We start from the raw sequence: 50,858 nt of genomic DNA, 5'->3' as shown, positions 1-50,858 counted from the left end.
GAGGAAACGCGCACCGAGGTGTCCGCGAAGTTCCGGCAGGAAGGGGTGCGAGGGGAACTGTCGGCCGCCGGGCTGGAGCTGACCGGCTGGTGGACCGACTCCGGGAACCGCTTCGCGCTGTCGCTGAGCATGGCGCGGTGACCTGACGCCGGTCCGGCGCATCAGCCCAGGCCGGGGGCCAGTTGTTCGGTGATGCGCCGGGAGGCCTGGCGGGCCGCCGCGTGCGGGTCGGCTCCCTCGAGCACCTTGGTCATGTAGTCCTTGATCGGGTTGTCGGCCTCGACGGCCGCCCACTGCGGCGTGTTGGGGGTCGCCCGGCCGTGCGCGGCGCCCGCCGCCATGGCGGCGACCGCCTCCTTGCCGGCGACGGCCGGGGCGAGCGTCGTCTTGTTGGGGACGTAGCTCATCGTGCGCGCCAGCTCGGTGTCCCACTTGGAGCCGGTCAGGGCCGCGACCACGGCGACGGCGGCGTCCCGGTCGTCGGTGTTCCTCGGTACGACGAAGTCGGAGCCCCCGGTGAAGACGGCTCCCGGCCGTCCGGCGGTCTTCCCGGGCACGGGGAAGAAGCCCAGCACGTCCTTGAGGGCGGGGTTCTTCTGCACGATGGCCTGGACGACCCCGGGCACGGCCACGATCTGCGCCACCTTTCCGCCCGCGAACACCTTGGCCTGCGGCGGGTGCTCCTCGTCGGCCTCGACCGGGCCGTTCCCGAGCGCCTGCAGCCGCCGGTAGAAGTCCATGCCGCGCAGGGCGGCCTGAGTGTCCAGGGCGCCCTTCCAGGTGTTGCCGGACTGCTTGGCGAGGTCGCCGCCCTCGTCCCAGATGAAGCCCGCCAGCGTGTACCAGTCCTGTCCGGCAAGGTAGATGCCCTGGTCGCCGCCGGAGTCGAGTTTCTCGGTGTCGGCGATCCACTCGTCGCGGGTGCGGGGCGGGGAGGTGATGCCCGCCTTCTCGAACAGGTCCTTGCGATAGATCACCACCCGGCTGGCGGCGTACCAGGGGATTCCGAACTGCGCGGTGTTGTCGAGCCCGGGCTCGGCGAGGCCGGGCAGCCAGTCCTGCATGCCCCAGTCCCGCATCGACTCCAGGGTCAGGTTGGTCAGCCGGCCGCCTTCCACGTACTGCGCGACCTGCGTGTTGCCGACCTCGATGACGTCGGGCCCGTCGTCCGACCTCGCCGAGAGCGCGGCCTGCACCTTGGGGCCGATGCCGGTCCACTGCTGGATACGGATGTCGAGGCGCAGATCCTCGTGGCCGCGTTCGAAGTCCTCGGTGAAGCGGCGCAGGAAGTCCTGCGACGCGCTGCCCTGCATCAGCCACACGGTCACGGTGTGCCGCCCGCCCCCTCCGCCGGGCAGCACGCCGCAGGCACTGACCAGGGAGGCGGAGGCGCAGACGAGGGCGAGAAGGCGACGTCTCACGAGGGGTCCTTTTCTGTCTGAGGACTTCTGTCTGTGGACAGGGCAGATCCCGACGTGGGGGGGCCGAGCAGGAGGCTCGCACGGGTGTGCTGGGATTTTGGTATGGACCAATACCCAGGTCAAGTGGCCGTCCGGTGACTGACCGCACATCTCGCGATTCGCCTCCGCATACGGCACGGTGGAGTGACGTGGAACACGTCCGTCACCGGCGTGTCACCGACGGGTGTGACGTCCCGACGTCCCCGGTCACCGTCACCGTCCTCGGCGCCCCGTATCCCGGCGCCGCCCGCGAGAGGAGCACCCGCATGACCAACCACATCTACCGCGTCACCGAGATCGTCGGCAGTTCGCACGAGGGGATCGACGACGCCATCCGCAATGCCGTCACCCGTGCCTCGCAGACCCTGCGCAACCTGGACTGGTTCGAGGTGACCCAGGTCAGGGGCCAGATCGAGAACGGGCAGATCGAGCACTACCAGGTGGGGCTCAAGCTCGGCTTCCGGATCGAGTCCGCGGACTGAGGCCATCCGGGTCGCCGCGGGCGGACCCGGCACCGCTCAGGTCCGCCCCTCACGCTCCTGTGCGATCTTCAGCTCGGCGGAGGGAGCCGCCCAGCGGGCGCGCAGGACGCGGAAACCCGCCCCTTCGGCGTCCGCGCACACCAGTTCGTCGTCGTCCACGAGGACGCGGATCTCTCGGGTGCGGGCGAGCCGGCGCAGGATCTCCAGCTTGGTGCGGCGGGCCGGCCTGCGGTCGTCGTCGCGGCGCATGTGCACGCGTCCCTCGGGCAGCCCATGAGCGGCCAGCCAGTCGAGGGTGTCCCGGCGGCACCGCTCGGGCCGCCCGGTGACGTAGACGATCTCGCATTCGCGCGCACTGTCCAGGACGAGCCGTACGCCCTCGGTGAGCGGCGGATCCTGGGGCGCCGCGGCGAAGAAGGCGTCCCAGTCACGGGGCCGCCGCTCCAGGAACCGCTGCCGGTGCGCCGTGTCGGCGAGGGTGTTGTCCAGGTCGAACACGGCGACGGGCCGCTCACTGCTCTCCTTCACACGCACAGCCTAGGTTCTGTCGTCGCATTCGGGCGCGCCCACCGGTTCGACGACAGGGCCTGTGGTGCGTGCCGCCGGACGGAGCGGACCGGCTGCCGTCCGCGTCCGGGACCGCGTACCGTCCGGATGCGGCGGCGGGCCCCGCGCCTGATGCTGGGAACATGTCCGGATCACTGCCCGTGACCGTGCACCCGCCCTCTCCGACGGGCGGCCGTCGCGTCCGTGTGGACGGCGAGATCCTCGGGCTGGCGTACAGCGTCGCGGATGTCGCCGAGTTTCTGCGCCGGGCCGGCCTCGAGGTCGACCCCGCGGAGGTCTCGGTGTCCCCGCTGATCGACTGGCGCGGCGGCGGCCCCGAGTACTGGGGTCCGGAGCCGGGCGGCATCTCCCCCGGCTCGGGCTGACCCCGCCGTTCCACGGCGCCGCACGGCTCGCCCCCGCCGGACTCCGCCGACCGCTCCACGGCACCGCTCGCCGTCGGCGGGGCCCGGGAATCACGGGCGCGCCCCCGCGTTGAACGAGGTGTGAGTTCCCTGATCGCGGCCACCCGCTTCTCCGTCCTGGACCGCTCCCGCACGCGTGAGGGCCACCCGCCCTCCGAGGCGCTGCGCGACACCGTGCGGCTCGCGCGGGAGGTGGAACGCCTCGGCTACCACCGGTTCTGGGTGTCGGAGCACCACGGTGTGCCCGGCGTCGCGGGGTCCGCGCCGACGGTGCTGGCCGCCGCCGTGGCGGCCGCGACCCGCACGATCCGGGTGGGCACGGGCGGCGTGATGCTGCCCAACCACCAGCCGCTGGTGGTGGCCGAACAGTTCGGTGTGCTGGAGTCGCTGTACCCAGGTCGCATCGACATGGGCCTCGGCCGTTCCGTCGGCTTCACCGACGGCGTCCGCAGGGCGCTGGGACGGGACAGGCACGCCGCGGAGGACTTCGCGGCGCAGCTGGCCGAACTGCTCGGCTGGTTCGAGGGCACCTCGCCCACAGGGGTGCGCGCTCGGCCCGCCGAGGGTCTGCGTGTGCCGCCGTTCGTGCTGGCGATGGGCGAAGGCGCCGCGATCGCGGCCCGCGCGGGCCTGCCCATGGTCATCGGCGACCTGCGCGACCGGGAGAAGATGCTGCGCGGCATCGAGCGGTACCGCGAGGCCTTCCGCCCCTCCGCCTGGGCTCGGGAGCCGTACGTCGTGATCTCCGGTACGGTCGCGGTGGCCGCCACGCCCGAGGACGCCCGCCGGCTCCTGCTCCCGGAGGCCTGGTCCATGACCCAGGCCCGCACCCGCGGCACGTTCCCGCCCCTGCCGTCCGCCGACCGTGTCGAGTCCCTGCCGATGACCGCCAGGGAACGCGGCTTCTACGACGCCGGTCTCACCGGTCACCTCGCGGGTACCGAGGAACAGGTCGCCGGGGAACTGGAGACGGTGCTGAAGGAGACGGACGCCCAGGAGGTCCTGCTCACCACCAGCACGTACGATCGCGACGCCCTGCTGGACTCCTACCGGCGGCTGGCACGCCTCTTCACCGCCGAGGAGGGAACCGGCCCGTAGTCCGGCGCCGTCACGCCCTGGATCGCCGGACGGATCCCGTCGGGCGGTGACGACCGAGGACGGGCTCGGCCAGCAGTCTCGCGGCCCCGCACAAGGTCTGGCCGTGCCGGGCGAAGAGTTCGTCCCGCGAGTCGAAGTGACCGAGGTCGGCGAGGATGTGGGCCGAGAGGTCGCACGGGGCGCCGGCGGCCGGGCAGACCGTCGAGCCGTCCCAGTCGATCGCCGTCCTGGCCAGCGCCTCGAAGAGCGTCTCGGGCCCGGCGTTGGTGAAGCCGCCCTCGCCATCACCCCTCAACTCGTCCAGGCCGCCGAAGAGTTCCGAGACGGCCAGCCACGGCGCGGTGGGGTGGAGCGTCGGCGAGAGTTGCTCGAGGCGGAACTCCGGCCACGCCAGCACCACCTGGTCCGGGACGATCCGACGCAGCCGGGGGAACCGCGGGTACCAGAAGGCACCGTCCACCAGCAGGCCGCGCACCCGTGTGGCGACCCCGGACGCCCGCGCGACGGACTCGAGCACGGCCAGCCGCTGGCTGCACGAGCCGCGGCCGCGGCGCAGCACCTCCGACACGGGCCGTTCGTCCTGCACCGAGTACACCGGTCGCACGGCGGCGGCTGTCGCCCTGTGGGCCCTGCGCAGTGCGGCGATCCGATCGCCGGGCCCGGAGCCTGCCGCCGAGCCCGCTGCCACGCCGGTCCGCCGGAGGAACGAGGCGACGCGCGGATGCCGCCAGTCGAGGATCCGTGTCGGGGCCGTACCGCCCACCGCCGTGCCCCCGCCGGGCCCGCCCGGGCGGGGGCAGCCTCGCGGCGTGAGAAGCCCACGCGTCATGACCACAGTCCCCTCGTCCAGCACACCGGATGGCAGGAGATATCGTGGCCCAGAAATTGAACATGTTCAACCATGAGGCCGGGGCCGCCTCGCGCCGTACGGGAGGGGGGTCCGCATACGATTGCGGCGTTTGCCCCTCGACCACCGCACCTCCGTACGGAGCGACCCCATGCACACCCCCCACGACCCGTACGTCCGTGTCCGCGGCGCCCGTGAGCACAATCTGCGCGGGGTGGACGTGGACATCCCGCGGGACGCCCTGGTGGTGTTCACCGGGGTGTCCGGGTCCGGGAAGTCGTCGCTGGCGTTCGGGACGGTATACGCGGAGGCGCAGCGGCGGTACTTCGAGTCGGTGGCGCCGTACGCGCGCCGGCTGATCCACCAGGTGGGGGCGCCGAAGGTCGAGGAGATCAGCGGGCTGCCGCCCGCGGTGTCGCTGGAGCAGCGGCGGTCGGCGCCGACCTCGCGATCCTCCGTGGGGACGGTGACCAACCTCTCCAACTCCCTGCGCATGCTGTTCTCGCGGGCCGGTGACTACCCGCCCGGCGCCGAACGGCTGGACTCGGACGCCTTCTCGCCGAACACGGCCGCCGGGGCCTGCCCGGAGTGCCACGGCCTGGGGCGGGTGCACCGTACGGCGGAGGAACTGCTGGTACCGGACCCCTCGCTGTCGATCCGCGAGGGGGCCATCGCCGCCTGGCCGGGTGCCTGGCAGGGCAAGAACCTCCGGGACATCCTGGACGCGCTCGGGTACGACGTGGACCGGCCCTGGCGCGAACTGCCCGCCGAACAGCGGGAGTGGATCCTGTTCACGGACGAGCAGCCGGTGGTGACCGTGCATCCGGTGCGGGAGGCCGACCGGATCCAGCGGCCCTACCAGGGCACGTACATGAGCGCCCACCGGTATGTGATGAAGACGTTCGCCGATTCGAAGAGTGCGACGCTGCGGGCGAAGGCGGAGCGCTTCCTCGTCTCGGCCCCCTGCCCGGTCTGCGGTGGCGGCAGACTGCGGCCGGAGGCGCTGGCCGTCACGTTCGCCGGGCGCACCATCGCCGAGCTGGCCGCGCTGCCGCTGCGCGAGCTGGCCGGACTGCTTCAGGGCACCTCGGAGGCCGCCCGCGTCCTCACCGAGGATCTCAAGTCCCGTATCGCACCCGTCGTGGAGCTCGGGCTCGGCTATCTCAGTCTGGACCGGGCCGCGCCCACCCTGTCGGCCGGCGAGCTCCAGCGGCTGCGCCTGGCCACCCAGCTGCGCTCCGGGCTGTTCGGTGTGGTGTACGTCCTCGACGAGCCGTCGGCGGGGCTGCACCCGGCCGACACCGAGGCCCTGCTGACGGTGTTGCGGCGGTTGAAGGCCGCGGGCAACTCGGTGTTCGTGGTGGAGCACCATCTGGACGTGGTGCGCGGCGCCGACTGGGTGGTGGACGTGGGGCCACGGGCCGGGGAGCACGGCGGCCGGGTGCTGCACAGCGGGCCCGTGGCCGAGCTGGCGGGGGTGGCCGAGTCGGCCACGGCGCGCCACCTGTTCGGCGGGGACGGCGCGCCGGTGCGCCGGGGCCGGCCGCCGCGCGGCCAGCTGAAGGCCGGGCCGGTCACCCGGCACAACCTGCGCGGAGTGACGGCCGAGTTCCCGCTCGGGGCGTTCACCGCGGTCACCGGTGTGTCCGGTTCCGGCAAGTCCACGCTCGTCGAGGCGATCACGGAGGACCTGGCGGGGGTCGGGCGGCTGGTCCGCGTGGACCAGAAGCCGATCGGGCGTACCCCGCGCTCCAACCTGGCCACCTACACCGGGCTGTTCGACGTCGTACGGAAGGTGTTCGCGGACACCGACGCGGCCCGCGAGCTCGGTCACGGGGTCGGGCGGTTCTCCTTCAATGTGGCCGGCGGCCGGTGCGAGACCTGCCAGGGCGAGGGTTTCGTCAGCGTGGAGCTGCTGTTCCTGCCGAGCACCTACGCCCCGTGCCCGGACTGCGGCGGGGCGCGGTACAACCCCGAGACGCTCCGCGTGACGTACCGCGGGCGGAACATCGCCCAGGTGCTGGACATGACGGTGGAGGACGCGGCGGAGTTCTTCGCCGACAGCCAGGCCGCGGCCCGCAGCCTGGCTGCCCTGCTCGACGTGGGACTCGGCTATCTGCGCCTGGGCCAGCCCGCGACCGAGCTGTCCGGCGGCGAGGCCCAGCGCATCAAGCTGGCCAGTGAACTCCAGCGCGGGCGCCGCGATCACACCCTCTACCTCCTGGACGAACCGACGACCGGTCTGCACCCGGCCGATGTCGAGGTGTTGATGCGGCAGCTGCACGGGCTGGTCGACGCCGGGCACACCGTGATCGTCGTCGAGCACGACATGTCCGTGGTCGCGGGCGCCGACTGGGTCGTGGACCTGGGACCGGGCGGCGGCGACGCGGGCGGCCGGATCGTGGCGGCGGGACCGCCGGCCCACGTTGCCCGGGCGGAGGGAAGCGCCACGGCGCCCTATCTGGCGCGGGCACTGCGGCAAAGTCAGTAGTTCCTCGGTAACAGCGCCCTCCTGGCTTCGGTGCTCCCCCGTACCGCCCCAGGACGAGCGTCTCGATGCACCTGCCCCGTCCGCCGAGGCGAGGACCCGCCACGTGGGCGGCGGCCGCCCTGACCGCGGCCGCCCTGCTGTCCGCCCCGCTGCCCGCGGGCTCGGGAGCTGATGGGGTCGCCGGGAGCCTGAAGGGGGTTGCGGAAGGCCACCGCGCCGCTCCCCGTGATCACGCGACCGTGGCCGCGCAGGCCCGCACCGATCCTTCCTGCGCGGGCGGCTTGGGCGGCGACGGCCGGGGTGCGCCGGGTCGGGTGGGTGCCGGGTTCGACGGCGGGCCGTACGGGAGCCGTCCACCTCGCCGTCGGGCCGCGGGTCGTCGCGACCCGCCGCCGCGGCGTGCGCGGGAACGCCGAACGGCGGGTCGGGGACGGTCAGCGTGCCTGGGTCACGCACCCGGCGAGCAACCGCCCGGCCTCCTCCCGCTCCAGCACGCGCTCCAGGACCAGGCCGCCGGTCATGTGCGGGAAGAACCGGCCGGCGGGCCAGCTGCGCTGGTAGGACGGCTCGTCGAGGACGAGCAGCCGTACGCCGTCCACGACGGGGATGTCCGAGGGGGTGCCCTCGTTCCAGACCCACTCCCCGCTCGGCGCGACGAGGTCGAAGGAGCCGGTGGTGGGTACCTGCCCGGGCTGGTCCCGGCAGACGGCCGCCTCCGCGGCGGACGGGGCGTGGCCCGGTATGTGGCCGCCGCCGACGAGGACGTCGGCGAGCAGGGTGTGCAGCTGGAAGTTGTCCCCGAGGCCGCCCATGCGGAGCGCGTAGCCGGTTCCGGTGGGGCGGTGCAGGACGACCAGCGGTTCGTCGTCCAGCACGAGCAGGGCGTACACCAGGCACTTGAAGTCGTGCCCGGAGGCCTCCTCCACCGGGCGTACGGCCGTCAGCAGCCGGTCGCGCAGGGCGTCGCCGAGTGTGGTGCGCACCTCGGGGCGGTTCAGCATCGCGACGGACGCCATCTCCCACTGGGGCAGCGTCCACCAGCCCTGGGCCGCCTCCCGGCCGACCCGCTCGACGACGGCCGGGTCCGGGTCGCCGGGGTCCGGCTCGGGGAAGTCCCCTCCCCCGGTCGCCGCCCAGCGCTCGCAGAACTCGCCGGCGTCGGCCAGGACGCCGGCGAGCCCGTCGAAGACGTACGACGCGCAGCGCCGCGCGTCCGCTCCCCGCTCCACGCAGGCGCCGACGACCACGGCGATCACGCCGCGCGGTCCCGGCGGGACCTCGGACAGCAGCGCGGCCAGGCGCGGGCCCGCCGCCGCGATCTCCTCGTCGCCCGCCCGCTGGAAGTGCCGGTGAATCTCCTGGAACGCATGCGTGGACCGGTCACCGTCCCGGTCGAGCACCGCGGCCTCGAACGCCGTGACGGCGTCGAGGAACCGCTCCCTCCCCTTGTTGCCGAAGATCATGCGCGCACTTTACTGGCGCCCACCGACAACGGGCCCGGAGGCCCCGGAGGCGGTGCCTGGCGGGACCGGGGTTGAGCACCACGCCCGGTCCCGCCCGTCCGCACCCTGTCGGCGAACGCCTATCGTTTGGCGGCCTTGCGGGTCGCCCGCAGCCACTCCTTGTTCATGCTGGTGATGGACATCAGCGGGATGCCCTTGGGGCAGGCGGTGGCGCACTCCCCGGTCAGGGTGCAGCCGCCGAAGCCCTCCTCGTCCATCTGCGCGACCATGTCCAGCACACGGGTCTCCCGCTCGGGTGCGCCCTGCGGCAGCACGTTGAGGTGGTTGATCTTGGCGGAGGTGAAGAGCATCGCGGCGCCGTTCGGGCAGGCCGCGACGCAGGCCCCGCAGCCGATGCACTCCGCGTGCTCGAAGGCGAAGTCGGCGTCCGCCTTCGGCACCGGTGTCGCGTGGGCCTCCGGTGCGGAACCGGTCGGCGCGGTGATGTAGCCGCCGGCCTGGATGATCCGGTCGAAGGCCGAGCGGTCCACGACCAGGTCCTTCACCACCGGGAACGCGGCGGCCCGCCACGGTTCGATGTCGATGGTGTCGCCGTCCTGGAAGGACCGCATGTGCAGCTGGCAGGTGGTGGTGCGCTCGGGCCCGTGGGCGTCGCCGTTGATGACGAGGCTGCACGCGCCGCAGATGCCCTCGCGGCAGTCGTGGTCGAAGGCGACCGGCTCCTCGCCGGAGACGATGAGCTGTTCGTTGAGGACGTCCAGCATCTCCAGGAAGGACATGTCGGGCGATATGCCGTCCACCTCGTAGGTGGACATGGCGCCGTCGGCGTCGGCGTTCTTCTGCCGCCAGACGCGCAGGGTGAGCTTCATGCGTAGCTCCGCTGGGTGGGGTGGACGTACTCGAAGACCAGGTCTTCCTTGTGCAGGGTCGGGGCTTCGCCCGTACCCGCGAACTCCCAGGCGGCCGCGTAGCCGAACTCGTCGTCCTTGCGGGCGGCCTCGCCGTCGGGGGTCTGCGACTCCTCGCGGAAGTGGCCGCCGCAGGACTCGGAGCGGTGCAGCGCGTCGAGGCACATGAGCTCGGCGAGCTCCAGGTAGTCGACGATGCGGTTGGCCTTCTCCAGGGACTGGTTGAGTTCCTCGCCGGTGCCGGGCACCTTGATGCGCCGCCAGAACTCCTCGCGGATCTGCGGGATCCGGTCGAGCGCCTTGCGCAGGCCCTCGTCGGTGCGGGCCATGCCGCAGAACTCCCACATGAGTTCGCCGAGTTCGCGGTGGAAGGAGTCCGGGGTGCGGTCGCCGTCGACGGACAGCAGCAGGTTCAGCCGGTCCTCGGTCTCGGCCAGCACCTCCTGCACCACCGGGTGACCGGCGGTCACCTCGTCCTTGTGCGGGTTGCGGGCCAGGTAGTCGTTGATGGTGGCCGGCAGCACGAAGTAGCCGTCGGCCAGGCCCTGCATCAGCGCGGAGGCGCCCAGGCGGTTGGCGCCGTGGTCGGAGAAGTTGGCCTCGCCGACGGCGAACAGGCCGGGGATCGTGGTCTGCAGGTCGTAGTCGACCCACAGGCCTCCCATCGTGTAGTGCACGGCGGGATAGATCCGCATGGGAACCTCGTACGGGTTCTCCGCGGTGATCCGCTCGTACATGTCGAAGAGGTTGCCGTACTTCTCCTCGACCTTCTTCCTGCCCATCCGCTTGATCGCGTCGGCGAAGTCCAGGTAGACGCCCTGGCCGCCGGGGCCGACGCCGCGGCCCTCGTCGCAGACGTTCTTCGCGGCGCGGGAGGCGATGTCGCGGGGCACCAGGTTGCCGAAGGAGGGGTAGATGCGCTCCAGGTAGTAGTCGCGCTCGTCCTCGGGGATCTGGTTCGGCGGGCGGGTGTCGCCCTTGGCCTTGGGCACCCAGATACGGCCGTCGTTGCGCAGCGACTCGCTCATCAGCGTCAGCTTGGACTGGTGGTCGCCGGTGCGCGGGATGCAGGTGGGGTGGATCTGGGTGAAGCAGGGGTTGGCGAACCAGGCGCCCCGCCGGTGCGCCCGCCAGACGGCGGTCGCGTTGGAGTTCATGGCGTTGGTCGACAGGTAGAAGACGTTGCCGTAGCCGCCGGAGGCGAGGACGACCGCGTCCGCGAAGTAGGTGTCGATCTTCCCGGTGATCAGGTCGCGCGCCACGATGCCGCGGGCCCGGCCGTCCACGACGATCAGGTCGAGCATCTCGGTGCGCGGGTGCATCTCGATGTTCCCGGCGGCGATCTGCCGCGACAGCGCCTGGTAGGCACCGAGCAGCAGCTGCTGGCCCGTCTGGCCGCGCGCGTAGAAGGTGCGGGAGACCTGGACGCCGCCGAAGGAGCGGGTGTCGAGCAGGCCGCCGTACTCACGGGCGAACGGCACGCCCTGGGCCACGCACTGGTCGATGATCTCCACGGAGATCTGGGCCAGGCGGTGCACGTTGGACTCGCGGGAGCGGAAGTCGCCGCCCTTGACCGTGTCGTAGAACAGGCGGTAGATCGAGTCGCCGTCGTTGCGGTAGTTCTTGGCCGCGTTGATGCCGCCCTGCGCGGCGATGGAGTGGGCGCGGCGCGGGGAGTCCTGGTAACAGAACTGGACGACGCGGTAGCCCTGTTCGGCGAGGGTGGCGCCCGCGGAGCCGCCCGCGAGGCCGGTGCCGACGACGATGACCGTCTGCTTGCGGCGGTTGGCCGGGTTGACCAGCTTCGCCTCGAACCGGCGCTTGTCCCAGCGCTCGTTGATCGGGCCGGCCGGGGCCTTGGTGTCGGCGACCGGCTCACCGGTCGTGTACTCGACGTAGGAGGTCATGTCAGCTCACCAATCCGGTCATGACGCCCACGGGAATGGAGATGAAGCCGGCCGTGAGCAGCAGTGCGAGAACGTTGGCGGTGGCCTTCAGGGCGCGGTCGCGAGCGCGGCTGCCGACGCCGAGGGTCTGGGCCGCGCTCCAGAAGCCGTGCCGGATGTGCAGGCCGAGAGCCAGCATCGCGACGATGTAGATCACGTTGCCGTACCAGGTCGAGAAGGTGTCGACGATGTTCTCGTACGGGTGGGCGTCCTCGAAGCCGCCGGGGTGCACGGTGCCGGTGGTCAGGTCGAGGATGTGCCAGACGATGAACAGCCCGAGGATGACCCCGCCCCAGCGCATGGTGCGTGTGGCGTAGGTCGCCCGCGGCTTCTTGTGCACGTACTTGCTGGGCCGGGCCCCGATGTCGCGCCGGCTGAGCTGGTAAGCGGAAACGGCGTGGGCCACGACGGCGACCACCAGCACGGCACGCGTCAGCCAGATCGTCCACATGTGGTGCATGAACGGCTGGCCGAGGTTGCGGAGCCAGACGGCGTAGTCGTCGATCTCCTGGAGCCCGAAGAACACCTTCAGGTTGCCGTACAGATGGACGACCAGATACAGCAGCATGATTACGCCGCTGACCGCCATCACCGTCTTCTTGCCGACGGTCGAGTCCCACACGGTGCGCGCCATGGACGGCCGTCGGTCCGTCCGCGTTGCCAGAGCCATGGGCATGACGCTAGGGCCGAAGAGCCTCATCGGTCCAAGACATGGTGCGGCTTGTTTCGATAGGAGCTGGCTATGATGGCCTGGTGCAGTTCCAGCAGCTCCAGTACTTCGTGGCCGTCGCCGAGACCCGGCACTTCACCCGGGCGGCCGACCTGGTGCACGTCGCGCAGCCCTCGCTCTCCCAGCAGATCAAGGCGCTGGAGCGGGAGCTGGGCGCGGACCTGTTCCTGCGGGCGCGCGGCAACATCACCCTCACCGACGCGGGCGAGGCCCTGCTGCCACTGGCCCGGCGCATCCTCGCCGACGCGGACACCGCCCGGCACGAGGTACTGGAGCTGGTGCAGCTGCGCCGCGGCCGGGTACGGCTCGGGGCGACCCCGAGTCTGTGCACGGGCCTGCTGCCGGATGTGCTGCGCGCCTTCCACGACCGCTACCCGGGCATCCGGCTGCTGGTCGAGGAAGGCGGCTCGCACGACCTGGTACGGGAACTGGCCCGCGGCGCCCTCGACCTCGCCCTGGTGGTCCTGCCGCTGCCCACGCCGTCCCCCGCGCTGACCACAGTGGAGCTGCTGCGCGAGGACCTGGTGGTGGTGTCCTCACCGGAGGCGCCCGTGCCGGGCGGTTCGGAACGGGGGCCGGTGCGCATCGCGGACCTGGAGGGCGAGCGCCTGGTGATGTTCCGCCACGGCTACGACCTGCGGGAGCTGACCGTGGCCGCGTGCCGGGCGGAGGGCTTCGAGCCGGAGTTCGCGGTCGAGGGCGGGGAGATGGACGCCGTGCTGGGCTTCGTACGGGCCGGTCTCGGCGTCGCCGTGGTGCCGCACATGATCGCCACCCGCTCCGGGCAGGGACTCCGCGTCACCCCGCTGACCCGTCCCGGCCTGTACCGCACGATCGCCCTGGCGCACCGCAGCGACGTGGCCCCGCCACGCGCCGCCCGGGAGCTTCAGCGGATGCTGCTGGAGCGGTGACCCGGTGCCGCCTCCGGACGATCAGTCGAGGAGGGCCGGCTCCAGCACCTCCGCGCACCACCGGCTGAAGCCGGTGGGCGCGGTGTCGGGAGTGCTCGGCTGGGAGACGCCGTAGAAGCCCTGCTCCTCGAGGGCCCGCGCCATGTCGGCCAGGCCCTGCGCCCAGGCCTCGCTCGCCCCGGACCGCAGCACGGCCGCCCGGTACTCCGCGACGCTGACGCGCTGCATGCGCACCGGCCGCCGGAGGACGTCGGAGAGGACCCGCGCCATGCCCTCGGGGGTCAGCGCGTCGGGTCCGGCCAGCGGGACGTCGCCGCGCCCGGTCCAGGAGGCGTCGAGCAGCAGCCGGGCCGCCGTGGCGGCGATGTCGCGGGTGGCGCAGGTGCGCACCACGCGGTCCTCGGGCGCGGCCAGCCGGAAGACTCCCTGGTCACGGATGGAGCCGACCTGGCCCAGCAGGTTCTCCATCAGGAACGGCGGGCACAGCGCACGGTAGTGCACTCCGGTGGCAGCGATCCGGTCGTCCATGGCCAGCGACGCCGAGATCTGGCCGGCGTTCCTCGCGACGCCGCGCCCCAGCGTGGAGACGGCGACGACCCGTCGCACGCCCTGGGCGTCGATCGCCTTGCACAGCGCCTGGGTGAAGGTGTGGAAGTGTTCCTCCACGCCGGCCGCGCCGGGGGTCGGGGGGACGAGCCAGAACACCTGGTCGGCACCCTCGCATGCGGCGGCGAGCAGCTCGGGGTCGGCGTGCGAGCCCTGGAACACCTCGACGCGGCTCCGCGCCCGCGGCGCCAGACGTTCCGGGTCGCGGGCGATCACCCGGACCCGCCCGGCGGTGTCCGGGGCGTCGAGCAGTCGGTCGAGGAGCCCGCGGCCGATCTGGCCGGTCGGGGTGGTCACTACGATCACGGAGGTCTCCAGAGTCGGGAGGTCACAAAGGGAACGCAACGCGTCGGTGGATCGATGGATCGACGCGTCGACGTATCGATCCTGCGGTCCGGGCGGCCGTGACTGAAGGATCGATCCGCTCCCGGTCGTTACCCTGGAGGTAATGCCGATCTCAGGGGGATCATGTGGAGTCCCGCCCGCTGCGCTACTTCGTCGCCGTCGCCGAGGAGCTCAACTTCGCCCGCGCCGCCGAACGGCTGGGCATCTCACCGCCGCCCCTGTCCCGGGCGATCCGCCGGTTGGAGACGGAGCTCGGCGTCACGGTGTTCGAGCGGACCACCCACAGCGTCGCGCTGACCCGGGCGGGCGAGGTGCTGCTGGCGGAGGCGCGGATCGCGCTGGACGCGCTGGAGGCGGCCGGACACCGGGCACGGCGTGCGGCAGCCCCGGACGGCGCCCTGGTCCTGGCGGTGAAGGCCGACGGTGACGCCGGTCTGCTGGAGCCGGTCCTCGAGCGCTATGCGGCCGACCCGGCCGCGGTCCCGGTCACGGTCCGGCTGTGTGCGTGGCAGGAGTCGCCCCGGCTGCTGCGCCGCGGCGAGGCCGACGTCGCCCTGGTCCACGAGCCGTTCGACCGCACCGGCCTGGACAGCGAGACGCTGGCCGTCGAGCCGCGCGTCGCGGCGGTGGCCGCGAACGATCCGCTTGCCGCCCGCGACCGCCTCGCCCTCGAGGACCTGGGGCTGCGTCCCGGGGAGCTGCACCGGTTCGCCGACGGCGGGCGGCGCCGGGGCCGCGACCTCGCCCAACTGCTCACGCTGGTCGGCCTCGGCGAGGCGATCAGCCTGCTGCCCGCCTCCGTGGCCGACCGCTATCCGCGCCCCGGGGTCGTCTACCGCCCCGTCGACGACGCGCCGCCCGCGGTCGTGGCGATCGCCTGGCCGCAGCAGTCCCGTTCGCGGGCCACGGCCGCGCTCGTCCGGGCGGCCGTCGCGGTCTCCGACGACGCCCGCGGCCTGCCCCTGGGCGCACGGGGACAGACCGAGGTACACGGGCAGGCCGGCGGCGCACACGGGCAGGCCGAGGGCGCACTCGGACGGCCACGGCCCGAGGGAGCGCCGTTCGCGCGCCCGTGACGGCCGGCCGGTCGTGTCCGAGGGTCAGCCCGTCGCGTCCGCCAGGGCCAGTTCGTGCAGGCGGTCCGGTGGGCCCGGGCGGGCGTAGTACCAGCCCTGGGCGGTGTCGCAGCCCAGGATGCGCAGCTGTTCGGCCTGGGCGCCGGTCTCCACGCCCTCCACCGTGACGGCGAGGTCCAGGCTGTGGGCCAGCGCCACGATGCCCTCGACGATCTTGAGGTCGACAGGGTCGGCCGGGAACTGCTGCATGCTTTGGGTGAAGGAGCGGTCCAGCTTCAGCACACTCACCGGCAGCCGGCGCAGGTTGGCCAGGTTGGAGTAGCCGGTGCCGAAGTCGTCCAGGGCGATGTCGACACCCATCTCGGCCAGCCGGCGCAGCGGTTTGAGCAGGTCGTCGTCCGCGCCGATGAGCGCCGACTCGGTCACCTCCAGGCACAGCGCGTCGGGGGCCACGCCGGCGCGTTCCAGGATGTCGACGGTGTCCTGGACGAGACCGGGGTGCGTGAGCTGGCAGGGCGAGAGGTTGACGTTGATGCGCAACGCGCCCTCGGTCCCCTCGCCGTAGCGCTCGCGCCACTCGCGGGCCTGCCGCACCGACTGCTCCATCACCCAGCGGCCCAGCGGCACGATCAGCCCGGTGTGCTCGGCGAGCGGGATGAACCGGTCCGGTCCGAGCACACCGTGCTGCGGGTGCAGCCAGCGCACCAGCGCCTCGGCGCCGCGCACGCTGCCGTCGCCGAGGCGCACCAGCGGCTGGTACTCGATGAAGAACTCGCCCCGGTCCAGGGCGGTCGGCAGCGCCGTGGTCAGCCCGTGCCGGGTGATGGCGCGGGCGTCGGCCTCGGGGTCGGCCAGCTCGAAGCGGTTGCCGCCCGCCGACTTGGCCCGGTACATGGTGATGTCGGCGCTGCGCAGCACCTCCGCCGCGCTGCGCTCCCCCACGGGGCCCTCGACGACGCCGATGCTGCCGCGCACCGTCAGCTCGCGGCCGTCGATGCGGATGGGCGCCACGAGCGCGTTCATGATGCGGGCGGCGAGTTCGTCGACCTCGCGCTCGGTGTCGGGTCCGGTGGTCAGCGCCACGAACTCGTCGCCGCCGAGCCGGGCGACCATCTCGCCGGGCGCGGTGGCGCACGCCTGCAACCGGTCGGCGACCTCCACCAGCAGCCGGTCGCCGGCCGCGTGCCCGAGGCTGTCGTTGATGGTCTTGAAGCCGTCCAGGTCGAGGTAGCACAGGCCGAAGCGGTGACCGTCGCCGGCGTTCAGCACCTTCTCCAGGCGCTCGAAGAACAGGGTGCGGTTGGGCAGTCCGGTCAGCGCGTCGTGCGTGGCCTCGTAGCGCAGCCGCAGGTTGAGCAGCCGCCGCTCGGTGGTGTCCTCCATGAGGGCCAGCTGGTACTGGGGGTTGCCGTCGGGGTCGCGGAGCAGGGAGACGGTGAGGTTGGTCCACAGGACGGTGCCGTCGGGCCGGTAGAAGGCCTTCTCCACGTGGTAGTGCTCGCGCTCGCCGCGCACCAGCTCCTCGTACAGCCGCCAGACCTGCGGGGCGTCCTCGGCGTGCGTCCAGTCCCGGACGTTGCGCAGCCGCAGGCTCTGCTCGGATCCGCCGAACATGCGCAGCAGCGCGCCGTTGACCTGGAGGACGTTGCCCTCGAGGTCGGCGATGCCGATGCCTATCGCCGCGCCTTCGAACACCGCCCGGAAGCGGGCCTCGCTGGTGTGCAGCGCCTGCGCGACCACGCCCTGGGCGCGCAGCGCGGCTTGGGCGATCGCCTCCTGCTCGGCGAGCGTGCGTTCGCGCAGGGCCCGCGCGAACCCGGCCGCCATGGCGTGCTGGAGCCGCGCGCAGCGGGCCCGCAGGTCCTCCCGGTCTCCGCCCTCGCCGCAGTAGAGCACCAGATAGGCGTCCACGCAGTCCAGGGTGTGGCTGAGTGCCTCCGGGGCGGTGCAGTGGGCGTCGACCAGCGCGGCGCCGACCGCCTCGCCCTCACCGGCGTCGAAGGCCCTGGCCCGCAGTGCCCGGCTCAACCTGTCGGCCAGCGGCAGGAGTTGCTCCTCGAACTCCGGGCGGGTCAGCGACGTGGAGGTCACCGGGAAGACCGCCCGGCTCCAGATCGTCGTCAACCGGCGCAGTCTGCCCTCCGGCCCGTCCGGTTCCGCGCTCACGCCGTACGCCCGCCTGTAGACCCGCCGGCACGCCCCACGCCGGCGAATCCGGAGAAGGCATAAGGATCCTCGTCCTCCGGCGCCGTCTCGGGCCGCCAGAGGGGCATCGGCACCAGTCCGGGTTCCACCATGTCGTACCCCTCGAAGAACCGCGCGATCTCCTCGCGCGAGCGCATGATCAGCGGATTGCGGATGTCCTCGTACACGTCGACCGCGCCCTCGCTCCGCTCCGGCGGCAGGGGGATTCCCTCGTACGAGGCGTGCGTGAGCACGAGCAGGCTGCCGGGTGCGAGCGCGTCGCGCAGCTCGGCGACCGCACCGTAGGGGTCGTCCGTGTCTTCCACGAAGTGCAGTATGGCAACGAGAAGCAGCGCCACTGGCCGATTCAGGTCGATCAGCCGTCGCAATCGGGGGCTCGCGAGGATTTCCTGGGGCTTGCGCAGGTCGGCCGCGACCACGTCGGCGTCGTCGTTGTCCGCCAGGACGGCCTCGCTGTGGGTGACCGCCACCGGGTCGTGGTCGACGTACACGACATGGCTGCCGGGGTGGGCGGCCTGGGCGACCTCGTGGACGTTGCCGAAGGTGGGGATGCCCGAGCCGATGTCCAGGAACTGGGTGATGCCCTGGTCCAGCGCGTTGCGGACGGCACGTCGCATGAACGCCCGGTTCGCCTGCATGATCTTGGGCAGCCCCGGCATGAACTCCATGGCCTTGCGAGCGGCTTCCCGGTCGACCTCGAAATTGTGCGAACCGCCCAGGTAGTGGTCGTAGATGCGAGCGACGCTCGGTACCGAGATGTCGATGCTCCGGGGGGCCCAGGCGGGACGCTCCATCTTCTCTCCACAACGTAGGCGATCCGGTGTTCGAGCTGAGGCTACTGATCGCCCGCCAACGGGGCGAGCGGAAACGGAAATTGACCATCCGTTCCCGGTCACCACCTGCGCTCACACCCCCTGTACCGTGCCCGGATCACGGTGGGTTGCGCCGATGTGCGGGCATCGCGAACGGTTCTCGCCGACGGGGTGGATCCGGGCCGGAACACGACGAACCGCCCCCTCCGTGCGGTGCGGAGGGGGCGGTCCGGTCGGTGGCGCGCCGGGATGTGTCTGCGCGTCCGGCACTTCGCTGTGTTCGTGTCATCCCTCCCTTCCGTGTACGGCACCGTCGGGGGGTGATCGACCTGGGGAGGTGATCTCTACTTGGGCGCGCCGACCGGCTTTCCGTCGGGGGACACGGCGTACCAGGTGCCGCCGACTCCCTGACCGTTGACGTCCCCGGGCACCTTGTCCCCGGAGAAGGTGTAGATCGGCCAGCAGTTCACGGTCATCTGCTTGACCCCGTCCGGCCGGGTGAAGCCCATCAGGCCCTTCTTCTTGACACCCTTGGTGTCGTCGGCGGCCACCGGGGCGACGGCGGGCCACTTCTCCAGGCAGGCGCCGGTGCACGCGGACACCGACTTCGGCCACGCCTTGTCCTTGAGGAAGCGGTAGACCGTCATGCCGTTCCTGTCGACGACGACGTTCCCGAGTTCGGTCTTCTTCACGGACAGGCCGGGCAGGTCGGACAGGGAGGCCTTCTTGCCGTTGGGTGCCATGGCGTACCACTTGCCGCCCACGCCCTGGCCGTTGGTCTCGCCGGCCTCGGTGTCCTTGACGTAGCGGTAGGCCGGCCAGCCGGCGACGGTCAGCTGCTTGGTGCCGTCGGCGCGGGTGACCTCGCCCAGCAGGGCCTTGTCGATGCCGGCGCCGGCGGTCGCGTCGTCGGCGGGGACCGGCGGCCAGGCCTTGAGGCAGTCGGCGTCGCAGTTGGACTTGGGGGGCTGGGCCGTGTCCTGGTCGAAGCGGTAGAGGGTCATGCCGGCGCTGTCCGTCAGTACCTTGCCCAGTTCGGCGTTGTCGGAGACGGCCAGTCGGCCGGCGGCCGCGGCCGCCCCGGCGGCGCCCTGCTGCCCGTCCGCGCCGTAGCCGTTGCCCGAGCCGACCTGGGAGCCCGTGCCGGTGCCCGAACCGGAGCCGCCGAATCCGCCGGCCGGGGCGGTCGCCCCCACGTTCTGGCTGCCCGCCGCGGGGCCGCCGTCCTGACCGCACGCCGTCGTCAGCGCCAGTACGGCCGCTGCCGTCGCCACGAGCGATGCGCTCCGCCAGGAGGTGTTCATCGTCAACTCCACATGATTCCAAGGGTGTTGCAGCGCCCTGCTGCGCCGCCGCACGACACTGGTTACGCATGCGGGTGGCGGTTGTGTTCAACCGGGACACGAATTTCTTCCCGGGACGGGTGACCCGTGGGCCGCGAACGCGAGCCTGCCTGCGGCGGGACGTACGGGTGTGCGTGACCGTCGCGGCGTGGCGCCGGGCCGCCCAAACCCGCGCTCACGTCGTTTCCCCTCTTCGGGGCAATCCTCCAGGTCCGCGGCGTGCCCCGGCCCGGCGCGGCTCATGATCTCCGTCGTGCATCGACCGAAACCGGCCCGAGCGGGCCTGACCTTGCGGGTGTTGGCGCCGGTGGCCCTGGCGTGGACGTGCGTGGGCGTGCCGGCCGCACCGGCCGCGGCCGACGCGTGCGCCTACGCCTCCACGGGCCCGGACGGCACGGTCGCGGTGTCGGTGGCCGGCGGCGACTTCTGGCCGCCGCTCCCACCCTGCGGGGAGCCCGCACCGCCGCCCTCGCCCAGCCCGACCCCCACACCCACCCCGCCGCCTCCGCCCCCTGACCCGCCCCCGCCGCCGAAGCCCACCCCCCGGCCGACGCCCGCGAGACCGAGACCCACCCCGCCGCCGGAACCGACGCCACCGCCCGTACGGCCCGCCCCCGCGCCGCCGGCGCGCCCGGCGCCGCCACCCCCGCCGCCACCGCCGGCCCCCGCCCCGAGGCCCGAGCCCCGCCCCCGTCCCTCGGCGAAGCCGGTGACCTACCCGCGCTACCACCCGCGGCCGCACCGGGCCACGCCCCGGCACGGGCCGTCACCCCTCACCTACGTCCTGCTCGTCGCGGTGCCCGCGCTGGCCGCCGTCGCCGCGCTCCGTCCGCGCTGATCCCTGGAGGAACCTGTTGTCGGAATGGCTTGTTCTCGTCCTGGCCATGCTGGCCGCCTGTGCCGTGGTCGTCGTCATCACGTTCGTACGGCACCGCACGGCGGCCGAGGACGACGATCCCAGCGAGACCCCGGACGTCATCGAGTACATGACGATGTGGATCGGCGTGGTGTACGCCATCGTGCTGGGCCTGGCCATCGCCGGGGTCTGGGAGGCGCGCGGCGCCGCCCAGGACCACGTCCAGGCGGAGGCCCAGGCCCTGCACGAGATCTCCGAGCGCGTCCGGGTCTACCCGCCGGACGTCCGCGACCGCATCCGCGGTGACGTCGACGCCTATGTCGGACACGTCGTCACCACCGAGTGGAGGACGATGGCGGACCATGGCCGGGTCACCCCGCGGGGGGACCAGCTGCTCGACAGGATCCGCGCGGACGTCACCGACTACCGTCCGGCCTCGGACTTCGAGGCGCAGGCCTACCAGCCGCTCGTCGACCAGGTGACGGCGGCCGACCAGGCACGCACCGCACGCGCCGACTCGACCGGCGCGACGATGCCGGGCGTGGTCTGGTTCGGGCTGGTCGCCGGGGCCGTGGTCACCGTCGGCATGGTGTTCGCGCTCCAGATCCGGCGCACGACCCGTGAGCTGATCCTGGCCGGGCTGTTCTCCGCCCTGATCGCCTTCATGCTCTTCTTGATCTGGGACTTCGACGCGCCCTACAGCAGAGGGGTCGCGGCGTCGACGGCGCCCTTCCTCGACCTGTTCCCGCACATCGGCGGCTGACGGGTCCTCACCGTGGGACGCGTCCCACGGAGCCTGACATTCCTTCATCCCGGTCGGGTCGCCTGACGGCGGCCCGACACGGCCGTCCCGTCCCCCGCCCGCCGCAGCGCCGTCCCCTGTGCGGCCCACACGGTTGCCCCGTTCGCCCGAGTGCGATCGCGCCGGAGTGCACATGTTCCTAGCGTTTCGATCACCGAGGTGCATTTCCGGCACATGCGGAAGAGGTCCGCGGCTGCTCCTCGGGGACCCGGAGGATCCATCATGCGCGTAATACGCGTCGTCTCGGCCGTACTGCTGGGTGTCGGCGCCCTCACCTTCTCCGCCCCCGCCGCCCTGGCCAGTGGCGGCGACGGCAACTCCTACGGCAGCGAGGACCGCTCCTACGGCGACAGCCGCTCGGATGACGGCGGAGGCTACGGCTCGGACGGCGGGGGCAGCCGCTCCCGCGGTGGTGGTTACGGCGACTCCGACGACGGCGGCGGATACGGCGACGAAGACCGCGGCGGTGGCGGCGGTGGCGGCGGATACGGCGACGAAGACCGCGGCGGTGGCGGCGGATACGGCGACGAAGACCGCGGCGGTGGTGGATACGGCGACGAAGACCGCGGTGGCGGCGGGAAGCCGGAGCACTTCCGCCACGGCGTCCGCGCGGGCGAGGGAGGCGCCATCGCCGGCTTCGACCTCAAGGAGATCGGCATGGGCACCGCGCTCGTCGCGGGCTCCGTCGGCGCGGCCTACTACCTCTCGCGCCGCCGCACCGGAGAGGAGGGCGTGGCCTGACCCGGCACAGGACACCCGGCACGGCGCGGATCCGGCCTCCGCACGGGCGGGTGCCGGATCCGCGGCGAGGGCGGCGGTGCCGCCGTCAGACGCGCTTGCCGAAGCGTCCGCGCATCCAGAAGAGGCCGCCCACGAGAGCGCCGGCCCCCATCAGCCCGCCGCCGATGGCGATGTCGGCCTTGGTGGCGCCGCCGGTGGTCGTGGTGCCGTCGGCGCCGTCGCGGGCGCGGCCGGCGGCGGTGCGCACCGCCGGGTGGGCCGGAGCGCGGCCGTCGCAGCGGACCGCGACGCCGGGCGTGACGGCAGGCGCGTGCGGACCAGGGGCAGCGACGGAACCCGCCGTGCCGGCGGCCCTGTCGGCCGTACCCGTCGGCATCGCGTCGAACGCCCGCCACGCCGTCCGCCCGCCACCGCGGCAGGGGTGGGCCGTGACGGCGTCGTGCCCCGGCCCGGCCGCCGCGTCGGCGTGACGGGTGCCGCCGCCCCGCTCCACGGCCGTGGGGGCGGCCGTGCCGACGGTGGCGACGACGGCGACCAGGACCGCCAGGGGGATACGAGTCATGCGCATGGGATCCTCCGCGGAAGGCGCCCCGGGACACGTACCCGGTCGATCGGCGAGACAGCACCTCCCCGACACACCGTCAGATGTCTTGCCCATGAGCGCATTTCGAGTGTGGTCCGTCCTGGTGAGCGGCGGTCCGGGGGCACATCGCCCCGGCGGACGTCGTCGCAGGTCATGGGCTGTGGCCGGGCGCGCGCCCGGAACGACCCGGACGGCGCACCGTGATGTCGGGACGCCACCCGTTCGCTTCCGTCCCGTCGCCCGCCGCGCGCGCGGGATCTAGCGTTCCGGTGAGGGCGGGGCGGCGGCCACGTTCGAGAGGGGCGATGTCAGTGAGCAAGCTGACCGATACCGAGGAGGAGCGGGGCCCGGAGGCCAAGCGCGTCCCCTGGGGTGCGATGGTGCTCGCTCTGCTCACCGGAATCGCCATGATCCGCAGTGGTTCGGGGGAGTTCGAAGCCGGTCCGCCGCAGCCCGCGACCGCCGTCGCGCCGGACGGCGGTCACGGCTCCGGCGCCTCACCCGCGCCCGGGTCCGGGGCGCCTCGGCCGCTGCCGTACTCGGTGCCCGACCGGGTGCGGATCCCGCTGATCCGGGTCGACGCGCCCGTCACGCCGGTCGGCGTGGACGCGGACGGCTGGGTGGCCGCGCCGCCGCCGGACGACCCGAACCTGGCCGGCTGGTTCAGCGGCGCCGTCACGCCCGGGGAAAAGGGGACCGCGGTGATCGACGGCCATGTGGACAACAGTGACGGCCCGGCGGTGTTCTACGGGCTCGGCTCCCTGAGGAAGGGCAACCACATCGACATCCACCGGAGGGACGGGAGGACGGCGGTCTTCGAGGTGTACGGGGTGGAAGTGTTCCAGAAGGCCGACTTCCCGGGGGATCGCGTGTACGGCTCGAAGGGCACACCGGAACTGCGGGTCATCACCTGCGGCGGCGGTTACACCCAGCAGAACGGATACGCGGGAAACGTCGTCGTCTTCGCCCGCCTGCTCCAGGTCCGCTGAACGCCCCGCACGGCGCCGTAGCCCGGCCGACGACATGACCCTCGTCGGCCATGCGCGCGAGCAACTGATCCTTCCGCATGACTGATCAGTGACCACACGACTGCCGCCGACCCGGTATGACGACATGATTGCACCCGCGTGGCCGAGTCCGCGCGGGCGCCGGCCGGTCGGCCCTGGAGAGGCGTGATCGCCGATCACATCGGGGGCGTCCCGGACCTCGGCCGGAACGGCTGCTTCCGATAGCCTCGCAGGTGTGACGGAACAGCACGAGGAGCGCGAGCGGCACGCGCAGGGGTTCGAGCGGGGCACGGACGGACCGAAGGTGATCGTGGCCGGGGTGGACGGCTCGGACTCCTCGATGCGGGCGGCCGCGTACGCCGCCGGTCTCGCCCGGCGCCAGCGCGCCCTGCTGGCCCTCGTGTACGTGCAGCCGGTGATGTCGACCGGGGCGGCGCTGGGGGCTCCGGTGGCCGAGACGACCGACGAGATCGCCGAGGACCTGGTGGCGCAGATCCGGGAGGCCTCCGAGCGGCTGAAGGGGATATTCGAGGTCCGCTGGGAGTTCCACACCTTCCGCGGCGATCCGTACAACGGCCTGGTGAAGGCCGCTGACGAGCTGAAGGCCGACGCGGTGGTCGTCGGCGCGTCCGAGAAGGCCGGCCATCGGATCATCGGCTCGGTGGCGGTCCGGCTGGTCAAGGCGGGACGCTGGCCGGTCACGGTGGTGCCGTAGCGTCCGCGCGCGCCGGTCGCGGCGGCGTGGCCGACGTCGTCCGGGCATGCGTGGTGTCTTCCGCACGCGCTCCAGCTGAGTCATCATGATCCGCCGTCAGCCGATTGCCGTCTGCGAAGAGGTGAGGCCCATGGCCAGGCTCCGGGTGGGTGAAGGCATTCTCCGGCGTAAACCCATCGAACACATCGAGGAGACGGAAGCCGGCGAGGGACCGAAACTCGAACGGTCCCTCGGACTGTGGCAGCTGACCGCGATCGGCGTGGGCGGCATCATCGGGGCGGGCATCTTCACGCTCGCCGGAACCGTGGCCAACGGCACGGCCGGCCCCGCGGTGCTGGTGTCCTTCCTCGTCGCCGGTGTGGCCAGCGCCGCCGCCGCGCTGTCGTACGCCGAGTTCGCGGGGATGATCCCGAAGGCGGGCTCCGCCTACACCTACGGCTACGCGGTGCTCGGCGAGTTCGCCGGCTGGTTCATCGGCTGGGACCTGCTGCTGGAGTACACGGCGATCGTGGCGGTGGTCGCCATCGGCATCTCGGGGTACTTCAGCTTTCTGATCGAGGACATGGGCGCGAAGCTGCCCGCGTGGATGCTGGGCGCGCCCGGCACCGGGTCCGGGCACAAGGTGGACCTGTTCGCCGCCGTCCTGTGTCTGCTCATCGCCTGGCTGCTGACCCTCGGCATCCGCAACGCGGCCCGCTTCGAGACGGCCGTCGTGGCGTTGAAGGTGCTCGTGGTGCTGGTGGTGATCGTCGTGGGCGTCTTCCATGTGGACACCGCCAACTACCACCCGTTCTTCCCCTACGGGATCGGCGGGGCGTTCACCGGCGCCGCGACCGTGTTCTTCGCGGTCTTCGGCTACGACGCTCTGTCGACGGCGGCCGAGGAGTCCAGGGACGCGCAGCGGCACATGCCGAAGGCGATCATCTACTCGCTGGCCATCGCGATGGTGCTGTACGTGCTGGCCTGCCTGGTGCTGACCGGCATGCAGAACTACCGGGACATCGACAAGGAGAGCGGCTTCTCGACCGCGTTCAAGTCGGTGGGGCTGAGCCGCCTCGCCGATGTGATCGCGGTGGGCGCGATCATCGGCATCCTCACCGTGATGTTCACGTTCATGCTGGGCGTGACCCGGGTGTGGTTCTCGATGTCCCGCGACGGGCTGCTGCCCCGGTGGTTCGCGAAGACGCACCCCACGCGGCACGTGCCGACCCGGGTGACGTGGATCGTCGGGGCGGCCTCGGCGGTCATCGCCGGGTTCCTGCCGATCGGCGAGGCGGCCGAACTGACCAACATCGGCATCCTGCTGGCGTTCGTGGTGGTGTGCACGGCGGTGATCGTGCTGCGCTACCGGCAGCCGGAACTGCCGCGCAGCTTCCGCACGCCGTGGATGCCGTTCGTGCCGGCGCTGGGCGTGGTCTTCTCGATCTGGCTGATCACGTTTCTCCAGTGGCAGACGTGGGTGCGGTTCGCCGTGTGGTTCCTGATCGGCTGCGTGATCTACTTCGGGTACTCGTACAAGCGCTCGGCGCTGGCCGGGCGCCAGAGGTCCGTGGACTGACCCTGCGAGGAGCCGGTGTGCCCCTGGTCCCTGCGGTCGGCCTGGCAGGCGGCGGCCACGGCGAGGACGGCCGTCAGGATCAGGCCCACCAGGTGTCTGCGTGCGATCATCGGTTCACCTCACTGCGTTCGTGCGCCGCCCCAGTCCTATGGACGGACAAGACGGACAAGACAACAGACGGACAAGACAGATGAATGGGTATGAAATCCGGGGCCGTCGCAAACGGTTCGGGCCCCCGTCGTTAGCCCGTCCGGGGGCGCGCGGGTCATGACGGACCGTTCGTCGAACCGTTCGTCGACGCGATCGACCGTCCGTCGCACAGCCCTGCGCGCGCCCTGTCCCGGCGGGGGCCGCTGCGCTGCGATACGGCCATGACGGCCGGAACCGCCCTCCCCCGCGTGACCACGACCGCCGAGCACGAGCTCGCCGCGCTCCAGCGCGAGCACGGCCGGCCGCTGTTCGCCCTGCTGCTGCGGCTGTGCGACGGCGACCGGCAGCGCGCCGAGGACCTGCTCCAGGAGACGCTGGTGCGTGCCTGGCAGCATCCCGAGGCGCTGCGCGCCGACGCCTTCACCTCCGTACGGCCCTGGCTGCTGACGGTCGCGCGCCGGCTCGCCATCGACGCGCGCCGGGCCCGGCAGGCCAGGCCCCCGGAGGTCGGCGACGCGGTCCTGGAGAACACGCGGGTGATCGCCGACCACGCCGAGCGGGCCGCCGCGACGCTCGACGTGCGCGAGGCTGTGAAGACACTCACTCCGCAGCACCGTGAAGTCCTGGTGCTCGTGTACTTCCAGGGGGCGAGTGTGGCGGAAGCCGCCGAAACCCTGGGCATTCCGCCCGGTACCGTGAAGTCCCGTGCGTACTACGCGCTGCGCGCCCTGCGCAGGGTGCTCCCGGGATACGCGGCCGACCTGCGGTGAAACCGACCGCCGGGTCAAACCTCCGTAAAGCGCCTTGCCGTGGACCGCTGTTGAGTAATCGGCTGTCCTCATCCGTGTTCCGGATGGGCCTGTCCCAGGAGCCGGGGTCGGGCGACGCGCACGCACCGGAGGAAGGCAGGAAGGGATGCAGCACAGAGGTCAAGAGAGCACGGACGGCGACGGCGGCGGCGCACTGGTCGTCCCCATGGCCTGGTTGTACGCCGAGTACATCGCCGACGAACTGCTGCGCACCGGCGATCTGATGCCGCCGGCGTCCGTGGAGTTCCGCGCCGGGCGGGACGCGCTGGCGCTGACCGTCTTCCTGTCCGACACCGACGGCGAGCTCTGCGGCATCCGGGTGGTCTCGCAGCTGGAGACGTGGTCGTCCCTGACCGCGTACGACCAGCCGTGGGAGGACTGGGTGCGCGAGCGGATGGCCGACCTCGCGGCCGACGCGCACGCCCGCGGCGTGCGCCCGCCGGACCTGGCGCTGGCCGAGGCGGCCTGGCGGTGGCTGCAGGAGACCGAACTGCTGGCGCCCGACCTGGACGCGGTGCCGGGCGGGGCGGGCGCGGTGAGCGAGGACGAGGGGCCGAAGGTGTGGACGCCCGCCTGGCGGCTCGGACTGCCGCTGGGACACCTCGCCATCCATCTTTTCTAAGGGTTGTCCCCTGATTGCGGGACAGCCCTTGGGCGGATACGCGGTCCGAGCACCCTTTTCCGGCCAGGGCCGCGATCGGACCAATCCGCGGGCGCGGGCGCTCCGAATCCCTTGATTACGATTCGGTGCGCGCCTTGAGTGATTCGGCACTGCGGTGCGTACGGGTGGGAGCAACGAGTAACCCCACCCGCACCCACCGCGAGGAATCGGCATGAGGTCCCTGGAAAGGCATCGCGACGTCGGCGCTTACGCGCTCGGCGTGCTGGACGAGGCGGAGGCCTTCCGTTTCGAGGACCACCTCATGGAATGCCCCCGCTGTTCCGCGCAGGTGACCGAGTTCGGCGCCACGGCGCGGCAGTTGCTGCTGTACCGGCGGGCCACCCCGCGCTTCGTGCATCCCGTGGCCCAGCCCGGCCCCCGGCTGCTGGAGCGGCTGGTCGGCGAGGTGGCGCGACGGCACCGGGCCGGGCGCCGGCGTCTGCTGTACGGCCTGGCCGCCTCCGTGGTGCTCGCCGTCGGCGGGCCGGCGGCCGCGGTCGTCGCCCGGCACGCGGACGGACCGGTGCGGGTCGCCGCGACCGACGCGACGACGGGGGTGTGGGCCGAGGTCAGGGCGGCGCAGGCGGACTGGGGCAGCGAGGTGCGGTTGCGGGTCGAGGACGCGGCGGGCCCGCACTCCTGTCTGCTGGTCGCCGTGGGCCGGGACGGCTCCGAGCAGACGGTGGCCACCTGGATGGTGGCCGCCCACGAGAACCGGACGGACACCGTGACGGGCGGCGCCGCGCTGCGTCCCGGCCAGATCGCCCGCTTCGAGGTGCGCACGGCGGACGGGCGGCACCTGGTGACGCTCGACCCGGCCTGACCTCGGGGCCGCCTGCCCTGCGAGCTACTTGAGCAGCCGCGACAGCCGGCGGTCCGCCAGCGGCCTGCCGCCCGTCTGGCAGGTCGGGCAGTACTGCAGCGAGGAGTCGCTGAAGGACACCTCGCGGATGGTGTCCCCGCACACCGGGCAGGGCTCTCCGGTGCGGCCGTGCACCCGCAGGCCGCTCTTCTTCTCCGCCTTCAGCCGGCCTGCCGCCAGCCCCCGGGAGCGCTCGACCGCCTCGGTCAGGGTGGTGCGCAGCGCCTCGTACAGCCGCCCGGTCTCCTCCGGCGTCAGGGAGGCCGCCAGCTTGAACGGGGACATCTTCGCGGCGTGCAGGATCTCGTCGCTGTAGGCGTTGCCGACGCCCGCGATCAGGCTCTGGTCGCGCAGCGCGCCCTTGATCTGCCGCCGCTCCCCCGCCAGCAGCCGGGCGAAGCGCTCCTCGTCGAAGTCCTCCGCCAGCGGGTCGGGGCCCAGCCGCGCCACGCCCGGTACCTCCTGCGGATCCTTGACGACGTACACCGCGAGCCGCTTCTGGGTGCCGGCCTCGGTGAGGTCGAAGCCCGCGCCGGTCTCCAGCGCGACCCGCAGGGCCAGGGGGCCCTTGCCGGGCCGCAACAAGGAGGGGCCGCGCGCAGCGCGTCGTTGAGGGGCGGTGGCCGGGTGACGGGTGGGCCCGTCGGGCAGCCGGTCCCGCCACTGGAGCCAGCCGCCGCGGGCCAGATGGGTGACCAGGTGCGGGCCGCCGCCGGTCACCAGGTCCAGGAACTTGCCGTGCCGGGCGACGGCGGTGACCTCGTGGCCCTCCAGGGCGCCGACGGGAGGGTCGTAGGTCTTCAGGACGCTGATGGCGACGGGCAGCACGCGGACGATCTCGTGACCGACCAGGTTCTCGGTCAGGAAGTCCTTGAGCGCTTCGACCTCGGGCAGTTCCGGCATGCCTCAAGAGTGCCACCCGGCACCGGGACGCCACGCGCCGCAGCCGCGGGTTCAGTCGCTCTCCGGCACCACGAACTCGCACCACAGGCACTTGCCGCCGCCCCGCGCCTCCACGCCCCAGACGTCGGTGAGCCGGTCGACGAGCAGCAGTCCGCGGCCCGAGACGCCCTGCTCCCCCGGCTCCCGGCGGCGCGGCAGGGCGCTGGAGGAGTCCTCCACCTCCACCCGCAGCCGCCGGTCGCTGCCGCTGAGCACCCGCAGGGTGACGACGGCCGCGCCCTCGGTGTGCAGCAGGGCGTTGGTGATCAGCTCGTCGGCCACCAGTTCGATCTCGTCGGAGCGCTCCCGGGCGCCCCAGGAGCGGACCGTGGCGCGGATCATGTGCCGGGCCTCGGTGAGGGCCTCCGGGTCGCCGGGCGCCACGTGCCGCTGGAGCCGGCCCATGGGCTGCCGTTCGGTCAGCGCGCGGCGGCGCAGCACCAGCAGCGCCACGTCGTCGTCGCCGCCCCGCTTCTCGGCCGTCTCGATCAGCCGGTCGGCGAGGTCCCGCACGTCCTCGGGGCCCGCGGCCACGGACGCCTCCAGCGCCCGCATGCCGTCGTCGAGATCGGCGCCGGGCACCTCGACGAGGCCGTCGGTGCACAGCACCAGGGTGTGTCCGGGGTCGAGCTCCATGGCGCAGACCGGGTACTCCAGGCGGCCGAACTCCGCGGACAGGCCGAGCGGCAGGCCGCCGTCCACGGCGACCCGGCCGCAGCTGCCGTCGCCCCGCCGCACCAGCGGGTCGATGTGCCCGGCGCGCACCACCTGGACGACGCCGGTGGACAGGTCGGCCTCCGCGTACAGGCAGGTCGCGAAGCGGTCGGTGTCGAGCTCGTGCAGGAAGGTGGAGGCGCGGGCCATCACGGTGGCCGGGGTGTGGCCCTCGGCGGCGTAGGCGCGCAGCACGATGCGCAGCTGGCCCATGACGGCCGCGGCGTGCGTGTCGTGGCCCTGCACATCGCCGATGACCGCGCCGACCCGGCCTCCGGGCAGCGGGATCAGGTCGTACCAGTCGCCGCCGATGTCCCGGCCGAGGGAGCCGCCCGCGTAGCCGGAGCGGTAGCGGACGGCGACGTCCGCGCCGGGCACGCTGGGAATGGTGCGCGGCAGCATGGCCTGCTGAAGGCTCTGGGCGAGATCCTTCTCCTGCTCGTACAGCATGGCCCGCTGAAGGCTCTGCGCGATGCTGCTGCCGAGGGCGACCAGCACGTTGCGTTCGTCCTGGGAGAAGCCGTGGCGGCCGCTGTAGAGCAGCCCCATGCCGCCGATGGGGCGGGCCTGGGCGATCAACGGCAGATAGGCGGCCGAGGTGATGCCCAGGCCGGTGATGTGGGGCCACAGGACGGGGTAGCACGCGGCGAACTCCTCGGCCGACTCGATGAAGCGGGGCCTGAGGGTGCGCACCGCCTCGCTCATCGGGTAGGGCTCGTCGATCCGGGTGACCCGGGTGCCGGGCACGGAGGTGCCCTCCGGTCCTTCGGCGACGAGCCGGATCCGGTCGGCCTCCACCAGGCCCAGGACGAGGCTGGTGGAGCCGAGCAGGGCCAGGCCGTGGCTGTCCTTGACGACGTCGATGACGTCCTGGACGGTGCGCGCGTGGGCGAGGGCGGCGGTGGTGGCCTGGACGACGTTGGTCTGCTCGCGCCGGGCGGCGGCCAGGGCCTGGCGCTGCGCGCGACCGGCGCTGTCGTGGAGCTCGTCGGTGGCGTCCCGGACGATCCCGATGATCCGGCGGGGGCGGCCGTTCTCGTCGCGGCGGATGCAGCCCTGGGTGTGGGCCCAGCGCAGGGAGCCGTCGCGCAGGCGCAGGCGGACGTAGGTGCCGTAGCGCTCGCTGCCGTCCTTCATCGCACGGGCCACCAGGGCGTCCAGCCGCTGCCCCTCGCCGGCGGGGACGCGGCAGGCCAGGCTCTCGGGGTGGCCGTCGTACTCCTCGGGGGTGATGTCGAAGATCCGGTGGGCCATGGCGTCCAGGCCGCACAGACCCGTGTCCAGGTCCCAGTCGAAGGTTCCCATCCGGTGGAGAGCCAGGATCGGGTCCGGGTGGACCGGCCAGTCGTCCGGCGGTGACAGGGTGCACGCTCCCCGTTCAGCCATGGGGCCACCTTGCCAGGGTTTGACCGATTCTTCGAGCTGGGAGAGAGGTAGCCGGGGCCCCTGATCCGGGGCTGAGGACCGGGGCCGAGCGCCGGGCGCGGGGCGCCGAGGGCGGCACCATGGAGGAGAGGAGCGTGCACGGCCGTGGGATGGTTCATCGCACCCGACTACTGGATGGCCCGGCTGGTCTTCCAGCGGGCCCTGGCCGCCGTGTACCTCGTGGCGTTCCTGACGGCCGCCCTCCAGTTCCGGGCACTGCTGGGCGAGCGCGGCATGCTGCCGATCCCCCGGTTCGTCGAGCGGGTGCCGTTCCGGCGCGCGCCGAGCCTGTTCCACTGGCGCTACTCCGACACCCTGTTCGCCGCGGTCGCGTGGGCCGGGTGCGCCGTGTCCGCCGCCCTGATCGCGGGGCTGGACTCATGGCTCCCGCTGTGGGGCGGCATGCTGCTGTGGCTGGTGCCGTGGGCGCTGTATCTGTCGATCGTCAACGTGGGGCAGACCTGGTACGGCTTCGGATGGGAGTCGCTGCTGCTGGAGACCGGGTTCCTCGCGGTGTTCCTGGGCAACGACGAGGTGGCCCCGCCGGTCGTGGTGCTGTTCCTGCTGCGCTGGATCCTCTTCCGGGTCGAGTTCGGCGCCGGGCTGATCAAGATGCGCGGCGACGAGTGCTGGCGGAAGCTGACCTGCCTGGACTACCACCATGAGACACAGCCGATGCCGGGCCCGCTGAGCTGGTTCTTCCACCATCTGCCGAGGCCGCTGCACCGGGCCGAGGTCGCCGCCAACCACGTCACGCAACTGCTGGTGCCGTTCCTGCTGTTCACCCCGCAGCCGATCGCCACCGCCGGGGCGTCGGTGATGATCCTCACCCAGCTGTGGCTGGTGCTCTCGGGCAACTTCGCCTGGCTGAACTGGATCACGGTCGTCCTGGCCCTGTCGGCGGTCCGGTGGCCGGGGCACGCTCCGGCGTCCGTGGCCGGGGCCCCGCTGTGGTACGAGGTGGTGGTGCTGGCCGTCGCCGTGCTCGTGGTGGTCCTGAGCTACCACCCGGTGGTGAACATGGTCTCCCGCCGCCAGGTCATGAACCGCTCCTTCGACCCGCTGCACCTGGTCAACACCTACGGTGCGTTCGGCAGCATCAGCCGCGTCCGCTACGAGGTGGTGGTCGAGGGCACGCTGGACGACGGACCGCCCGAGGACGCGGAGTGGCGGGAGTACGAGTTCCGGGGCAAGCCGGGGGACCCGCGGCACTGGCCGCGCCAGTTCGCGCCGTACCACCTGCGGCTGGACTGGTTGATGTGGTTCGTGGCGCTGTCCCCGGCGTACGCCGGTACCTGGTTCGGCGCCCTGGTGGAACGGCTGCTGGAGAACGACCGCGACACGCTCCGGCTGCTGCGCCGCTCGCCCTTCCCGCCCGACCGGCCCCCGCTGTACGTCCGCGCCCGCCTGTTCCGCTACCGCTACACGTCGTGGCGGGAGCTGCGCGAGACGGGCGCCTGCTGGGACCGGACCTACGTGCGGGAGTTCCTGCCGCCGGTGCGGCTGGCGGAGGCGGCCGAGAGCCCGTGACCGGGACCGGCCGGGTCACGGGCTGCCGCGCGTTCAGCCGCCGGAGGCCGGCACGGGCGGTTCCGGCCGCTGCCCCTGCGCCTGCGACCACTCGCGCAGCTCCTCGGCGCCGACCTCCTCGAGCACACTCTGCAGGGCTTGCCGGGCCGCCGCGTCGCGTCCCGACTCCGGCAGCAGGAGGTAGCGGTCCAGGGCGCGGCGCAGTGTCTCCCGCGCCCGCGCCGCCAGCACCCAGCGTGAGCCGGGGCTGTACAGCTGCCGCATGCCGGTGAAGAAGACGGCTCCGCCCGCGATCAGTGCGGTCAGCCAGGCGGGTGCGTGCAGCCCGGCGGCGACGACCGTCACCGAGGTGGTGCCGAGCGCGCCCAGCTCCGTCACGTGGTGCAGCCTGCGGGCGCGGTCGCAGGAGCGCGCGTAGAACTCCAGCTCCCGGCGGGTCAGGGCCAGCAGGGGGTCCGGCTGCGCGGCCCAGGACTGATCGGGGACCCTTCTTCGTCGCATCGGCCCATCATCGCGGCCGGGGCCGGGCGCGCAAAGGCCGGGGAGGGCACCACGACGGCCGATGGCCGTGGTGCCCTCCCCGAGGGGCCCGTCCGGGCGGCTCAGGCGCGGCGCAGCCGCAGCGTCACCAGCTCGAAGGGCCGCAGCCGCACCGCGATCCGGCCGCCGTCCCGCTCCGGTGCCGTGGAGTCGGCCAGGGGCCGCTCCAGGAGGTCCGTCACCGAGACGTCCGCGACCTCGAACCCGGCCGTCAGCGTGGCCCGGGCCCGTCCGCCGTGGGCCTCGTGGAAGCGGACCACCACGTCGCCGCTGCCGTCGTCGGCCAGCTTCAGCGCGGTCACGACCACCGCGTCCTCGTCCACCGTCACCAGCGGCGCGACCTCCCCGGCGCCGGTCAGCCCCCGCTCGGGCACGTTGAGGCGCCAGCCCTCGCGGACCGCGTCGCCGATGTCCGCGCCCGGCACCAGGGCGTGCCGGAAGCGGTGGACGCCCTGGTCGGTCTCGGGGTCGGGGAAGCGCGGGGCGCGCAGCAGCGACACCCGGACCGTGGTCGTGGTGCCCCGGTCGCCGTCGGTGCGCACGGTACGGGTCACGTCGTGGCCGTACGTCGAGTCGTTGGCGATCGCCACGCCCCAGCCCGGCTCCTGAAGATGCACGAACCGGTGGTTGCAGGCCTCGAACTTGGCCGCCTCCCACGAGGTGTTGGTGTGGGTGGGCCGGTGGAAGTGCCCGAACTGGGTCTCGGACGCGTACCGTTCGGCGTGCACGTCCAGCGGGAAGGCGAGCTTGAGGAACTTCTCCGTCTCGTGCCAGTCCACCTCGGTGTCCACCACCAGCCGCCGCTCCCCCGCCGCCAGCGACAGCACCTGGGTGACCCGGGAGGCGCCGAAGGACCGTACGATCCGCACCGAGGCGCCGTCCTCGCCGGCCGTCACCGAGTCGGCTTCGGTCAGATCGGTGACGGTGTTGCGGTAGAACTCGTCCACGTCCCAGGCGTCCCACATGTTGGGGAAGTCCGGGTGCAACTGGAGGAGGTTCGCGGCCCGCCCCGGGGCGACCGTCTCCCGTTCGGCCCGCACGTCGTACGCCGAGACGACCAGGCCGCGGTCGTCGATCTCGACCCGCAGCAGGCCGTTGTCCAGGACGTGTCCGCCGCCCGCGCGGGGCGCGAGGCGCGTCCCGCCCGGGGTGGCGGGGGCGGCGGCGCCGCCGGCCGGGACGCCCGCGCGGGTGTGCGGGGCCGCGTTGAAGACGAGCGGTGTGGCGCCCTCGCCCGCCAGCACGCGCTGGGCGGCCTCGATGATCGCGTTCAGCTCGCCGGCGACCCGCTCGTACGTGGCGCGGGCCTCGCGGTGCACCCAGGCGATGGAGGAGCCGGGCAGGATGTCGTGGAACTGGTGGAGCAGCACCGTCTTCCAGATCCGGTCCAGGTCCTGGTACGGGTAGGGGAACCCGGTCCGCACCGCCGCCGTCGCCGCCCACAGCTCCGCCTCGCGCAGCAGGTGCTCGCTGCGGCGGTTGCCCTGCTTGGTCTTCGCCTGGCTGGTCAGGGTGGCGCGGTGCAGCTCCAGATAGAGCTCGCCGACCCACACGGGCGGCTCCGGGTACTCGGCCTCGGCCTTGTCGAAGAACGCCTGCGGGGTCTCCCACACGACCTGCGCCGAGCCTTCCAGGTCGCGCAGCCGGGCCGCCTTGGCGACCATCTCGCGGGTGGTGCCGCCGCCTCCGTCGCCCCATCCGGTGGGGGCGAGGGAGTGCCGGGCGACGCCCTTGTCCTTGAAGTTGCGGGCGGCGTGGGCGATCTCGCTGCCCTTCATCGAGCAGTTGTAGGTGTCGACGGGCGGGAAGTGGGTGAAGATCCGGGTGCCGTCGATGCCCTCCCACTGGAAGGTGTGGTGCGGGAACTTGTTGGTCTGCGACCAGGAGATCTTCTGCGTCAGCAGCCGGGTCGAGCCCGCCGCCCGGATGATCTGCGGCAGTCCGGCGGCGAACCCGAAGGTGTCGGGCAGCCACGCCTCGTCGTTCTCGATGCCGAACTCGTCGAGGAAGAACCGCTTGCCGTGCACGAACTGCCGGGCCATGGCCTCCGAGCCGGGCATGTTGGTGTCGGACTCGACCCACATCCCGCCGGCCGGCACGAACCGCCCGTCCGCGACGGCCTTCTTCACCCGTGCCCACACCTCGGGCCGGTGCTCCTTGATCCACGCCCACTGCTGCGCCTGGGACATGGCGAAGACGAAGTCCGGCTCGTCCTCCAGCAGGGCGGTCATGTTGGAGGTGGTCCGGGCGACCTTGCGGACCGTCTCGCGCAGCGGCCACAGCCACGCCGAGTCGATGTGCGCGTGCCCGACCGCGCTGATGCGGTGCGCGGAGGGCACGGCGGGGGCGGCGAGCACATCGGTGAGACGGGAACGTGCCCGGTCCGCCGTGCCGTTCACGTCCTGGAGGTCGACCGCGTCCAGGGCCCGGTCGACCGCGCGCAGGATCTCGTACCGGCGCTGGGAGTCCACCGGCAGCTCGGCCATCAGCTCGCCGAGCACCTCCAGGTCCAGCACCAACTGCCACACGGTCTCGTCGAACACGGCGAGGTCCATGCGGGTCAGCGTGTACTGGGGCTCGCCGCCCGCGGTCTCCTTGTCGCCGAGCCGGGTGGGCAGGAAGGGGTGGTAGTCGAGGATGACCGGGTTGGAGGCGGCCTCGATGTGCAGGCGGACCTCCTCGCCGCCCGCGACGGGCGCGCCGATCCTGACCCACTGGTTGCGCGGGTTGAGGCCCTTCACGGGCGTGCCGTCGGGCCGGTAGACCAGGCCCTCGCACTGGAAGCCGGGCATGTTCTCGTCGAAGCCGAGGTCGAGCAGCGCCTCGACGGTCTTCCCGGCCCACTCCTTCGGCACGGTGCCGGTCACCCGGAACCAGCTGGTGCCCCACGGAGCGCCCCAGCGTGCGCCCACCTCGATCGGCTCCGGTTCGGCGGCCAGGCCCTCGGCGACCGGCACGGGCTCGCCGGGCGCGTGCCACACCGCGACCTCGAGGGGGACGGACTCGGGGTACACGGAGGGGCGGATGCGCTCGTCGAGGACGCGCTTGAGGCGGGCTTCGACCAGGCTGCGGTCGTCATGCATGCGGGATGCTCCGTAGGTCGTACGTCAGCGGGTGGATCGGCGGGTGGTCACCAGGGGTGGGTTGCGGTCGCGGGGGCCGACGAGGTGTACAGCTCCCCCACCGCCCGTACCTCGAACCGTACGGCCCGCTCGCCCGCCGCGGGCGTCAGGCCGGGGACGAAGTACGCCCGCTGGCAGGTGCCGCCGAGGAAGCGGCGGGTGCCGTCGGGCAGCACACGGTGCAGGGTGTAGTGGCGCACGGCGCCGGGTGCCCGGTTCCAGGCGAGGCGCACGGCGCCGCCGTCGGCGGCGGTGACGCGCAGCCCGGTGGGGGCGGCCGGGCGGGCCGGGCGGCCGTGGACGGCGAGTCCGCCGAGCCGCCAGCGCACCGGGCCGCCGTCGCCGGCGGTGAGCCGGACGCCGAGGGCGTGCACGACCCCGGACAGGCCGGTGAGCCGGACGGTGGAGGTGTGCCAGCCGTCGCCCGTACCGGCCGGCACGGGCAGGTACGTGTACGACGGTGCAGCCCCGGCCGCGTCCGGCTCGGCGGTCGCCACCGCCAACTCGACGCGGACGTCCCCCGCGTCCGTGCGGTGGGTCAGCTCGACCACCGTGTCGCCGCCGACGGGCAGCCGGGTCGCGTACAGGTCCAGTTCGGCGGGCCGGTCGAGCGCGCCGTCCACGAGCACGCTGCTGCCGCCGCGCCAGGCGTCGGCGAAGTCGAAGGAGACGGTGGGCCGCTGTCCTTCGCTCCGCACCACCCAGCGCCGGGAGGGCAGCCGGTCCTGGAGGCCGAGGTGGTGCCACGGGCTGTCGGAGGTGACCTCGCCGTCCTCGTACCAGCGCAGGCCGTGCCCGGTGTTGAAGACGGTCGCGAACGGCAGCGCGGTGACGGTCGACCGGTCGGCGACGGACACCGCGGGAGCCCGCCAGGCGTCGGTGGGATCGGGCCGGGACGGGTCGAGGGAGCGGCCGGTCCAGAACCGGTCGTCGGCGGCGTGGAAGTCCTCCGGCGCGTGGTCCGCGGGCAGGTGGTTGCGGGTCCACTCGGGCCGGTAGAGACCGATCGAGGTGGTGTGCGGGCGGTCGCCGGGCACGATCGCGTCCCAGTTCACAGCGGTGTTCCAGCCGCCCGACTCCACGTCGACGCCAGCCCACAGCTCGTAGCGGCTGCGGCCCAGCCGCTCCGCCAGGTCACCGGAGGAGGCGAGCGACCCCGCGCTCCATCGGAAGTCCACGAACATGTCGTCGGCGGTCTCGAAGAAGGCCTGGTTCTGCGCGTCGAGCGCGCCCTGCCAGTTCACCGAGCCGTTCAGGGTCATCGCGTCGTACCAGGTGACCCGCTTGCCCTGGGCCTCCGCGAGTTGCTTCAGCTCGCGGAGGAAGCCGAGCATGTCGGCGCCGAGGGCGCTGTCCCCGCCACCGGTCTCGGCGTTGACGAACCAGCCGTCGAAGCCGTACGCCTTCGCGACCGCGACGAGCCGGCCGGCGAGCGGGTAGTGGCCGGAGGCATCCTTCTGAACGAGGTCGCGGGTCCACTGAAGCTGTCCGCCGTAGGCGGCGGGCGGCAGGAAGATGTTGCCGAGGACGGGGACGCCGTGCCGGTGGGCCGCGTCCACGACGGGGGCGTTCGGGGCGAGAATCAGTCCCTCCCCGGAGGAGCCGCCCCAGAACACCAGCTCGTCGATGTACGCCCAGTGGGTGAGGGCGTAGGTGTCGGCGGTGGCGGAGCCCTGGGAGGGGTTGGAGGAGGTGGGCCCGAACGAGACCAGGGACTGGATGCGGGCCTGCCCGGTCCGGGCCGTGGTGTTCGCCGGGACCGGGGTGAAGCGGCGGGCGAGCGGGACGGTGGCGGCGTTGAAGGCGAGGTCGGGGTCGGTGGCGGCGCGCCAGGCCTTCAGGCTGTGCCAGGTGACGCCGGGCCCCGGGCTGCCGGAGGGCAGGGAGTCGGGGTACCAGTAGGAGGCGTACGGCTGGAGCGCGGTCGAAACCCTGGGGGCCGCCGCGGCCGTGCCGGACGCGGTGGGCAGTGCGGGCAGCAGCGCGGCCGCGGTGCCGGCGAGCAGGACGGTACGTCTGGTGGGGCTCACGAGCGGGTGCCTCCTCGGGCGGAGTCGAGTACCTGGTCGGGCGTGACGACGTGCGTGAGGGCGCGGGCGGCCAGGTGGTCCCGGTCCGCCGCGCGGGTGTCGAGGACGGTGGTGGGCCGGGCGGCGTCGGCGGTGAGCCGGAAGAACGCCTCGAAGACGTCGCCGCCGGGCGCGCAGCGGGAGCGGGCGGCCGGGTCGGCGGGAACGACGAGGGCGGTGGTGCGCGGCGCCGGGGCGTAGGTGTGGTCGCGGGCGGCGGCCAGGGTGCGCGCCAGGTCCTTCGGGCGGCCGTCGTTGGTGAACAGGCCGAGCGTGTACTCGAGTTCGGGGAAGTCGGCCAGTTCGCGGGAGACGTCGTGGGAGCACCACCAGGTGATGCCCCACAGGTCGGGGCAGTCCAGTGCGTTCACGACCGTGGCCTCGGTGAAGGCGGCGGCGTGCTCGGCCGGGATCAGGGGCGCCGGTGCGCCGACCTCCTGGAGCCAGACCGGGCGGTGCGGGTCGTCGGCCCAGGCCTTGCTGAGCTCGATGAGGTAGGCGGCGTGGTGCTCGGTGGGCACGGAGGTACGGCCGTGACGCTGGGCGGTGCCGTTGAACACCCAGGAGTGGACGGCCGTGAGGGCGCCGTGCCGGGCGGCCTGGGCCGGGGTGAAAGGCATGTCGTCCTGGTACCAGGTGGCGTCGTACTCGGCGTGCAGGTGCAGCTTGCCGGGGGCGCCCTTCTCGCAGGCGGCGAGCATGCGCTCCAGCCAGGCGTCGATCTGGTCGGCTGTGGCCCGGTCGGGGTCGGGGTGGGGTCCGGCAGAGAACTGGTTGACCTCGTTGCCGAGCGTCATGCCGAGGAAGTTCGGGCGGTCGGCGAGGGCGGCGGCCAGGGTGTGCAGGTAGGCGGCCTGACCGTCGAGCACCTCGGGATCGGTGAACAGGTTGCGGCGGTGCCAGGTCCGGGTCCAGGCCGGCAGGAAGTCGAAGCTGGACAGGTGTCCTTGCAGGCCGTCCACGTTGACGTCGAGCCCGCGTTCGGCGGCGGCGTCGACGAGCTGGACGAGCTGTGCCACGGCGCGGGGGCGGATCAGGGCGCGGTCGGGCTGGAAGTAGGGCCACAGCGGGAACACCCGGATGTGGTCCAGGCCGAGCGCGGCGATGGCGTCCAGGTCGGCGCGGACGGCGTCGAGGTCGAAGTCGAGCCAGTGGTGGAACCATCCCTGGCTCGGGGTGTAGTTGACGCCGAAGCGCACGGCAGCAGGCATACAGAGGTCCTTGCGGGATGGGAGTACGGAAATCGGCCCTGCGCGGCTGGCTCAGCCCTTCACGGCGCCCTCGCCGACGCCGCGGAAGAAGTAGCGCTGGAGGCAGGCGAAGAGGACGATCAGCGGCGCGACGGCGATGACCGTGCCGGCGGCGACCAGGCGTTCGTCGTTCGCGAAGGTGCCGTGGAGATAGTTGAGGCCGATGGTCAGGGTGTACTTGGAGGGGTCGCTGAGCACGATCAGCGGCCAGAGGAAGTCGTCCCAGGAGAACATGAAGGCGAAGATCGCCACGACGGCGAGGGTGCCCTTGACCGACGGCAGCGCGATCCGCAGGAACCGCTGCCAGACGTTGGCGCCGTCGACGTAGGCGGCCTCCTCGATCTCGTAGGGCAGGTTGAGGAAGGCGTTGCGCATCAGCAGGACGTTCAGGGCGGCCACGGCGCCGGGCAGGACGACGGCGAGGAGGGTGTTGTTGAGGCCGAGGTCGCGCATGGTCGTGAACTGGGCGATGACGATGCTCTCGGCGGGCACGAGCATGGCCAGGACGAAGACCAGGGTGGCGACCCGGCGGCCCCGGTAGCGCAGCCGGGCCAGGGCGTAGCCGGCCAGGGCGGAGCCGACGCAGTTGGTGACGACGTTGGCGGCGGCCACCTTGAGGGAGTTGAGCGCGTAGTCCCACACCGGGATGGTCTGCGCCACCCGCTCGTAGTTGTGCAGGGTGGGGTGGGCGGGCAGGAACTTCGGCGGGGAGCTGAAGATGTCCTCGGTGGGGCCCTTGAGCGAGGTGGACAGCTGCCACAGGAACGGGCCGATGGTCACGGCGAGGACGGCGAGCAGCAGGACGTAGCGCAGGATGAGTTCCCAGCCCCGGATGCGGCGCCCGCTGTCGTCGGTGAGGCGGGGAGTACGGGCGGGCGCCGGTGCTCCGGCGGCCGGTGCCTTCTCGGCGGCGCTCACGAGTCCTCCTTCCGGTCGGCGCGCAGGACGAGCAGCATCAGGGCGAGCGCGACGACGAAGACGACCAGGGAGAGGGCGGAGGCGTAGCCGACCCGGCCGGTCAGGCCGGTGCCGGTGCGCTGCACGAGCATCACCAGGGTGGTGTCCTCGCCGGCCGGGCCGCCGCTCGGTCCGGCCATCAGGTACACCTCGGAGAACACCTTGAAGGCGGCGACCGAGGCGAGCGCGGCGACCAGGACCATGGTGGAGCGCAGGGCGGGCACGGTGACGGTGAGGAAGCGGCGCACCGCGCCCGCGCCGTCCACGGCGGCGGCCTCGTGCAGCTCGCGCGGCACGTTCGCCAGCGCCGCCATGTAGATGATCATGTAGTAGCCGAGGCCCTTCCAGACCGTGACGGCCATGGCGCTCAGCAGGAGCAGCCACTGGTCGCTGAGGAAGCCGACCTTGCCCACCCCGACCGTCTCCAGCAGCGAGTTCACCAGGCCGCGCTCGTCCAGCAGCCACACCCAGATCAGCCCGACCACGACGATCGAGGCGACCACGGGGGTGTAGAAGGCGGACCGGAAGAAGGCGATGCCGGGGATGCTCTTGTGCACCAGCAGGGCGAGCAGCAGCGGCAAAATCACCAGGGCCGGGACGACGCCGGCGACGTAGAGCGCGCTGTTGCGCAGCCCGATCCAGAACATGTCGTCATGCAGCAGCTCGCGGAAGTTGGCGAGCCCGACGAAGTGGCCCGGGACGAGGGTGCGGCGGTCGGTGAAGGCGTTGATCACCGTGGAGACGAACGGGTAGAGGATGAAGGCTGCCGTGACCAGCAGCCCCGGCGCGGCGAACAGCCACGGGCTGGTGGGCAGTTGACGCCGCACCCGGATCGCCGGTCGCCGGGCCGGACGCCGGCCGGGGCGGCGCGCCGGGCGCGGCCGGCGCGCCCGGGAGACGGTCGAGGTGGCCATGGTGTGTCATCCCTGCTGCTGCAGAAGCCGGTCACAGGACTTGACAGCGTTGTCAAGCGCTTCCTTGGGGCTCTGCTTGCCCTGGAGCGCCTTGGCGACCTCGTTGCGCAGCTCCGTCTTCATCTGATCGCTGAACAGCACGGGCGTGTAGTTGACGGCGTTCTTGAGCGACTTGGCGGCGGCCACCCGGACCCGGGTCTCGTCGGTGCCGTCCTCCTTGGTGAAGTACGGGTCGTCGAGGGAGCCGGCGGTGCTCGGGAAGATGGCGACCTTCTTGGCGAACGACATCTGGTGCTCGGCGTCGGTGACGTAGTGCGCGAAGGCGATCGAGGCGGGCGTGTGCTTGGTCTTCGAGTTCACCATCACGCCCATCACGTACATGTTGACGTGGCCGGTGCTGGTGATCTGGTCGGTGATGCCGATGTTCTTGTACAGGTTCGGCGCCTGCTTCTTGAAGTTGTCCAGGTCCAGGGCGCTGCCGGGGTTCATGGCGACCGCACCGGTGAGGAACTTCTTGCCGGACGACTCGGGCGTGGCGGTCAGCGCCTGCGGGTCGAGCGCCTTGGCGTCGTACAGCTGCTTGTACTTGGTGAGGAGCTCGACGCCCTTGGGGTCGTTGAAGGCGAAGCCGGAGCCCTCCTTGTTCATCAGAGGGACGCCGTAGCGGCCGAAGTCCTCGATGGTGGGGATGTTGGCGAGGGTGGCGACCTTGCCGCCGGACTTCTCCGCCATCTGCAGGGCCTCGGTGAACAGCTCGTCGTACGTCTTCGGCGGCTTGTTCGGGTCGAGCCCGGCCTTGTCGAACAGCGACTTGTTGTAGAACAGCGGGCCGGTGTTGAGGTACCAGGGGAAGGCGTACGTGCCGCTCATGCCCGGGATCTGCTGGCCGTTCCAGGCGCCGGGCAGGTACTCGGCCTTGTACTTGGCCGCCGCCTTGTCGAGGTCCATCGCGAGGCCGGCCTTGGCGAGCGGCGCCAGCAGGTCCGGGGAGACGTTGACGACGTCGGGCAGGGTGCCGGCGGCGGCGTCCGCGCTGAGCTTGTCGGCGTAGCCCTCGGCGGGCTGGTCGACCCACTTCACGTGGGTGCCGGGGTACTTCTTCTCGAAGTCGGCGATCAGGCCCTCGAAGTAGTCCTTGAAGTTGGCACGCAGGTTCCAGGTCTGGAAGGTGATGTCGCCCTCGACCTTGCCGGAGGCGTCCGTCGAACCGCCGCCGCCGTCGCCGCCGGAGCCGCAGGCGCTCAGCGGCATGACGAGGGCGGAGACGGCGATGGCGGCGAGTGCTCTGCGGGATATGGGCACGGTGACACGGCTCCCTTGCGGTGTCGACGACAGGTTTCGGCAGTGACGATGCACGCGGAGTTCGCGGAAAGTCAATGGAATCTGCGTCGCTAAAGTATCAAGAAGAACATTAGTGCAGGTCACAGGGGTGACATGAGAGAGTTGCCAACGGGGACTAATGCGCTTTAGAGTGCTGGCACTCAAGCGCTTTAGCGATCGCCGCTCCATCACCGCGTCACCGCTGAGAAATGAGGGGGAACATGCCGGCCAAGCGGTCTCCGGCACGCCGGCCGACCATGAAGGACATCGCGCGCCGCGCCGGTGTCTCGGAGAGCGCCGTCTCCTTCGCGCTCAACGACCGGCCCGGGGTGTCGGAGGCCACCCGCGCCCGGGTCCGCCGGGTCGCCGAACAGCTGGGCTGGCGGCCCAGCACGGCGGCCCGCGCACTGTCCGGCGAGGGCGCGGCCACGATCGGCTTCGTACTGGCCCGGCCGGCGGACACGCTCGGCGTGGACTCCTTCTTCCTGCAACTGGTCTCCGGCATCCAGGAGGTGCTGGCGGAGCGCCATCTGGGTCTGTTGTTCCAGGTGGTCGAGGACGTCGCCGACGAGTGCGCGGTGTACCGCAGATGGTGGGCCGAGCACCGGGTCGACGGCGTGCTGGTGGTTGACCCGCGCACCGACGACCCGCGTCCGGACCTACTCGACGGGCTGGGCCTGCCCGCCGTGGTGATCGGCGGCGCCCCGGACGAGCGACACCCGGGGCTCTCCACGGTGTGGGCGGACGACGCGGGCGCCATGGCGTCGGTGGTGGACGGGCTGTACGGGCTCGGCCACCGGCGGATCGTGCACATCGCCGGGCTGGCGGGTCTCGCCCACACCGAGCGCCGGATCCGGACGCTGCGCGCCGAGGCCGAACGGCGTGGACTGACCGGGGTGGAGTCGGTGACCACCGACTACTCGGACGCCGAGGGCGCCGCCGTCACGCGCCACGTCCTGAGCTCCGCCGCTCCCCCGACGGCCCTGATCTACGACAACGACGTGATGGCCCTGGCCGGTGTCGCGGTCGCGGCCGAACTCGGCTTCTCGGTCCCCACGGACGTGTCGGTGGTCTCCTGGGAGGACTCCGCACTGTGCCGCATGGTCCGGCCGTGGCTGTCGGCCCTGTCCCGGGACAGCATGGAGTTCGGCCGTACGGCGGCCCGGGAGCTCACCGCCCTGCTGGACGGCGGCCCGGCCCGCACCGTCCGGGTGCCGGTGCCCCGCCTGATCGAACGGGAGAGCACGGGAGCGGCGCGCGACGCGTGACGGACGGCGTGCGACGGACGGCGTGCGACGGGGGCGCACAGCGGGCGGTGTGCGGCGAAGACACGTGGCGGAATGTCGCCCGACGGGAGACCGGTGCGGCGGAAAGGGTCACGGGCTCTCGACGCGGCAGGCCGGTGTCGGGCAGAGTTCTCCTACCTACTCGCGAGTAGAACCCGCTCGTGGACACCGACTCGTGCGCAGGATCCGTTGCCCGTCCCCGTCCGAGGAGCGCCCGTGACCCGCTGGGTCGGCCTGAGTGCCGCCGAGATCGCCGCCGCCGTCCGCGAGAAGCGGGCCACGCCCCGCGAGGTGGTGGCCGAGCACCTCGCCCGGATCGAGCGGCTCGACGGCCGGATCGGGGCCTTCCGCACCGTCCGCGCCGAGGCCGCCCTGGCCGAGGCCGACGAGGTCGCGGCCCGCGCCGACCTGGACGGACTGCCGCTGGCGGGCGTACCGGTGGCGGTGAAGGACAACCTCGCGGTGCGGGGCGAGTCCACACTCCTCGGTTCGGCCGCGACCCCTCAGACTCCGGCCGCCGACGACCACGTCACCGTGGCCCGGCTGCGGGCGGCGGGAGCGGTGGTGGTGGGCCTGACCAACGTCCCCGAACTGTGCGTCTTCGGCACCACGGAGGGCGTGCACGGCACCGCCCGCAACCCGTGGGACACCTCGCGCACGGCGGGCGGTTCGTCGGGCGGCAGCGCGGCCGCGGTCGCCGCCGGGATGGCGCCGATCGCCCTCGGCAACGACGGCATGGGTTCCCTGCGCATCCCTGCCGCCAACTGCGGTCTGGTCACCATCAAGCCGGGCCACGGCGTGGTGCCGGCGGGCATCGGCGACGGCGACTGGTTCGGCATGTCGGAGAACGGGCCGCTCGCGACGACGGTCCGGGACGCCCGCCTGATGCTCTCGGTCCTGGCGGACGGCGGGGTGAGCGCCGAGGAGACGCCCGCTGCGCGGGACGCGGCACGCACGATCGCCGTGTCCGTGCGCAGCCCGCTGGCCGGGGTCACGGTGAGCAGGCCGTACACCGACGCGGTCCGGGAGGCGGCACGGCTGCTGGCCGGAGCCGGTCACCGGGTGCGGCGCGCCGACCCGCCCTACCCGATGTCGCTCGGCGTCACGGCCGTACGGCACTGGACGGCCGGGACGGCCGTGGACGCCGCGGGTCTGGACGCGCGGCGGCTGACGCGGCGCACCCGGGTGCACGCGGCCGTCGGGCGGCGGTTCGTCGACGGGGTGCGCACGGGCACCGCGCGCGAGCGGCTGCGGGAGCGGCTGGAGCCGTTCTTCGCCGAGCACGAGGTGCTGCTCACCCCGGCGCTGGCCCGCCGCTCCCCGCGGGCCGTGCCGTGGCACGAGCGGGGCTGGCTGCGCAATGTGCTCGCCAACACCGCCTACTCGCCGATGACCCCGCCGTGGAACCTGACCGGCTGGCCCGCGATGGCCGTGCCGTTCGGCACGCTGCCCTCCGGCGCGCCCTGCGCCGTGCAACTGGTGGGCCGCCCCGGTTCCGAGGCCGTCCTGCTGGGCCTGGCGGAGCAGATCGAGCGGTCGCGCCCCTGGCGCAGGACGGCCGACTTGGAAGTCGGGTAGCCACGAGGGCCGTTGCAGGCTCTGGGGGCCAGGGGCCGGAAGCCAGGAGGCAGCACTTTCCGGCGCTCTACAGGGACTTGTACATGATGTGCAGGCCGACCAGACCGTGCCGCGGGTGCTCGTACGCCTGCGGGACCGTGCCGAGCACGCTGAAGCCGAGGGAGGTCCACAGCGCCACGGCCGGGTTGGTCTCGACGACGGCGTTGAAGACCATGCCCCGGTACCCGTCGGCCTCGGCGGCCGTCAGGACGTGCTGGGCGAGGGCGCGGCCGATGCCCTGGCCGGCCCGGTCGGGGTCGACCATGAAGCCCGCGTTGGCGATACGGGCGGCGGGCCCGCCGTAGTTGGGGGTGACATAGGCGGAGCCCACGACCGCGCCGGTGTCGTCCTCGGCGACGAACACCTGCTTGGCGGGGCTCATCCACAGGGCCCGGGCGTCCTCCTCGGAGGTGTCCGGGTCCCATGCGTACGTCTCGGCGGCGGCGACGATGCGGTGCCAGAACGGCCAGATGCTCGGCCAGTCCTCGGCGACGGCTTCCCTGATCAGCATGGGCGCGAGTGTCGCACGCCCATGCTGCGGGCGCTCACGTCGGTGGGCTCCTGGCGTCAGTCCACGCTGGGCAGGATGTGCGGCTCGGCGAGGTCGTCCTCGTAGCCGGCCAGACGGATGGGGGCGGACCGGGCCCACACGTCGAGACTGCCCAGATCTCCGGTGCGCCGCGTGCGGCGCTCGGTGCGTTCCTCGGGTCCTTCTTCGCAGGTCGTCTTTTCCGGTGTCACCGCGCACTCCTTATGTGTTGGTCACCCTCGGGGCGTCTGACGCCAGTCTTCGCTCCGGCGCCCGACGTCCGCTCGGGTCTGGCTCAAGGACAGATCGGACGCGGTGGCGCCGTGGCAACTGGGGTCGGGCAGGCCGTTGTGCACCCGCTCGCCCCGGGACGGACCATGGGTGCTGGTTGGAACCCCTTGGTGCTGTCCGTCTACTCCAGATTAACCAAATGAGCGGTCCCCCGCTCGATAGGGCTGCAAAGTCCGGGTAACTATCTGGAGTCAAGCGTGTTCATTAGATAGTTTATGAACCGATTTGTCGCATCACACACGACCGAGAACTCGCCCGTTCGGTACGCGTCGCTCAGTTCGGATCACGTTGGCCCGACCGCAAGCCGGCCATCGTCCGCCGACGTACCGCAACGGCTGTCTCGCGGGAGGACGGACGCATGGCGCCGCGCAGCGTCGAGGAGCTGATGGACCTGTTGTACGCCTGCCGGGACGCCGACGCTCCCGATCACCCCGGCAGCGACGGCCGCCGCGCCGATCTCCTCGACCATGCCCTGCGCACCGCCGCACTGCTGCGCCGGCGCCGTCCGGCCGACAAGGAGCTTCAGGTGGCGGGCCTGGTCCACGGCATCGGCCGGCTCCTGGATCCCGTTGTCCCCGAAGCCGGGCCCGAGGACGGGGCGGCCGTCGCCGCCCGCTCGGCCGACGCCGTGCGGGGCCTGCTGGGCGAGCGCGTCGCCCGTCTGGTACGGCGGCAGGCGGTGCCCGGTGAGGCCCGCCGCGCCCAGCCGGCCGACGAGGACGCCCTGAGCCTGCGCCAGGCACGCGAGGAGGCGCTCAGCGACGGCTCCGACGCCGGGGTCCTCGAGGACTGGCGGACCCTCCTGGAGCTGGTCGCGGCCCGCAACTCCCGCCTGGGCGCGCTCGGCTGACACCGGTCCGGTCCGAAGCCGTCCGCCCGTCCGACCGGCTCCGGCCGTCCGGGCCGGGCCCGGCCCGGTCACCTGTGGTCCCGGCTCACCACTTGCCGGGCGCGTAGTCCTTCAGGAAGACGCCGTACAGGTCCTCGCCCGCCTCGCCGCGCACGATCGGGTCGTAGACGCGGGCGGCGCCGTCGACCAGGTCGAGCGGGGCGTGGAAGCCGGCCTCGGCCAGGCGGAGCTTGTCGTAGTGCGGGCGCTCGTCGGTGATCCAGCCGGTGTCGACCGAGGTCATGAGGATGCCGTCGGTGTCGAACATCTCCTGGGCGCTGGTTCGCGTCACCATGTTCATCGCGGCCTTGGCGGCGTTGGTGTTCGGGTGGCCGGCTCCCTTGTAGCCGCGGCTGAAGACACCTTCCATCGCTGAGACGTTCACGACGTACGCGCGCCCGCTCGCCGCCTTCTTCGCCGCGTCGGCCATGGCCGGGCGCAGCGCGCTGATCAGGATGAACGGCGAGGTGTAGTTGCACAGCTGGGTCTCCAGCAACTCGACCGGCGAGATCTGGTCGATGGTCTGCACCCAGGTGTTGGTGTCGACGACGTCCGGGACGAGGCCTCCGGCGTCGATGGCGGAGCCGTCGAGGTGCCGGGCGACGCTGGCGTTGCCGGCCACGAGAGCGAGGTCGGCGACCTTCTGCGCGTCCAGACCACTGGTGCCGAGCGGCAGCGCGGCGATGCCGTCCACGGCGCCGGAGTTGAACGTGCCGATGACGTGGTGGGCGGGGAGCTCACCGGCGGGCAGCGGGGCGGTCTCCGCCTCGACCAGCGCCGCGTAGGCGGAGGGCAGGCGGCGTACGGTCTGCGTCGCGTTGTTGATCAGGATGTCGAGCGGGCCGGCCTCGGCGACCTGTTCGGCCAGGGCCACGGCCTGCGCCGGGTCGCGCAGGTCGATCCCGACGACCTCCAGCCGGTGCAGCCAGTCCGCCGAGTCCTCCATGGCCTTGAACCGGCGGACGGCGTCCTTGGGGAAGCGCGTGGTGATGGTGGTGTGCGCTCCGTCGCGCAGCAGGCGCAGCGCGATGTACATGCCGATCTTGGCCCGGCCGCCGGTGAGCAGGGCGCGCTTGCCGGTGAGGTCGGTGCGGGCGTCCCGTTTGGCGCGGTTCTCGGCGGCGCACGTCGGGCAGAGCTGGTGGTAGAAGTAGTCGACCTCGACATAGCGCTGCTTGCAGGTGTAGCAGGAGCGGGGGCGCTGGAGTATGCCCGCGATCCTGCCCGTCTCGACCTTGGAGGACGGCAGGATGCCCTCGGTCTCGTCGTCGATGCGCTCGGCGGAGCCGGTGGCGGTGGCCTCGGTGACGGCTCGGTCGTGCGCGGTCTTGGCGGCGCGGCGCTCCTGGCGGCGGCGCTGCTTGACCACGCGGTAGAGGTGCGAGGTGGCCCGGCGCACCGTGACGGCGTCGGGGTGGTCGACCTCGATCCGGTCCAGTTCCTTGAGCACGTCGAGGCAGACGGCGAGCCGCTCGGGGTCGATGCCGGGCCCGTACGCGGACTCGCCGCCAGGCGCGTGCACCACCTCGTCCGTGGCCATGGAGCCGTCGTCTGTCACCGTCATCGCGCTGCCGCTTCCCTGATCGTCACGCGGCGCTCCGACTCGCGCCCGCTTTCGAACCGGGAATCTTACGGCAGCCCGAGGACGCACCGCCAAACACGGCGAGGGGTGCCGGTCACGGCGTGCCGGCTGCGTCAGCTGCCGACGGGGTAGCGGCTGGTGATCGCGACGCGGTTGAAGGCGTTCATCACGGTGGCGAGCCAGGCGATCGCCGAGATCTGGTCCGCGGTGAGGACGGCCGCGGCGGCGTCGAAGTCCTCGTCGCTGACATGCCCGTCCGGCACGCGTGTGATCGCCTCGGTCAGGCGGAGGGCGGCGCGGTCCGTCTCGGAGAAGTAGCTGGTCTCCTCCCAGGCGGGGAGCACGGCGATCCGGTCGGGGTTCTCGCCCTTCTTGAGGGCGTCGCGGGTGTGCATGCGCAGGCAGAACGAGCAGCCGTTGATCTGCGAGGTGCGGATCCTCAGCAGTTCGACCAGGAGCGGGTCGAGACCCGCTGCGGCGGTGGCCTCCTCCACCTGTGAGGACAGGGCGATGAGGGTCTTGTAGGCGGCCGGGTGCTGCTTGCCGATGTTGACGCGCTGTGTGTCGGTCATGATTCCTCGTGTTCGTTCGGGTGGCCGGCGCCCCGCACCTGTCGTGCACGGGGTGGCCCGCCGGATGTGTGCGGCAGGGGCCGGGTGGTGAGCGGTGCGGTGCCGCCCACGGTGGCCCCGGGCTACGACGCCGGGTCGTCGACCTTGAGCTTTGCTCCGGTGTTGGAGACGAAGACGACCAGGAGCCTGGCCCGTTCGGTCGGGCTGACGTTCTCGGTGAGGACGTGGTGGGCGCCCGGCAGCTCGATCCAGTTCTCGCCCTGCTGGTACGTGGTCACGGGCTGGCCGGCGAGCCGGCTGCGCACGGTGCCTTCCAGGACGTAGGCGTAGACGAACGCCTGGCCGTGCCGGTGCGGCAGCGCACGTGCGTGGGGCGGGAAGTCGACGATCAACGAAGTGAACGTCTTGCCCTTCACCTGCGGAAGAGCCTGCTGGAGCAGCGGCTCGAGGGTTTCGGTGGGGCGTGTGGACGCCGTGGCCGCAAGCGATGCCGCGGCCCCGGTCGTGCCCTTGGCGTGGGTGGACTTCGCTGGAGCCGAGCAGGCGGTGGCTGCGGTCAGTGTCGCCGCGGCCAGGAAGCCGGCGGCGACGCGTGTTCCGATCACGCCGGCCCCCCGGCTCGGTCTTCCGTGACGAGGATGATCGTCTTGCCCGGGGTGCGCGACCCGGCGGCGAAGACGGAGGGGGCCTCGGCGAGCGGGCACACAGCACCGACGGACGGCTTGAGCCGGCCGTCCCTCACCCGCGCGGCGAGATCGGCGAGCCGGGCGCGGTCCGGTTCGACGACGAAGAAGACCGCCCGCCCGTCCTTGGGCTGGACCTTGGGCGGCATGGCGATGGTGACGAGCGTGCCGCCGGCGCGGACCAGGGC

48 protein-coding genes are annotated in these 50,858 nt (G+C 72.4%); 20 read left to right on the top strand and 28 right to left on the bottom strand.

What is annotated here, in order from left to right; translation table 11 throughout:
• A partial coding sequence (locus tag ACWDUZ_RS34600) for an L-histidine N(alpha)-methyltransferase (protein WP_451635785.1) occupies window positions 1–141 on the top strand: 141 nt, incomplete at its 5' end.
• Window positions 142–161: 20 nt separating this feature from the next.
• Here ACWDUZ_RS34600 and ACWDUZ_RS34595 read toward each other — a convergent pair.
• Window positions 162–1,421 (bottom strand): extracellular solute-binding protein, encoded by a 1,260-nt coding sequence (locus ACWDUZ_RS34595; RefSeq protein WP_451635783.1) that lies wholly within the window; start codon window positions 1,419–1,421, stop codon window positions 162–164.
• A gap of 305 nt (window positions 1,422–1,726) precedes the next feature.
• On the opposite strand from ACWDUZ_RS34595, the gene ACWDUZ_RS34590 reads away from it, so the two are divergent.
• The gene (locus ACWDUZ_RS34590; protein WP_451635782.1) at window positions 1,727–1,942 is read left to right on the top strand and encodes a dodecin; all 216 of its coding nucleotides are present in this window, start codon (window positions 1,727–1,729) and stop codon (window positions 1,940–1,942) included.
• Between the two features lie 36 nt (window positions 1,943–1,978).
• On the opposite strand, the gene ACWDUZ_RS34585 is transcribed toward ACWDUZ_RS34590, so the two are convergent.
• Complete coding sequence (locus tag ACWDUZ_RS34585) at window positions 1,979–2,470, bottom strand: phosphatase domain-containing protein (RefSeq protein WP_451635781.1); 492 nt, start codon at window positions 2,468–2,470, stop codon at window positions 1,979–1,981.
• A 161-nt stretch (window positions 2,471–2,631) separates the two neighbouring features.
• On the opposite strand from ACWDUZ_RS34585, the gene ACWDUZ_RS34580 reads away from it, so the two are divergent.
• Together ACWDUZ_RS34580 and ACWDUZ_RS34575 are read left to right on the top strand one after the other, a co-directional pair.
• Window positions 2,632–2,874, top strand: a complete 243-nt coding sequence (locus tag ACWDUZ_RS34580) for a hypothetical protein (protein ID WP_451635780.1) — start codon at window positions 2,632–2,634, stop codon at window positions 2,872–2,874.
• A 120-nt stretch (window positions 2,875–2,994) separates the two neighbouring features.
• Window positions 2,995–4,011 (top strand): LLM class flavin-dependent oxidoreductase, encoded by a 1,017-nt coding sequence (locus ACWDUZ_RS34575; protein WP_451635779.1) that lies wholly within the window; start codon window positions 2,995–2,997, stop codon window positions 4,009–4,011.
• 10 nt (window positions 4,012–4,021) lie between these two features.
• Here the strand turns inward: ACWDUZ_RS34575 and ACWDUZ_RS34570 are convergent, their stop codons facing one another.
• A complete protein-coding gene (locus tag ACWDUZ_RS34570; RefSeq protein WP_451635778.1) occupies window positions 4,022–4,840 on the bottom strand; it encodes a transglutaminase domain-containing protein in 819 nt (272 codons plus the stop codon).
• 169 nt (window positions 4,841–5,009) lie between these two features.
• Between ACWDUZ_RS34570 and ACWDUZ_RS34565 the strand changes: the two genes are divergently transcribed.
• The gene (locus ACWDUZ_RS34565) at window positions 5,010–7,349 is read left to right on the top strand and encodes an ATP-binding cassette domain-containing protein (protein ID WP_451635777.1); all 2,340 of its coding nucleotides are present in this window, start codon (window positions 5,010–5,012) and stop codon (window positions 7,347–7,349) included.
• 434 nt (window positions 7,350–7,783) lie between these two features.
• On the opposite strand, the gene ACWDUZ_RS34560 is transcribed toward ACWDUZ_RS34565, so the two are convergent.
• From ACWDUZ_RS34560 to ACWDUZ_RS34545, 4 genes are all read right to left on the bottom strand, one after another.
• Window positions 7,784–8,812: a hypothetical protein gene (locus tag ACWDUZ_RS34560; RefSeq protein WP_451635776.1), complete on the bottom strand. Its 1,029-nt coding sequence runs from the start codon at window positions 8,810–8,812 to the stop codon at window positions 7,784–7,786.
• A 119-nt stretch (window positions 8,813–8,931) separates the two neighbouring features.
• Window positions 8,932–9,681 carry a succinate dehydrogenase/fumarate reductase iron-sulfur subunit gene (locus ACWDUZ_RS34555; RefSeq protein WP_451635775.1) on the bottom strand — a complete coding sequence of 250 codons (750 nt, stop codon included), beginning with the start codon at window positions 9,679–9,681 and terminating at the stop codon, window positions 8,932–8,934.
• The gene (locus ACWDUZ_RS34550; RefSeq protein ID WP_451635774.1) at window positions 9,678–11,627 is read right to left on the bottom strand and encodes a fumarate reductase/succinate dehydrogenase flavoprotein subunit; all 1,950 of its coding nucleotides are present in this window, start codon (window positions 11,625–11,627) and stop codon (window positions 9,678–9,680) included. Before ACWDUZ_RS34550 ends, ACWDUZ_RS34555 begins: the two co-directional genes overlap by 4 nt.
• 1 nt (window position 11,628) lies before the next feature.
• Entirely contained in the window at window positions 11,629–12,300 is a 672-nt protein-coding gene (locus tag ACWDUZ_RS34545) for a succinate dehydrogenase (RefSeq protein WP_451635784.1), read from the bottom strand.
• A 119-nt stretch (window positions 12,301–12,419) separates the two neighbouring features.
• On the opposite strand from ACWDUZ_RS34545, the gene ACWDUZ_RS34540 reads away from it, so the two are divergent.
• Complete coding sequence (locus ACWDUZ_RS34540) at window positions 12,420–13,307, top strand: LysR family transcriptional regulator (RefSeq protein ID WP_451635773.1); 888 nt, start codon at window positions 12,420–12,422, stop codon at window positions 13,305–13,307.
• A 21-nt stretch (window positions 13,308–13,328) separates the two neighbouring features.
• Here ACWDUZ_RS34540 and ACWDUZ_RS34535 read toward each other — a convergent pair whose 3' ends face one another.
• Complete coding sequence (locus ACWDUZ_RS34535) at window positions 13,329–14,219, bottom strand: NAD(P)H-binding protein (RefSeq protein WP_451635772.1); 891 nt, start codon at window positions 14,217–14,219, stop codon at window positions 13,329–13,331.
• 164 nt (window positions 14,220–14,383) lie between these two features.
• Here ACWDUZ_RS34535 and ACWDUZ_RS34530 point away from each other — a divergent pair, with 164 nt between their 5' ends.
• Window positions 14,384–15,334, top strand: a complete 951-nt coding sequence (locus tag ACWDUZ_RS34530; RefSeq protein WP_451635771.1) for a LysR family transcriptional regulator — start codon at window positions 14,384–14,386, stop codon at window positions 15,332–15,334.
• A gap of 24 nt (window positions 15,335–15,358) precedes the next feature.
• Here the strand turns inward: ACWDUZ_RS34530 and ACWDUZ_RS34525 are convergent, their stop codons facing one another.
• From ACWDUZ_RS34525 to ACWDUZ_RS34515, 3 genes are all read right to left on the bottom strand, one after another.
• Window positions 15,359–17,500, bottom strand: coding sequence for a putative bifunctional diguanylate cyclase/phosphodiesterase (locus tag ACWDUZ_RS34525; protein WP_451635770.1), 2,142 nt, complete (start codon window positions 17,498–17,500; stop codon window positions 15,359–15,361).
• Entirely contained in the window at window positions 17,497–18,333 is an 837-nt protein-coding gene (locus tag ACWDUZ_RS34520; protein WP_451635769.1) for an SAM-dependent methyltransferase, read from the bottom strand. The genes ACWDUZ_RS34525 and ACWDUZ_RS34520 overlap by 4 nt, the downstream gene beginning before the upstream one ends.
• A 362-nt stretch (window positions 18,334–18,695) precedes the next feature.
• Window positions 18,696–19,655: an SCO0930 family lipoprotein gene (locus ACWDUZ_RS34515; protein ID WP_451635768.1), complete on the bottom strand. Its 960-nt coding sequence runs from the start codon at window positions 19,653–19,655 to the stop codon at window positions 18,696–18,698.
• Between the two features lie 748 nt (window positions 19,656–20,403).
• Here ACWDUZ_RS34515 and ACWDUZ_RS34510 point away from each other — a divergent pair.
• From ACWDUZ_RS34510 to ACWDUZ_RS34500, 3 genes are all read left to right on the top strand, one after another.
• The gene (locus ACWDUZ_RS34510) at window positions 20,404–20,532 is read left to right on the top strand and encodes a hypothetical protein (RefSeq protein ID WP_451635767.1); all 129 of its coding nucleotides are present in this window, start codon (window positions 20,404–20,406) and stop codon (window positions 20,530–20,532) included.
• A gap of 16 nt (window positions 20,533–20,548) precedes the next feature.
• The gene (locus tag ACWDUZ_RS34505; protein ID WP_451635766.1) at window positions 20,549–21,313 is read left to right on the top strand and encodes a bestrophin-like domain; all 765 of its coding nucleotides are present in this window, start codon (window positions 20,549–20,551) and stop codon (window positions 21,311–21,313) included.
• Window positions 21,314–21,574: 261 nt separating this feature from the next.
• A complete protein-coding gene (locus ACWDUZ_RS34500; protein WP_451635765.1) occupies window positions 21,575–22,093 on the top strand; it encodes a hypothetical protein in 519 nt (172 codons plus the stop codon).
• 85 nt (window positions 22,094–22,178) lie between these two features.
• On the opposite strand, the gene ACWDUZ_RS34495 is transcribed toward ACWDUZ_RS34500, so the two are convergent.
• A complete protein-coding gene (locus ACWDUZ_RS34495; protein ID WP_451635764.1) occupies window positions 22,179–22,655 on the bottom strand; it encodes a hypothetical protein in 477 nt (158 codons plus the stop codon).
• A 326-nt stretch (window positions 22,656–22,981) separates the two neighbouring features.
• On the opposite strand from ACWDUZ_RS34495, the gene ACWDUZ_RS34490 reads away from it, so the two are divergent.
• The 3 genes from ACWDUZ_RS34490 to ACWDUZ_RS34480 all read left to right on the top strand — a co-directional run bounded on the left by ACWDUZ_RS34490 (window position 22,982) and on the right by ACWDUZ_RS34480 (window position 25,956).
• Complete coding sequence (locus ACWDUZ_RS34490) at window positions 22,982–23,665, top strand: class F sortase (protein WP_451635763.1); 684 nt, start codon at window positions 22,982–22,984, stop codon at window positions 23,663–23,665.
• Between the two features lie 253 nt (window positions 23,666–23,918).
• The gene (locus ACWDUZ_RS34485) at window positions 23,919–24,398 is read left to right on the top strand and encodes a universal stress protein (protein ID WP_451635762.1); all 480 of its coding nucleotides are present in this window, start codon (window positions 23,919–23,921) and stop codon (window positions 24,396–24,398) included.
• A gap of 130 nt (window positions 24,399–24,528) precedes the next feature.
• Window positions 24,529–25,956, top strand: coding sequence for an amino acid permease (locus tag ACWDUZ_RS34480; protein ID WP_451635761.1), 1,428 nt, complete (start codon window positions 24,529–24,531; stop codon window positions 25,954–25,956).
• On the opposite strand, the gene ACWDUZ_RS34475 is transcribed toward ACWDUZ_RS34480, so the two are convergent.
• Complete coding sequence (locus tag ACWDUZ_RS34475; protein WP_451635760.1) at window positions 25,896–26,066, bottom strand: hypothetical protein; 171 nt, start codon at window positions 26,064–26,066, stop codon at window positions 25,896–25,898. The two genes, ACWDUZ_RS34480 and ACWDUZ_RS34475, sit on opposite strands and share 61 nt — an antisense overlap.
• 261 nt (window positions 26,067–26,327) lie before the next feature.
• Here ACWDUZ_RS34475 and ACWDUZ_RS34470 point away from each other — a divergent pair, with 261 nt between their 5' ends.
• The 3 genes from ACWDUZ_RS34470 (at window position 26,328) to ACWDUZ_RS34460 (ending at window position 28,399) form a co-directional block, all read left to right on the top strand.
• Window positions 26,328–26,876: a sigma-70 family RNA polymerase sigma factor gene (locus tag ACWDUZ_RS34470; protein WP_451635759.1), complete on the top strand. Its 549-nt coding sequence runs from the start codon at window positions 26,328–26,330 to the stop codon at window positions 26,874–26,876.
• A gap of 145 nt (window positions 26,877–27,021) precedes the next feature.
• On the top strand, window positions 27,022–27,537 hold the full coding sequence (locus tag ACWDUZ_RS34465; RefSeq protein WP_451635758.1) for a hypothetical protein: 516 nt from the start codon (window positions 27,022–27,024) through the stop codon (window positions 27,535–27,537).
• Window positions 27,538–27,748: 211 nt separating this feature from the next.
• Window positions 27,749–28,399, top strand: a complete 651-nt coding sequence (locus ACWDUZ_RS34460; RefSeq protein WP_451635757.1) for a zf-HC2 domain-containing protein — start codon at window positions 27,749–27,751, stop codon at window positions 28,397–28,399.
• Between the two features lie 24 nt (window positions 28,400–28,423).
• On the opposite strand, the gene ACWDUZ_RS34455 is transcribed toward ACWDUZ_RS34460, so the two are convergent.
• Together ACWDUZ_RS34455 and ACWDUZ_RS34450 are read right to left on the bottom strand one after the other, a co-directional pair.
• Entirely contained in the window at window positions 28,424–29,341 is a 918-nt protein-coding gene (locus tag ACWDUZ_RS34455) for an Fpg/Nei family DNA glycosylase (RefSeq protein WP_451635756.1), read from the bottom strand.
• 51 nt (window positions 29,342–29,392) lie between these two features.
• Window positions 29,393–31,480: a SpoIIE family protein phosphatase gene (locus ACWDUZ_RS34450; RefSeq protein ID WP_451635755.1), complete on the bottom strand. Its 2,088-nt coding sequence runs from the start codon at window positions 31,478–31,480 to the stop codon at window positions 29,393–29,395.
• Window positions 31,481–31,624: 144 nt separating this feature from the next.
• Between ACWDUZ_RS34450 and ACWDUZ_RS34445 the strand changes: the two genes are divergently transcribed.
• Window positions 31,625–33,049, top strand: coding sequence for a lipase maturation factor family protein (locus tag ACWDUZ_RS34445; protein WP_451635754.1), 1,425 nt, complete (start codon window positions 31,625–31,627; stop codon window positions 33,047–33,049).
• A 33-nt stretch (window positions 33,050–33,082) separates the two neighbouring features.
• On the opposite strand, the gene ACWDUZ_RS34440 is transcribed toward ACWDUZ_RS34445, so the two are convergent.
• The 7 genes from ACWDUZ_RS34440 to ACWDUZ_RS34410 all read right to left on the bottom strand — a co-directional run bounded on the left by ACWDUZ_RS34440 (window position 33,083) and on the right by ACWDUZ_RS34410 (window position 43,203).
• Window positions 33,083–33,550 (bottom strand): DUF4231 domain-containing protein, encoded by a 468-nt coding sequence (locus tag ACWDUZ_RS34440; protein ID WP_451635753.1) that lies wholly within the window; start codon window positions 33,548–33,550, stop codon window positions 33,083–33,085.
• 101 nt (window positions 33,551–33,651) lie between these two features.
• Complete coding sequence (locus ACWDUZ_RS34435; protein ID WP_451635752.1) at window positions 33,652–36,672, bottom strand: alpha-mannosidase; 3,021 nt, start codon at window positions 36,670–36,672, stop codon at window positions 33,652–33,654.
• Window positions 36,673–36,719: 47 nt separating this feature from the next.
• A complete protein-coding gene (locus ACWDUZ_RS34430; RefSeq protein ID WP_451635751.1) occupies window positions 36,720–38,741 on the bottom strand; it encodes an endo-beta-N-acetylglucosaminidase in 2,022 nt (673 codons plus the stop codon).
• Window positions 38,738–39,991 (bottom strand): glycoside hydrolase 5 family protein, encoded by a 1,254-nt coding sequence (locus ACWDUZ_RS34425; RefSeq protein ID WP_451635750.1) that lies wholly within the window; start codon window positions 39,989–39,991, stop codon window positions 38,738–38,740. Before ACWDUZ_RS34425 ends, ACWDUZ_RS34430 begins: the two co-directional genes overlap by 4 nt.
• Window positions 39,992–40,042: 51 nt before the next feature.
• The gene (locus ACWDUZ_RS34420) at window positions 40,043–40,948 is read right to left on the bottom strand and encodes a carbohydrate ABC transporter permease (protein ID WP_451635749.1); all 906 of its coding nucleotides are present in this window, start codon (window positions 40,946–40,948) and stop codon (window positions 40,043–40,045) included.
• A complete protein-coding gene (locus ACWDUZ_RS34415; protein WP_451635748.1) occupies window positions 40,945–41,901 on the bottom strand; it encodes a carbohydrate ABC transporter permease in 957 nt (318 codons plus the stop codon). Before ACWDUZ_RS34415 ends, ACWDUZ_RS34420 begins: the two co-directional genes overlap by 4 nt.
• Before the next feature lie 6 nt (window positions 41,902–41,907).
• The gene (locus ACWDUZ_RS34410; RefSeq protein ID WP_451635747.1) at window positions 41,908–43,203 is read right to left on the bottom strand and encodes an ABC transporter substrate-binding protein; all 1,296 of its coding nucleotides are present in this window, start codon (window positions 43,201–43,203) and stop codon (window positions 41,908–41,910) included.
• Window positions 43,204–43,442: 239 nt separating this feature from the next.
• On the opposite strand from ACWDUZ_RS34410, the gene ACWDUZ_RS34405 reads away from it, so the two are divergent.
• Both ACWDUZ_RS34405 and ACWDUZ_RS34400 read left to right on the top strand, forming a co-directional pair.
• Window positions 43,443–44,489, top strand: a complete 1,047-nt coding sequence (locus ACWDUZ_RS34405) for a LacI family DNA-binding transcriptional regulator (protein ID WP_451635746.1) — start codon at window positions 43,443–43,445, stop codon at window positions 44,487–44,489.
• 234 nt (window positions 44,490–44,723) lie between these two features.
• A complete protein-coding gene (locus tag ACWDUZ_RS34400; RefSeq protein ID WP_451635745.1) occupies window positions 44,724–46,085 on the top strand; it encodes an amidase in 1,362 nt (453 codons plus the stop codon).
• Window positions 46,086–46,152: 67 nt separating this feature from the next.
• On the opposite strand, the gene ACWDUZ_RS34395 is transcribed toward ACWDUZ_RS34400, so the two are convergent.
• Together ACWDUZ_RS34395 and ACWDUZ_RS34390 are read right to left on the bottom strand one after the other, a co-directional pair.
• The gene (locus tag ACWDUZ_RS34395; protein WP_451635744.1) at window positions 46,153–46,635 is read right to left on the bottom strand and encodes an N-acetyltransferase family protein; all 483 of its coding nucleotides are present in this window, start codon (window positions 46,633–46,635) and stop codon (window positions 46,153–46,155) included.
• 56 nt (window positions 46,636–46,691) lie between these two features.
• Complete coding sequence (locus ACWDUZ_RS34390; protein ID WP_451635743.1) at window positions 46,692–46,865, bottom strand: hypothetical protein; 174 nt, start codon at window positions 46,863–46,865, stop codon at window positions 46,692–46,694.
• Window positions 46,866–47,302: 437 nt separating this feature from the next.
• On the opposite strand from ACWDUZ_RS34390, the gene ACWDUZ_RS34385 reads away from it, so the two are divergent.
• Window positions 47,303–47,794 carry a hypothetical protein gene (locus tag ACWDUZ_RS34385; protein ID WP_451635742.1) on the top strand — a complete coding sequence of 164 codons (492 nt, stop codon included), beginning with the start codon at window positions 47,303–47,305 and terminating at the stop codon, window positions 47,792–47,794.
• 85 nt (window positions 47,795–47,879) lie between these two features.
• Here ACWDUZ_RS34385 and ACWDUZ_RS34380 read toward each other — a convergent pair whose 3' ends face one another.
• The 4 genes from ACWDUZ_RS34380 to ACWDUZ_RS34365 form a co-directional block, all read right to left on the bottom strand.
• Window positions 47,880–49,397 (bottom strand): SDR family NAD(P)-dependent oxidoreductase, encoded by a 1,518-nt coding sequence (locus ACWDUZ_RS34380; RefSeq protein ID WP_451635741.1) that lies wholly within the window; start codon window positions 49,395–49,397, stop codon window positions 47,880–47,882.
• Window positions 49,398–49,528: 131 nt separating this feature from the next.
• On the bottom strand, window positions 49,529–49,987 hold the full coding sequence (locus ACWDUZ_RS34375) for a carboxymuconolactone decarboxylase family protein (RefSeq protein WP_451635740.1): 459 nt from the start codon (window positions 49,985–49,987) through the stop codon (window positions 49,529–49,531).
• A 122-nt stretch (window positions 49,988–50,109) separates the two neighbouring features.
• Window positions 50,110–50,592 (bottom strand): cupin domain-containing protein, encoded by a 483-nt coding sequence (locus ACWDUZ_RS34370; RefSeq protein WP_451635739.1) that lies wholly within the window; start codon window positions 50,590–50,592, stop codon window positions 50,110–50,112.
• Window positions 50,589–50,858 (bottom strand): zinc-binding dehydrogenase (locus tag ACWDUZ_RS34365; RefSeq protein WP_451635738.1); only part of this gene is annotated, 270 nt, incomplete at its 5' end. The genes ACWDUZ_RS34365 and ACWDUZ_RS34370, both read right to left, overlap by 4 nt.

Source organism: Streptomyces sp. NPDC003393 (assembly GCF_053589015.1).
The sequence above is the reverse complement of the archived record's forward strand: the minus strand, read 5'-3'. Positions and strand labels throughout refer to the sequence as shown.

Excerpts from the sequence above, each read along its gene's own strand:
- ACWDUZ_RS34385 (WP_451635742.1), top strand. The coding sequence starts at position 47,303 with ATGGCGCCGCGCAGCGTCGAGGAGCTGATGGACCTGTTGTACGCCTGC.
- ACWDUZ_RS34550 (WP_451635774.1), bottom strand. The coding sequence starts at position 11,627 with ATGACCTCCTACGTCGAGTACACGACCGGTGAGCCGGTCGCCGACACC.
- ACWDUZ_RS34560 (WP_451635776.1), bottom strand. The coding sequence starts at position 8,812 with ATGATCTTCGGCAACAAGGGGAGGGAGCGGTTCCTCGACGCCGTCACG.
- ACWDUZ_RS34435 (WP_451635752.1), bottom strand. The coding sequence starts at position 36,672 with ATGCATGACGACCGCAGCCTGGTCGAAGCCCGCCTCAAGCGCGTCCTC.
- ACWDUZ_RS34500 (WP_451635765.1), top strand. The coding sequence starts at position 21,575 with ATGCGCGTAATACGCGTCGTCTCGGCCGTACTGCTGGGTGTCGGCGCC.
- ACWDUZ_RS34440 (WP_451635753.1), bottom strand. The coding sequence starts at position 33,550 with ATGCGACGAAGAAGGGTCCCCGATCAGTCCTGGGCCGCGCAGCCGGAC.
- ACWDUZ_RS34490 (WP_451635763.1), top strand. The coding sequence starts at position 22,982 with ATGTCAGTGAGCAAGCTGACCGATACCGAGGAGGAGCGGGGCCCGGAG.
- ACWDUZ_RS34570 (WP_451635778.1), bottom strand. The coding sequence starts at position 4,840 with ATGACGCGTGGGCTTCTCACGCCGCGAGGCTGCCCCCGCCCGGGCGGG.
- ACWDUZ_RS34470 (WP_451635759.1), top strand. The coding sequence starts at position 26,328 with ATGACGGCCGGAACCGCCCTCCCCCGCGTGACCACGACCGCCGAGCAC.
- ACWDUZ_RS34480 (WP_451635761.1), top strand. The coding sequence starts at position 24,529 with ATGGCCAGGCTCCGGGTGGGTGAAGGCATTCTCCGGCGTAAACCCATC.
- ACWDUZ_RS34520 (WP_451635769.1), bottom strand. The coding sequence starts at position 18,333 with ATGGAGCGTCCCGCCTGGGCCCCCCGGAGCATCGACATCTCGGTACCG.
- ACWDUZ_RS34515 (WP_451635768.1), bottom strand. The coding sequence starts at position 19,655 with ATGAACACCTCCTGGCGGAGCGCATCGCTCGTGGCGACGGCAGCGGCC.
- ACWDUZ_RS34380 (WP_451635741.1), bottom strand. The coding sequence starts at position 49,397 with ATGACGGTGACAGACGACGGCTCCATGGCCACGGACGAGGTGGTGCAC.
- ACWDUZ_RS34465 (WP_451635758.1), top strand. The coding sequence starts at position 27,022 with ATGCAGCACAGAGGTCAAGAGAGCACGGACGGCGACGGCGGCGGCGCA.
- ACWDUZ_RS34580 (WP_451635780.1), top strand. The coding sequence starts at position 2,632 with ATGTCCGGATCACTGCCCGTGACCGTGCACCCGCCCTCTCCGACGGGC.
- ACWDUZ_RS34425 (WP_451635750.1), bottom strand. The coding sequence starts at position 39,991 with ATGCCTGCTGCCGTGCGCTTCGGCGTCAACTACACCCCGAGCCAGGGA.
- ACWDUZ_RS34545 (WP_451635784.1), bottom strand. The coding sequence starts at position 12,300 with ATGGCGCGCACCGTGTGGGACTCGACCGTCGGCAAGAAGACGGTGATG.
- ACWDUZ_RS34475 (WP_451635760.1), bottom strand. The coding sequence starts at position 26,066 with ATGATCGCACGCAGACACCTGGTGGGCCTGATCCTGACGGCCGTCCTC.
- ACWDUZ_RS34395 (WP_451635744.1), bottom strand. The coding sequence starts at position 46,635 with ATGCTGATCAGGGAAGCCGTCGCCGAGGACTGGCCGAGCATCTGGCCG.
- ACWDUZ_RS34495 (WP_451635764.1), bottom strand. The coding sequence starts at position 22,655 with ATGACTCGTATCCCCCTGGCGGTCCTGGTCGCCGTCGTCGCCACCGTC.
- ACWDUZ_RS34415 (WP_451635748.1), bottom strand. The coding sequence starts at position 41,901 with ATGGCCACCTCGACCGTCTCCCGGGCGCGCCGGCCGCGCCCGGCGCGC.
- ACWDUZ_RS34565 (WP_451635777.1), top strand. The coding sequence starts at position 5,010 with ATGCACACCCCCCACGACCCGTACGTCCGTGTCCGCGGCGCCCGTGAG.
- ACWDUZ_RS34555 (WP_451635775.1), bottom strand. The coding sequence starts at position 9,681 with ATGAAGCTCACCCTGCGCGTCTGGCGGCAGAAGAACGCCGACGCCGAC.
- ACWDUZ_RS34405 (WP_451635746.1), top strand. The coding sequence starts at position 43,443 with ATGCCGGCCAAGCGGTCTCCGGCACGCCGGCCGACCATGAAGGACATC.
- ACWDUZ_RS34375 (WP_451635740.1), bottom strand. The coding sequence starts at position 49,987 with ATGACCGACACACAGCGCGTCAACATCGGCAAGCAGCACCCGGCCGCC.
- ACWDUZ_RS34450 (WP_451635755.1), bottom strand. The coding sequence starts at position 31,480 with ATGGCTGAACGGGGAGCGTGCACCCTGTCACCGCCGGACGACTGGCCG.
- ACWDUZ_RS34590 (WP_451635782.1), top strand. The coding sequence starts at position 1,727 with ATGACCAACCACATCTACCGCGTCACCGAGATCGTCGGCAGTTCGCAC.
- ACWDUZ_RS34460 (WP_451635757.1), top strand. The coding sequence starts at position 27,749 with ATGAGGTCCCTGGAAAGGCATCGCGACGTCGGCGCTTACGCGCTCGGC.
- ACWDUZ_RS34455 (WP_451635756.1), bottom strand. The coding sequence starts at position 29,341 with ATGCCGGAACTGCCCGAGGTCGAAGCGCTCAAGGACTTCCTGACCGAG.